At 56.0% G+C, this 57,345-nt stretch carries 54 protein-coding genes, 1 pseudogene and 2 CRISPR repeat arrays; of the genes and pseudogenes, 48 read left to right on the forward strand and 7 right to left on the reverse strand.

The annotated features are described in order from the left end of the window. Nucleotides 1-25: 25 nt before the first annotated feature. A CRISPR array of direct repeats spans nt 26-2,960; the repeat unit is 30 nt; unit sequence GATTAGAATCTTCCTGTAAGGATTGGAAAC. A gap of 119 nt (nt 2,961-3,079) precedes the next feature. The 24 genes and pseudogenes from cas6 (at nt 3,080) to LIO98_RS02345 (ending at nt 22,276) form a co-directional block, all read left to right on the forward strand. Then, nucleotides 3,080-3,835, forward strand: a complete 756-nt coding sequence (cas6, locus tag LIO98_RS02230) for a CRISPR-associated endoribonuclease Cas6 (RefSeq protein WP_291952922.1) — start codon at nt 3,080-3,082, stop codon at nt 3,833-3,835. A 174-nt stretch (nt 3,836-4,009) separates the two neighbouring features. After that, nucleotides 4,010-5,354: a CRISPR direct-repeat array (repeat unit 30 nt; unit sequence GATTAGAATCTTCCTGTAAGGATTGGAAAC). A gap of 324 nt (nt 5,355-5,678) precedes the next feature. Next, nucleotides 5,679-5,927 (forward strand): type II toxin-antitoxin system Phd/YefM family antitoxin, encoded by a 249-nt coding sequence (locus LIO98_RS02235; RefSeq protein WP_291952924.1) that lies wholly within the window; start codon nt 5,679-5,681, stop codon nt 5,925-5,927. 101 nt (nt 5,928-6,028) lie between these two features. Next, entirely contained in the window at nt 6,029-7,165 is a 1,137-nt protein-coding gene (locus LIO98_RS02240) for a 1-propanol dehydrogenase PduQ (protein WP_291952926.1), read from the forward strand. Between the two features lie 118 nt (nt 7,166-7,283). Beyond that, the gene (locus tag LIO98_RS02245; protein ID WP_291952928.1) at nt 7,284-7,634 is read left to right on the forward strand and encodes a BMC domain-containing protein; all 351 of its coding nucleotides are present in this window, start codon (nt 7,284-7,286) and stop codon (nt 7,632-7,634) included. Then, on the forward strand, nt 7,634-8,092 hold the full coding sequence (locus LIO98_RS02250) for a EutP/PduV family microcompartment system protein (RefSeq protein WP_291952931.1): 459 nt from the start codon (nt 7,634-7,636) through the stop codon (nt 8,090-8,092). The genes LIO98_RS02245 and LIO98_RS02250 overlap by 1 nt, the downstream gene beginning before the upstream one ends. Nucleotides 8,093-8,333: 241 nt before the next feature. Continuing rightward, nucleotides 8,334-9,770 (forward strand): ethanolamine ammonia-lyase reactivating factor EutA, encoded by a 1,437-nt coding sequence (locus LIO98_RS02255; protein ID WP_291952933.1) that lies wholly within the window; start codon nt 8,334-8,336, stop codon nt 9,768-9,770. A 64-nt stretch (nt 9,771-9,834) separates the two neighbouring features. Then, nucleotides 9,835-11,205 carry an ethanolamine ammonia-lyase subunit EutB gene (locus tag LIO98_RS02260; RefSeq protein ID WP_291952935.1) on the forward strand — a complete coding sequence of 457 codons (1,371 nt, stop codon included), beginning with the start codon at nt 9,835-9,837 and terminating at the stop codon, nt 11,203-11,205. Nucleotides 11,206-11,217: 12 nt separating this feature from the next. Further along, nucleotides 11,218-12,141, forward strand: a complete 924-nt coding sequence (gene eutC, locus LIO98_RS02265; protein WP_291952937.1) for an ethanolamine ammonia-lyase subunit EutC — start codon at nt 11,218-11,220, stop codon at nt 12,139-12,141. 17 nt (nt 12,142-12,158) lie between these two features. Beyond that, nucleotides 12,159-12,809, forward strand: a complete 651-nt coding sequence (gene eutL, locus LIO98_RS02270) for an ethanolamine utilization microcompartment protein EutL (protein ID WP_066743379.1) — start codon at nt 12,159-12,161, stop codon at nt 12,807-12,809. 3 nt (nt 12,810-12,812) lie between these two features. After that, nucleotides 12,813-13,379, forward strand: coding sequence for a BMC domain-containing protein (locus tag LIO98_RS02275; RefSeq protein WP_291952940.1), 567 nt, complete (start codon nt 12,813-12,815; stop codon nt 13,377-13,379). Nucleotide 13,380: 1 nt separating this feature from the next. Further along, complete coding sequence (locus LIO98_RS02280) at nt 13,381-14,868, forward strand: acetaldehyde dehydrogenase (acetylating) (RefSeq protein WP_291952942.1); 1,488 nt, start codon at nt 13,381-13,383, stop codon at nt 14,866-14,868. A 79-nt stretch (nt 14,869-14,947) separates the two neighbouring features. Beyond that, nucleotides 14,948-15,235 carry a BMC domain-containing protein gene (locus LIO98_RS02285; protein WP_157102398.1) on the forward strand — a complete coding sequence of 96 codons (288 nt, stop codon included), beginning with the start codon at nt 14,948-14,950 and terminating at the stop codon, nt 15,233-15,235. An 86-nt stretch (nt 15,236-15,321) separates the two neighbouring features. Next, a complete protein-coding gene (locus LIO98_RS02290; RefSeq protein ID WP_291952944.1) occupies nt 15,322-15,606 on the forward strand; it encodes a BMC domain-containing protein in 285 nt (94 codons plus the stop codon). A 28-nt stretch (nt 15,607-15,634) separates the two neighbouring features. Continuing rightward, nucleotides 15,635-16,402 (forward strand): ATP-binding protein, encoded by a 768-nt coding sequence (locus tag LIO98_RS02295; protein WP_291952946.1) that lies wholly within the window; start codon nt 15,635-15,637, stop codon nt 16,400-16,402. After that, on the forward strand, nt 16,399-17,052 hold the full coding sequence (gene pduL / locus LIO98_RS02300; RefSeq protein ID WP_291952948.1) for a phosphate propanoyltransferase: 654 nt from the start codon (nt 16,399-16,401) through the stop codon (nt 17,050-17,052). The genes LIO98_RS02295 and pduL overlap by 4 nt, the downstream gene beginning before the upstream one ends. Then, nucleotides 17,049-17,867 (forward strand): ethanolamine utilization protein EutJ, encoded by an 819-nt coding sequence (gene eutJ, locus LIO98_RS02305; RefSeq protein ID WP_291952950.1) that lies wholly within the window; start codon nt 17,049-17,051, stop codon nt 17,865-17,867. Before pduL ends, eutJ begins: the two co-directional genes overlap by 4 nt. Nucleotides 17,868-17,979: 112 nt before the next feature. Beyond that, nucleotides 17,980-18,267, forward strand: coding sequence for a hypothetical protein (locus tag LIO98_RS02310; protein WP_291952952.1), 288 nt, complete (start codon nt 17,980-17,982; stop codon nt 18,265-18,267). 14 nt (nt 18,268-18,281) lie between these two features. Further along, nucleotides 18,282-18,566, forward strand: coding sequence for a EutN/CcmL family microcompartment protein (locus tag LIO98_RS02315; protein ID WP_066743403.1), 285 nt, complete (start codon nt 18,282-18,284; stop codon nt 18,564-18,566). Nucleotides 18,567-18,570: 4 nt separating this feature from the next. Next, nucleotides 18,571-19,341, forward strand: a complete 771-nt coding sequence (locus tag LIO98_RS02320; RefSeq protein WP_291952956.1) for an SLBB domain-containing protein — start codon at nt 18,571-18,573, stop codon at nt 19,339-19,341. A gap of 12 nt (nt 19,342-19,353) precedes the next feature. After that, nucleotides 19,354-19,521, forward strand: a pseudogene (locus LIO98_RS02325) (4Fe-4S dicluster domain-containing protein); the annotation flags it as partial. Then, on the forward strand, nt 19,522-19,917 hold the full coding sequence (locus LIO98_RS02330; RefSeq protein ID WP_291953052.1) for a hypothetical protein: 396 nt from the start codon (nt 19,522-19,524) through the stop codon (nt 19,915-19,917). Nucleotides 19,918-19,923: 6 nt separating this feature from the next. After that, entirely contained in the window at nt 19,924-20,463 is a 540-nt protein-coding gene (locus LIO98_RS02335) for a BMC domain-containing protein (RefSeq protein ID WP_291952958.1), read from the forward strand. A gap of 66 nt (nt 20,464-20,529) precedes the next feature. Continuing rightward, entirely contained in the window at nt 20,530-21,753 is a 1,224-nt protein-coding gene (locus tag LIO98_RS02340) for an ethanolamine utilization protein EutH (RefSeq protein ID WP_291952961.1), read from the forward strand. Nucleotides 21,754-21,820: 67 nt separating this feature from the next. Then, a complete protein-coding gene (locus LIO98_RS02345) occupies nt 21,821-22,276 on the forward strand; it encodes a cupin domain-containing protein (protein WP_291952969.1) in 456 nt (151 codons plus the stop codon). Between the two features lie 459 nt (nt 22,277-22,735). Here LIO98_RS02345 and LIO98_RS02350 read toward each other — a convergent pair whose 3' ends face one another. Further along, nucleotides 22,736-23,512: a MetQ/NlpA family ABC transporter substrate-binding protein gene (locus LIO98_RS02350; RefSeq protein ID WP_291952970.1), complete on the reverse strand. Its 777-nt coding sequence runs from the start codon at nt 23,510-23,512 to the stop codon at nt 22,736-22,738. A 555-nt stretch (nt 23,513-24,067) separates the two neighbouring features. On the opposite strand from LIO98_RS02350, the gene LIO98_RS02355 reads away from it, so the two are divergent. Both LIO98_RS02355 and LIO98_RS02360 read left to right on the forward strand, forming a co-directional pair. Further along, the gene (locus LIO98_RS02355) at nt 24,068-24,604 is read left to right on the forward strand and encodes a L,D-transpeptidase (RefSeq protein WP_291952971.1); all 537 of its coding nucleotides are present in this window, start codon (nt 24,068-24,070) and stop codon (nt 24,602-24,604) included. Between the two features lie 81 nt (nt 24,605-24,685). Continuing rightward, complete coding sequence (locus LIO98_RS02360; protein WP_291952972.1) at nt 24,686-24,916, forward strand: hypothetical protein; 231 nt, start codon at nt 24,686-24,688, stop codon at nt 24,914-24,916. A gap of 85 nt (nt 24,917-25,001) precedes the next feature. On the opposite strand, the gene LIO98_RS02365 is transcribed toward LIO98_RS02360, so the two are convergent. Next, entirely contained in the window at nt 25,002-26,432 is a 1,431-nt protein-coding gene (locus LIO98_RS02365; RefSeq protein ID WP_291952973.1) for an FAD-linked oxidase C-terminal domain-containing protein, read from the reverse strand. Between the two features lie 83 nt (nt 26,433-26,515). Here LIO98_RS02365 and glgB point away from each other — a divergent pair, with 83 nt between their 5' ends. The 7 genes from glgB (at nt 26,516) to LIO98_RS02400 (ending at nt 37,378) form a co-directional block, all read left to right on the forward strand. Further along, complete coding sequence (gene glgB / locus LIO98_RS02370) at nt 26,516-28,507, forward strand: 1,4-alpha-glucan branching protein GlgB (protein ID WP_363303837.1); 1,992 nt, start codon at nt 26,516-26,518, stop codon at nt 28,505-28,507. Between the two features lie 159 nt (nt 28,508-28,666). Continuing rightward, nucleotides 28,667-30,223: a 4-alpha-glucanotransferase gene (malQ, locus tag LIO98_RS02375; RefSeq protein ID WP_291952974.1), complete on the forward strand. Its 1,557-nt coding sequence runs from the start codon at nt 28,667-28,669 to the stop codon at nt 30,221-30,223. Further along, nucleotides 30,224-32,128, forward strand: a complete 1,905-nt coding sequence (locus LIO98_RS02380; protein WP_291952975.1) for an LTA synthase family protein — start codon at nt 30,224-30,226, stop codon at nt 32,126-32,128. It abuts the gene before it with no gap. A 14-nt stretch (nt 32,129-32,142) separates the two neighbouring features. Continuing rightward, on the forward strand, nt 32,143-34,056 hold the full coding sequence (locus tag LIO98_RS02385; RefSeq protein ID WP_291952976.1) for an LTA synthase family protein: 1,914 nt from the start codon (nt 32,143-32,145) through the stop codon (nt 34,054-34,056). 77 nt (nt 34,057-34,133) lie between these two features. Then, on the forward strand, nt 34,134-35,447 hold the full coding sequence (locus LIO98_RS02390) for a glycosyltransferase family 2 protein (protein ID WP_291952977.1): 1,314 nt from the start codon (nt 34,134-34,136) through the stop codon (nt 35,445-35,447). A 64-nt stretch (nt 35,448-35,511) separates the two neighbouring features. Beyond that, entirely contained in the window at nt 35,512-36,744 is a 1,233-nt protein-coding gene (locus tag LIO98_RS02395) for an MFS transporter (RefSeq protein ID WP_291953056.1), read from the forward strand. Then, complete coding sequence (locus tag LIO98_RS02400; protein ID WP_291952978.1) at nt 36,737-37,378, forward strand: class II aldolase/adducin family protein; 642 nt, start codon at nt 36,737-36,739, stop codon at nt 37,376-37,378. Before LIO98_RS02395 ends, LIO98_RS02400 begins: the two co-directional genes overlap by 8 nt. 87 nt (nt 37,379-37,465) lie before the next feature. On the opposite strand, the gene LIO98_RS02405 is transcribed toward LIO98_RS02400, so the two are convergent. Continuing rightward, a complete protein-coding gene (locus tag LIO98_RS02405) occupies nt 37,466-37,639 on the reverse strand; it encodes a 4Fe-4S binding protein (protein ID WP_291952979.1) in 174 nt (57 codons plus the stop codon). A gap of 385 nt (nt 37,640-38,024) precedes the next feature. On the opposite strand from LIO98_RS02405, the gene nhaC reads away from it, so the two are divergent. Both nhaC and LIO98_RS02415 read left to right on the forward strand, forming a co-directional pair. Beyond that, complete coding sequence (gene nhaC, locus LIO98_RS02410; RefSeq protein ID WP_291952980.1) at nt 38,025-39,572, forward strand: Na+/H+ antiporter NhaC; 1,548 nt, start codon at nt 38,025-38,027, stop codon at nt 39,570-39,572. A gap of 37 nt (nt 39,573-39,609) precedes the next feature. Continuing rightward, nucleotides 39,610-40,074 carry a hypothetical protein gene (locus LIO98_RS02415; protein WP_291952981.1) on the forward strand — a complete coding sequence of 155 codons (465 nt, stop codon included), beginning with the start codon at nt 39,610-39,612 and terminating at the stop codon, nt 40,072-40,074. Nucleotides 40,075-40,167: 93 nt separating this feature from the next. On the opposite strand, the gene LIO98_RS02420 is transcribed toward LIO98_RS02415, so the two are convergent. Beyond that, nucleotides 40,168-40,890: an RsiV family protein gene (locus LIO98_RS02420; RefSeq protein WP_291952982.1), complete on the reverse strand. Its 723-nt coding sequence runs from the start codon at nt 40,888-40,890 to the stop codon at nt 40,168-40,170. A 9-nt stretch (nt 40,891-40,899) separates the two neighbouring features. Next, nucleotides 40,900-42,108 (reverse strand): FprA family A-type flavoprotein, encoded by a 1,209-nt coding sequence (locus tag LIO98_RS02425; protein ID WP_291953058.1) that lies wholly within the window; start codon nt 42,106-42,108, stop codon nt 40,900-40,902. A gap of 285 nt (nt 42,109-42,393) precedes the next feature. Here LIO98_RS02425 and LIO98_RS02430 point away from each other — a divergent pair, with 285 nt between their 5' ends. From LIO98_RS02430 to LIO98_RS02465, 8 genes are all read left to right on the forward strand, one after another. Then, the gene (locus LIO98_RS02430; RefSeq protein WP_291952983.1) at nt 42,394-44,073 is read left to right on the forward strand and encodes a methylmalonyl-CoA mutase family protein; all 1,680 of its coding nucleotides are present in this window, start codon (nt 42,394-42,396) and stop codon (nt 44,071-44,073) included. 29 nt (nt 44,074-44,102) lie between these two features. Beyond that, nucleotides 44,103-44,519: a cobalamin B12-binding domain-containing protein gene (locus LIO98_RS02435; protein WP_291953059.1), complete on the forward strand. Its 417-nt coding sequence runs from the start codon at nt 44,103-44,105 to the stop codon at nt 44,517-44,519. A 4-nt stretch (nt 44,520-44,523) separates the two neighbouring features. Continuing rightward, entirely contained in the window at nt 44,524-44,928 is a 405-nt protein-coding gene (mce, locus tag LIO98_RS02440; RefSeq protein WP_066743437.1) for a methylmalonyl-CoA epimerase, read from the forward strand. A gap of 127 nt (nt 44,929-45,055) precedes the next feature. Beyond that, a complete protein-coding gene (locus LIO98_RS02445) occupies nt 45,056-46,615 on the forward strand; it encodes an acyl-CoA carboxylase subunit beta (RefSeq protein WP_291952984.1) in 1,560 nt (519 codons plus the stop codon). Nucleotides 46,616-46,633: 18 nt separating this feature from the next. Next, nucleotides 46,634-47,032: an OadG family protein gene (locus tag LIO98_RS02450; protein ID WP_291952985.1), complete on the forward strand. Its 399-nt coding sequence runs from the start codon at nt 46,634-46,636 to the stop codon at nt 47,030-47,032. A gap of 38 nt (nt 47,033-47,070) precedes the next feature. After that, nucleotides 47,071-47,475, forward strand: a complete 405-nt coding sequence (locus LIO98_RS02455; RefSeq protein ID WP_291952986.1) for a biotin/lipoyl-containing protein — start codon at nt 47,071-47,073, stop codon at nt 47,473-47,475. 39 nt (nt 47,476-47,514) lie between these two features. After that, on the forward strand, nt 47,515-48,639 hold the full coding sequence (locus LIO98_RS02460; RefSeq protein WP_291952987.1) for a sodium ion-translocating decarboxylase subunit beta: 1,125 nt from the start codon (nt 47,515-47,517) through the stop codon (nt 48,637-48,639). 434 nt (nt 48,640-49,073) lie between these two features. Beyond that, nucleotides 49,074-49,523, forward strand: coding sequence for a hypothetical protein (locus LIO98_RS02465; RefSeq protein WP_291952988.1), 450 nt, complete (start codon nt 49,074-49,076; stop codon nt 49,521-49,523). Here LIO98_RS02465 and LIO98_RS02470 read toward each other — a convergent pair. Next, a complete protein-coding gene (locus LIO98_RS02470) occupies nt 49,498-50,004 on the reverse strand; it encodes a GNAT family N-acetyltransferase (RefSeq protein ID WP_291952989.1) in 507 nt (168 codons plus the stop codon). The genes LIO98_RS02465 and LIO98_RS02470 overlap by 26 nt on opposite strands. 334 nt (nt 50,005-50,338) lie before the next feature. On the opposite strand from LIO98_RS02470, the gene LIO98_RS02475 reads away from it, so the two are divergent. The 5 genes from LIO98_RS02475 to LIO98_RS02495 all read left to right on the forward strand — a co-directional run bounded on the left by LIO98_RS02475 (nt 50,339) and on the right by LIO98_RS02495 (nt 56,069). Then, nucleotides 50,339-51,808 (forward strand): sodium/proline symporter, encoded by a 1,470-nt coding sequence (locus LIO98_RS02475; RefSeq protein ID WP_291952990.1) that lies wholly within the window; start codon nt 50,339-50,341, stop codon nt 51,806-51,808. Nucleotides 51,809-51,844: 36 nt separating this feature from the next. Next, the gene (locus LIO98_RS02480) at nt 51,845-52,789 is read left to right on the forward strand and encodes an agmatinase family protein (protein ID WP_291952991.1); all 945 of its coding nucleotides are present in this window, start codon (nt 51,845-51,847) and stop codon (nt 52,787-52,789) included. A 97-nt stretch (nt 52,790-52,886) separates the two neighbouring features. After that, nucleotides 52,887-53,729, forward strand: a complete 843-nt coding sequence (locus tag LIO98_RS02485; protein ID WP_291952993.1) for a nitrilase-related carbon-nitrogen hydrolase — start codon at nt 52,887-52,889, stop codon at nt 53,727-53,729. Between the two features lie 12 nt (nt 53,730-53,741). Next, entirely contained in the window at nt 53,742-54,899 is a 1,158-nt protein-coding gene (locus LIO98_RS02490; RefSeq protein ID WP_291952996.1) for a PucR family transcriptional regulator, read from the forward strand. Nucleotides 54,900-54,902: 3 nt separating this feature from the next. Then, a complete protein-coding gene (locus LIO98_RS02495; protein ID WP_291952997.1) occupies nt 54,903-56,069 on the forward strand; it encodes a M20/M25/M40 family metallo-hydrolase in 1,167 nt (388 codons plus the stop codon). Here LIO98_RS02495 and LIO98_RS02500 read toward each other — a convergent pair. Further along, nucleotides 56,066-57,274 (reverse strand): MFS transporter, encoded by a 1,209-nt coding sequence (locus tag LIO98_RS02500; protein ID WP_291952999.1) that lies wholly within the window; start codon nt 57,272-57,274, stop codon nt 56,066-56,068. The two genes, LIO98_RS02495 and LIO98_RS02500, sit on opposite strands and share 4 nt — an antisense overlap. Nucleotides 57,275-57,345: the final 71 nt, after the last annotated feature.

Raw genomic sequence — 57,345 nt, forward strand, 5'->3', positions numbered from 1 at the left:
AGCTCGTGGCGCGTGATTTTGCCCGGATTAGAATCTTCCTGTAAGGATTGGAAACTCGCAAGGTATCAGCTCGTGGCGCGTGATTTTGCCCGGATTAGAATCTTCCTGTAAGGATTGGAAACAGAACAGCACTCATGTGCGTGGGATCGCCACCGATATCGATTAGAATCTTCCTGTAAGGATTGGAAACGTATCAGATGGCTTGAACTTCCACTTTCCGTCAGCCTCGATTAGAATCTTCCTGTAAGGATTGGAAACTGGATTTGTGCCGTTTGCTGGTGTCGGGGTGCCTCGATTAGAATCTTCCTGTAAGGATTGGAAACACGTTCGCTGGGAATGTAGAGGCGTGGAATGTCTTACCGATTAGAATCTTCCTGTAAGGATTGGAAACCCGAATAATCGCAGTTGTTCTGGACAAGCCTGAACGATTAGAATCTTCCTGTAAGGATTGGAAACAGAGTAATTGTATAGCGAGGTTTTTCTGTTGGCATATGATTAGAATCTTCCTGTAAGGATTGGAAACTCGACCAGTCGAGCGAAACATTTACGGCGCTCGGCATGATTAGAATCTTCCTGTAAGGATTGGAAACGCGTAAAATAACCGCGGTCGTCGTCCGTATTGCCCTGATTAGAATCTTCCTGTAAGGATTGGAAACGTACCAAGGCAATCACACGTTTTCTGTTGGCGCGTAGATTAGAATCTTCCTGTAAGGATTGGAAACACTCGATATGCCGCTGGGTTGACGGCAGAAGAATTAGATTAGAATCTTCCTGTAAGGATTGGAAACACCTTATAGAGCTGGGGTTTGTGGATATCGCGGCGAGATTAGAATCTTCCTGTAAGGATTGGAAACATAGAAATTAGCTGCATTTCGGAGGCGGGTGCCGCCGATTAGAATCTTCCTGTAAGGATTGGAAACGTAGCGGACCCGCTAAAGGCACGTAAGATACTCCAAATTAGAATCTTCCTGTAAGGATTGGAAACACGTGCTGCTGGATGCGACGGTGCCCCACGAGATTATCGATTAGAATCTTCCTGTAAGGATTGGAAACTCAGATAGCCGGAAGTCTCCTCGATGCTGGCTTTTTGATTAGAATCTTCCTGTAAGGATTGGAAACTGATTTTGCAAGCCAACTTGTGATGCGGGGTGTTGCGATTAGAATCTTCCTGTAAGGATTGGAAACTCCGCAGCTGCATTCGCCCGTTCGCGCGCTCTATCGGGATTAGAATCTTCCTGTAAGGATTGGAAACACCCGGAGCAGGCCGCCGCGAAGCTGCTGCGTGTCCGATTAGAATCTTCCTGTAAGGATTGGAAACAACGACATCGCGTCAAACGCGCCCTCGGCAATTACAAGATTAGAATCTTCCTGTAAGGATTGGAAACAAGATGACATTGAATGGGAATTAGCGGAGGCAAGCGGATTAGAATCTTCCTGTAAGGATTGGAAACATCTACTGGGTGACGTGACGCCGCCGCTCTTGGACGATTAGAATCTTCCTGTAAGGATTGGAAACGCGTCAAAATTGAGAGGAGAAATGCCCTCGATGCCTGATTAGAATCTTCCTGTAAGGATTGGAAACATGGTTTAATTATAGCGTATTTACGCAAAAAGTCAGATTAGAATCTTCCTGTAAGGATTGGAAACCCATTTTTACCCCTCCGATTCGGCAGGGGAGCGGCTGATTAGAATATTCCTGTAAGTATTGTAACCGGGTTGGCGATGCGTATGCGATACATTGTAATTCAGATTAGAATCTTCCTGTAAGGATTGGAAACGCGTCGTCAATGAGAACAGATGAGGTTCGCGGTACGGATTAGAATCTTCCTGCAAGGATTGGAAACGGAATACAGCACTGGCAATTAAAAATTGTAAATCCGATTAGAATCTTCCTGTAAGGATTGGAAACAAGTACAGCAAAAAAACAAAAACGAGATGTTCGCCGGATTAGAATCTTCCTGTAAGGATTGGAAACGTGATAGGCAAGCAACAGCGGCTTGATACCGCCGTCGATTAGAATCTTCCTGTAAGGATTGGAAACTCGGCTCGACGCCGTGAACGCCGCGCGCCCGGTTGGATTAGAATCTTACTGTAAGGATTGGAAACAACGTTGGGCGGCACCGCTTGTTCAGGGCAATGCCGATTAGAATCTTCCTGTAAGGATTGGAAACGGTTTAAGGACGAGGTTTTGTAAAGGAGATGGCAGAGATTAGAATCTTCCTGTAAGGATTGGAAACTAAAGTTCCACAGTCTTAGGATTTACGCTTATATTACGATTAGAATCTTCCTGTAAGGATTGGAAACATGAACCTTTGCTTTATCGCACATCCCCGGAACACGATTAGAATCTTCCTGTAAGGATTGGAAACAAGCCCTACGCCGGGGGCGAGGGTGGTCCAGGCGAGCGATTAGAATCTTCCTGTAAGGATTGGAAACATTTCCATGCACTGTAACCAGCCGCTGTTTTTGTAGATTAGAATCTTCCTGTAAGGATTGGAAACTCTGGAGGCGAAACAAACCTCGCGACATGCAGACAGGATTAGAATCTTCCTGTAAGGATTGGAAACGCTGCTTCGACAACAGCCGATAGAGATCATGCAGACGATTAGAATCTTCCTGTAAGGATTGGAAACTCAGATACCCAACAGCTGGTGAATACATGTACACCGGATTAGAATCTTCCTGTAAGGATTGGAAACAGAATTGTCGCGTCTGTTGTCTGTTTGTTTGTCATGATTAGAATCTTCCTGTAAGGATTGGAAACAAGAGTTTCTTGAGCGGCGTCCTGACAGCTTAACTAGATTAGAATCTTCCTGTAAGGATTGGAAACGAGGATATCTTTTGGTACATACGATGATTGGCCGAGATTAGAATCTTCCTATAAGGATTGGAAATTTCCAAGTGGTAACGGATACACCGAGTTCCTGGGTGATTAGAATCTTCCTGTAAGGATTAAAATTACGATAATTATATTATGTATTTGAAAATTCATTTCGTATTTTGTTTTCAAAAATAGTCAGTCGTGGTACTCTTAAAATAGAGATAGAAATCTACAGCTACGGTAGTTGGAGGTATGGGAATGCATATATCGCTGTACATTAATTCTCATGAATCGAAAATACTAAAATTACCATGCTCCAATTTACATTTTTTTCAATCGTTAGTATATAAGCTGCTTCCTCCTGGTAGAGCAGCATTTCTCCATGATCAAGGTTATGTTATTGACAACCGCCCGTTAAAATTATTTGCGATGAGTTGGCCTATATCAGAAAAAGTTCCGAAATTGGAAGATGGGCTAATTAAATTTGACTTGCCAATTCGCATAGTGATATCTACTCCGATAACTTCAACTATGGATGGCATTGCGAGCGGTGCGTTAATGAATGAACATATGCACATCGGATCAAATGTGGTGTTCTGTGATAAAGTTGAGGTCAATTATTATAATTTCGTCTCTGATCAGATAATAATCAAAACGCTTTCTCCTATCAGTTGTTACTCACAGATGCTGCGTCCGGATGGACGTAAGTATACGGTTTACTTCTCTCCATTCGAAAAAGAGTTTTCAAATTCTATATATAACAACCTTACCAGAAAATATAGGGCAATATATGGTACAGCTGAAATTCCGAAGGGTACTGTTGAAATATTTCCAATAGGTACACCTAAGGAACGTGTTGCCAAATTTAAAGTGAATGATTCTTTTCCAATAAAGGGTTGGAGCGGCAGGTTTAAAATTAGTGGTCCAAAAGAGTTGCTTCAGGTAGCTTTAGACTGTGGTTTGGGAGCAAAGAATAGCTTAGGTTTCGGTTGTATTGCGCCGGATGGTAAATAGGGCTTCTCTGTCGATGTCCAATAGCGCAAAAAATAGCGTAGTTCGACATACATTGTGAAATGTGAGAATAATAGCAGCGGTACAAGTAAATACTAATCTTATGATTGTTTTGGCGTATGCAGTTTTTTGATTGAGACGAGTCAAGGAAATGTGTGCTGACGCGCTTTTTGGTGGGATTAGAATCTTCCTGTAAGGATTGGAAACGGAGATCGATGCCGATGCCTGAATATGCTCTGTACGATTAGAATCTTCCTGTAAGGATTGGAAACAAGTTCATCCGCACACGGTTGACCTTGGCTAGCGGGGATTAGAATCTTCCTGTAAGGATTGGAAACTACAATTTTACGGTCGCAACGGGATGTTCAAGACAGATTAGAATCTTCCTGTAAGGATTGGAAACCAGTCTTGCCCAAACCCGTCGCCATCTGTATTAGAAGATTAGAATCTTCCTGTAAGGATTGGAAACAAATTCGCGATACTTCGCTTCTCGAAGCTGACTAGGATTAGAATCTTCCTGTAAGGATTGGAAACCTGCGAAATGTCCGGCTGTTTCCTGTGCGTGTCATGATTAGAATCTTCCTGTAAGGATTGGAAACGGCTCATTTTTTCGCGCCCTTTGCGGTTCTTCCTGGATTAGAATCTTCCTGTAAGGATTGGAAACAATTTAGTTCCAGTCGCTTCGCCTTCTGCCTCTTCTTGATTAGAATCTTCCTGTAAGGATTGGAAACTAAAAAGGCGACATACAAAAAAACCTTGAAGCGGCCGATTAGAATCTTCCTGTAAGGATTGGAAACAAGACTCTCTAGGCCTCGGAGGTAAAAAGTGATGGCGGATTAGAATCTTCCTGTAAGGATTGGAAACTATACCAGTTGACCGGCAATCGCTACGAGCTTTTGTTGATTAGAATCTTCCTGTAAGGATTGGAAACATATAAAAATAGTCGTAAACCGTTGGTAACACTGGATGATTAGAATCTTCCTGTAAGGATTGGAAACCGAGAAGAAACACATTTTTGAGGAACGCTATAATTGATTAGAATCTTCCTGTAAGGATTGGAAACGCAGTGTCCCAGCTGCTCGGCGATACCATACGAGCGATTAGAATCTTCCTGTAAGGATTGGAAACGGAAGATCCAGCCTAAACCACGGCCTTGACGGAGAGGATTAGAATCTTCCTGTAAGGATTGGAAACGGCAATTTCTACGTAGGTGACTTCGGCAAAGGAATGATTAGAATCTTCCTGTAAGGATTGGAAACGCGTGGATTTTACGGCGGGGTGTCGGCAAGAGGGAGGATTAGAATCTTCCTGTAAGGATTGGAAACAGACGTCCGCAGACATCCGTGTGCTTCACCGTCTTAGATTAGAATCTTCCTGTAAGGATTGGAAACCGGACAGGGACTTGCGAAGGATTCCGCGCTCTGCAAGATTAGAATCTTCCTGTAAGGATTGGAAACTGGGACACAGCGCTTCACCCTCGGATGTACTGTAGAGATAGAATCTTCCTGTAATGAAAGAACATCGGTGTAGTGGGAGATAATGAAGAGATAAAAAATGCTGCCAATATCTGCCAAGTATGACGCTATGTACCGGGAAGGGCTATATAATAGAAATCGCGGTGTGCGCTCCATTATTGGCATTCAAGCAAGAATCAGGGAATTTATAGGGTAGGGCTACCTATGTATTAATGATACGGACAAGAGAGTAACCAATTGGCCTGTTTACCCACTGACGTTCTCACTGAAAGAACTTATAGACTAAGACACAATGTCTATACCCTAGAATGAATGCAGCCCAATGACAAAACCTCGTATGTACGTTATAACGTACATACGAGGCGATCGAAATGTTAAATACTAATGCAACTACATTGCGTAAAAACCTTTTTGGTATATTGGAACAGACAATCAAGTATAACGAACCCGTGAACGTCAGCACCAAGGACGGCAATGCGGTTATTCTGAGCGAAGATGATTATAATAGTATGATGGAAATGTTGTACTTGGCTTCTATCCCAGGAATGCATGAAAAAATAATAGACGGCCTAAATACGCCGATCGGGGAATGCGTTCCGGAGGATAAGGTTGTCTGGTGATGTACGAAATTGTGTATACCAAAAAGGCGATTAAAGATATCCCCCTCTTGAAAGCTGCGAAGCTCGATGAAAAAGCCAAGGCTTTAATAAGGAGGTAAGTTATGGAAAAGTTTTCTTCGATTACGACTATATATATGGGAAAAGATGCGTTGGCGGACGCGGTGGGTGGTGCGCGGCGGGTCTTTATCGTCTCCGACCCGTTTATGGTTTCGAGCGGCAAGATATCTTACGTCACCGATTATCTGGAGGGGACGGGCGCGGAGTATGAGATATTCTCCGATGTGCAGGCGGACCCAGATATCGAGACCGTCGCCGCGGGTACGGCGCGCATCGTTGAGTTCAAGCCGGACCATGTGGTCGTGCTTGGCGGCGGCTCGCCGATCGACGCGGCGAAGGCGATAGTCTTTTTCGCGCATCAGCAGGGGGCTGTCCCGCCCTGTCCCTTCACGGCGATCCCGACGACGAGCGGCACCGGGTCGGAGGTGAGCAGCTTCGCCGTCATCACGGACCATAAGAAGAATGTCAAATACCCGATGGTCGACGACAGCCTGCTGCCGACCTCGGCGGTGCTTAACGCGGAGCTGGTGATGAGCGTGCCGCCGAAGGTGACGGCCGACGCGGGGTTCGACGTGCTGACGCACGCGATAGAGGCCTTTGTCTCGACGGACCGCACGGATTTTACGGACGCGATGGCGGAGAAGGCGATCAAACTCATATATCGTTATCTGCTCACCGTCTATCAGGAGCCGGATAATTACGAAGCGCGTCAGCGCGTTCACAACGCCTCCTGTATGGCGGGCATCGCCTTTTCCAACGCGGGGCTGGGGCTCAACCACGCGATGGCGCATACGCTCGGCGCGAAGTTCCATATCGCCCACGGTCGCGCAAACGCGATCCTGCTGCCCTATGTGATGAGTTTCAACGCCGGCTGCGCGACGCAGCTGACGGAGACGGCCAAGCGTTACGCGAAGATTGCCTATCTCTGTGATATTTCGACGGCAAGCGTCAGGCAGAGCGCGCTGAACGTGATCCGCACGATACGCTCCTGGACCAAAAAGATGGATATTCCGCCGACGATCAAGGCGGCCGGCGTCAGCGCGGAGGATTTTCGGGCGGAACTGCCGGAGATGGTGGAGGACGCCCTCGCGGACGCCTGCCTCACGTCCGCGCCGCGCCGCTGTACGAAAGAGGATATTCGCCAGGTCTTTGAAAACGCCTATATCGGCAAGCTGCCATAATGTCTGAATTTGAGAATAAACAGCGAATAATACAGGAATTTGTGCCGGGTAAGCATAAGTGAGATCGGAAATCTTTGATTTCCGTAATCGAACTTAGTATCCCCGCCGGAGGCAGCCGATGAGCGAATTTGAGAATAAACAGCGAATAATACAAGAATTTGTGCCGGGTAAGCAGGTCACTCTCGCGCATGTGATCGCCCACCCGGTGGAGGAGCTTTACGGCAAGCTTGGGCTCTTTGAGACGGGAGGGGCGATCGGCATCTTTACGATCATGCCGAGCGAGGGCGCGATGATCGCCGCGGACGTCGCTTCGAAGGCGGCCAATGTCACGATCGGTTATGTGGACCGCTTCAACGGTTCTCTGCTTATCACGGGGGATGTGTCGGCGGTGGAGGCGGCGATGCGCGACGTCATGTCGGTGCTCTGCGACTTGATGAACTTTACCCCCGCGCGCATCACGCGCACCTGATGGCAGCCGCGGACAAGAGGCGGCGCGTCATCTTCATCGGGGCCTCGATGGCGGGTAAGACGACGCTGACGCAGGCGATGATGCGCGAAGAGCTGCGCTACCGCAAGACGCAGACTCTGGATATTGTCGGTGGCTTCATCATCGACACGCCGGGGGAGTATCTTGAGCGGGGCGGGATGCGCGGGGCGCTTTCAGTGGCGGCCGCGGAGGCGCGGCTCATCGTCTTTCTTCAGAGCGCCTCCGCCGCGCAGAGTTTTTTTCCGCCTTCCTTCGCCTCGATGTTCGGCAAGCCGGTCGCCGGGGTGGTGACGAAGGCGGACATCGCCTCGCCGGAGGAGATCGCGGAGGCAAAGAGACGGCTTACACGCGCGGGGGTGGGGCGGATATTTGTTACCAGCGCCTACACGGGCGAGGGGATTCAGGAGTTTGTGGATTTTATTGATTCGTTAGAGAAATGATGATAGATGGTAATTGCTTGGTAAAACAAATATGTATGTCCGCTGATTAGATGTGCCAGCTGCTAAACGCACGGTCCCTGGCTGGGGCGGAGGCGTATTAGATATACGGCGGAGCCACAGGCGGAGACCGCGCGTAACGCATAAGTAAGATAGCAAATCTTTGATTTGCGTAATCGAACTTAGTTTGTCCACCAGATGGTGCATATAATCAGCGGTTTCTTAGAGAGGAGATGAGCTGAGGATGGGCGGAGAGACGATCACAAGCGTCGGCATAGACGTCGGCACGTCGACGACGCAGCTGATTTTCAGCAAGATAAGGATAGAGAACCGCGCCAGCTCCTATACGGCTCCGCGTATCGCCATCGTTGGCAAAGAGGTCTTTTATCGGAGCCCCATATATTTCACGCCGCTGCTTTCGCCGACGGAAATCGACGCGGAGGTGGTGAAGCGGATCGTCACCGAGGAGTATAAGAGGGCGGAGATGACGCCGTCCCAGATAAACACGGGGGCGATCATCATTACGGGCGAGACGGCGCGCAAAAAGAACGCCAACCAGCTGCTTTCTGCGCTTTCGGCTTTAAGCGGGGACTTCGTGGTGGCGACGGCGGGGCCGGATCTGGAGTCGGTGCTTTCGGCGCGCGGCGCCGGTACGGACAAGATATCCGAGGATAACCGCGCGGTCGTCGCGAATCTCGATGTCGGCGGCGGTACGAGCAACATCGCCTTTTATGAAAGGGGAAGCCTACGCGGCGTCACTTGCCTCGATATCGGCGGCCGTCTCGTGAAGGTGGAGAATGGCTTTATCACCTATGTCTACCCCAAGATAGAAAGGGTCGCCGCCGACAACGGCCTTGCGGTGAAGGCCGGCGCGAGAGCCGATACGGAGCAGCTGCGTGGCCTCTGCCGCCTGATGGCTGGGTATCTCGCGGAGGCGGTCGGCCTTCTGCCGCAGTCGGAGACGTGCCGTTATCTATATACGAACGACGGCAAAGGGCTCCCATCCGGACTTCCGGCGCTTACGGGGGTGACCTTTTCGGGAGGCGTGGCGGATTTTGTCTACAGCCCCTCTCAGGGAGACCTCTTCCGTTTCGGCGACATCGGCGTGATTCTCGGGGACGAGATAAGGAGGCATCCCTCCTTTTCAGGGGTGGAGCTTTACACGCCGCTGGAGACGATCCGCGCGACGGTCGTCGGCGCGGGGACCTGCGCCACGGAGATCAGCGGCAGCACCATCGCCTACACTCCGGGAATACTGCCGATAAAGAACGTCCCGATTCTGCGCGTGCCGGAGGCGGACGAGGCGACGCCGGAGGGGGTGGAGCGTTCGATAAAGTTCCAGATGCCGCTCTTTATGCCGGAGGGACGCCAGGAGCAGATCGCGGTCTCACTCTCCGGCGGGCCATATAAGTCTTTTGCGGCGGTACAGCGGCTGGCCGAGGCGGTGATCTCGGGGGCGCGCGGCGTGATAGATGGCCCCTTCCCGCTGATCGTCGTCGTGGAGGCGGATATCGGCAAGGCTCTTGGGCATGCGCTCAATGTGAAGCTGGAGCATAAAAAGCTGGTGATCTGTATCGACGGCATACATTCAGACAGTGGAGATTATATAGATTTGGGCGAACCGGTATTTGGCGGACATGTGCTGCCGGTCGTCATCAAGACATTGATTTTCAATTCCTGAACGGGAAATATTAATCCCGTTCTCAGATTGGCAGTCACATTAGAAATGGAGAGGTGATAGCTGCATGAAGCTCAAGACAAAACTTTTGGGCCATACCTACGAATTCAAGTCACTGCGCGAGGTGATGGCCAAGGCGAACGAGGAGAAGTCGGGCGACAAACTCGCCGGGATCGCCGCGGAAAACGCGGAGGAACGGGTCGCCGCGAAGGTCGTCCTTTCCGAGGTGACGCTCGCGGAGCTGCGCAACACCCCCGCCGTGCCCTATGAGCAGGACGAGGTTACGCGCATAATCCAGGACGACATCAGCGAGAGGATCTACGACGAACACAAGAATATGACGGTCAGCGAATTCCGCGAATGGCTTTTGCAGGAGGAGACGACGACGGCGATGATCCACCGCGCCTCCCGCGGCCTTACCTCAGAGATGGTATCGGCCGTCTGCAAACTGATGAGCAATCTCGACCTCATCTACGCGGCGAAGAAGATTCCCGTCACAGCCCACTGCAACACGACGATTGGTCTTCCGGGGACGTTCTCTTCGCGTCTGCAGCCCAACAACACGACCGACGACCCGAAGGGGATCGCCGCCTCGCTGATGGAGGGTTTCAGCCTCGGCTGCGGCGACGCGGTGCTTGGGCTCAACCCCGTTGACGACGGCGTCGAGTCGGTGGCGCGTATTCTCAAGCTGTTCGACGAGTTCAAGAACAAGTGGGAGGTGCCGACGCAGATCTGCGTCCTCGCGCATGTGACGACGCAGACGGAGGCGGTGCGCAAATTCAACGCGCCGATCGACCTCATGTTCCAGTCGATCGCTGGTTCGCAGAAGGGCAACGAGGCCTTTGGGCTGACCTCCGCGATGCTGGAGGAGGGGCGCGACATGATGCTCCACCACGGCACCTCGATGGGGCCGAACGTCATGTATTTTGAGACGGGGCAGGGCTCGGAGCTCTCCTCCGACGCGCATAACGGCTGGGACCAGCTGACGATGGAGGCGCGCTGCTACGGCTTCGCCCGCCACTATCATCCCTTCCTGGTCAACACCGTCGTCGGCTTCATCGGGCCGGAGTATCTTTACGACGCGAAGCAGGTGACGCGCGCGGGGCTCGAGGACCATTTCATGGGCAAACTCTCGGGCGTCCCGATGGGCTGCGACGCCTGCTACACGAACCACATGAAGGCCGACCAGAACGACATTGAAAACCTCGCGGCGCTGCTCGTGGCCGCCGGCTGCAACTACATCATGGGCGTCCCCCAGGGCGACGACTGCATGCTCATGTACCAGTGCACGGGTTATCACGAGGCGCAGACGCTGCGCGAAATATTCGGCCTGCGTCCCATCAAGCCCTTTGAAGAGTGGCTGGAGAAGATGGGCTTCCTCAAAGACGGCCGTCTCACGCCGCTGGCGGGGGACGCCTCGGTCTTCGCGGGCAGATAGGAGGCTTTAAAAATGGTAGATCAGAACGCGCTTAAAGCGATCATAGAACAGGTGCTGACTGAGATGAACATCGGGAACGCAGCGGCTGCCACTCCTTCCTCCGCCGCCGAAGCGGTGAAGGCGGGAGAAACCCCCGCCGCTCACGCGGCGGAAGGCGTTGTGAAGGTGGACGACGGTTTCATTCCCGACGTCTCGGAGATCGACATCCGCAAGCAGTATCTTGTGGAGAACCCGGTAAACGGCGAGGCCTATTACGACCTCAAGCAGTACGCACCGGCCCGCCTGGGTATCGGCAAGGCCGGGGCGCGCTACAAGACGCTGCCGGTACTGGAATTCCGCGCCGCGCACTCCGCGGCCCAGGACGCGGTATTTTCGCAGATGGACCTTGAGTTCGTCGAAAAGCTGGATCTCTTTGTCGTGCGCACCATGTGCGCCAGCAAGGACGAGTATCTCACGCGCCCGGACCTTGGCCGCAAGCTGAATCCGGAGGGTGTGGCGATGATAAAGGAGAAATGCAAAAAAAATCCCACCGTGCAGATATTCGTCTCCGACGGCCTCTCTTCGGCGGCGGTGGTGGCGAACATCCCCGACCTGCTTCCGGCCCTCATGCAGGGACTTCAGAGTTATGGCATCGACGTGGGCACGCCGTTCTTCGTTGAATATGGGCGCGTCGGCGTCGAGGACGAGATCACCGAGCTTACGGGCGCGACGGTCACCTGCGACCTTGTCGGCGAACGTCCGGGGCTGATAACTGCCGAGTCGATGTCGGCCTACATCACCTATAAAGGAACGGTCGGCATGCCGGAGGCGCGCCGCACGGTGATTTCAAATATCCACAAGGACGGCACGCCGCCGGTCGAGGCGGGAGCCCACATCGCGGAAGTCATCAAGATAATGCTGGAAAAGAAGGCCAGCGGAACAGATTTGAAACTGTAACAGGGGAGGCACGGGTTATGAAAAGAGATCCTTTAAAGGCTAATGTACTTGCGACACAGATAATTCCCAACGTTGACCCCTCTCTAGCCAAAGAGCTCGGCCTCGCGCCGTCCCAGCGTTCGCTGGCGCTCATCACCTCGGACTCCGACGACGTGACCTACACGGCGCTCGACGAGGCGACGAAGGCCGCGGACGTACAGGTCGTATACGCGAAGAGCATGTACGCGGGAGCGGGAAACGCGACGACGAAGTTCGCGGGAGAGATAATCGGCATCCTCGCGGGGCCGAACCCCGCGGAGGTCAAGAGCGGCCTCGCCGCCGCGGTGGATATGATTGAAAACGTGGCGCACTTCGTCTCGGCGAACGACGACGACTCGGTGCCATACTACGCCTTCTGCATATCGCGCACCGGCTCCTACCTCTCGAAGATGGCGGGCATCGCCGAGGGAGAGGCGCTCGCTTATCTCATCGCGCCGCCGCTGGAGGCGGTTTACGGCATAGACGCCGCGATGAAGGCCGCGGATGTCAGCATGTGCGTATTCTACGCCCCGCCCTCCGAGACGAACTTCGGCGGCGGCCTCCTCACCGGTTCGCAGTCGGCCTGCAAGGCGGCCTGCGACGCCTTCGCGGCGGCGATAGAGTACGTGGCGGAGAATCCCCGGGTCTAAACGATGAAGGCGCTGGGGCTGATGGAATTTCTCGGATACCTGCCCGCGGTCGACGGGCTGGACGCCGCGCTGAAGGCCGCCGACGTCCGGCTGCGGAGCTGCCGGCACGACGGCGGCGGCCTCGTATCGCTGCTGATAACGGGCGAGGTGTCCGCGGTCAAGGCTTCGCTCTCCGCCGTGCGCGGCGCGGCGGAGGGGGCGCTGCTCTCGGCCTCCGTGATCGCGCGCCCCTCCGACCAGCTCGCCGCCATGATCGAACGGATGTTCCCCTCGCCGCTGAGAGAGCGCCGCTCTGAAAAGAACGGTGCGGAGGGAAAAAAGGCCGGGAAAGGCTTCCTGCTTCCGGCGGCGCTTCCAAAAGAGCGGGAAACGGCGGCCGCGCCCCTTAAAGAACTTGAGGGAGAGCTGGCGCGCGAAAAGGAGACCATTGATAAAGAACTCGGCGCAATGACGCTGGGAGAGCTCCGCGCGCTGGCGCGGCGGATGAATCTCCCTATGGGCGTGGAAAAGATCGGCCGGGCCAACAAGAGGACCCTCATTGCGGCGATAGAGAGAGAACAGGAGAGATAATATGCAGCTGCGTGATAAAGATCTTCTGTCCGTTCAGGAGGTGCGCGAGCTGGTCGGCGCGGCGAAAGCGGCGCAGGCGGAACTCGCCGGCAAGAGCCAGGAGTACGTGGACCGGCTGGTGAAGTCGATCGCCGGCGCGGGCGTGAGAAACGCCGAGCGTCTCGGCCTCATGGCCTGCGAAGAGACCGGCTTCGGCATCCCCGCGGACAAAAAAATAAAGAACGTATTCGGAAGCCGCGCGGTCTATGAATATATCAAAGATATGAAGACCGTCGGCGTAATAGACTGGGATGAGAAGAAAAGGGTGCGTACGATCGCCGTCCCGCTGGGCGTCATCGCGGGGATCATCCCCTCGACGAACCCAACCTCGACGACCTTTTACAAGGCGCTCATATCAATAAAGGCGGGCAACGCGATCGTTTTCTCGCCGCACCCGCAGGCGAAGCGCTGCATCATGGAGTCCGTCAAGGTGATAAAGCAGGCGATCAGCGAGGCGGGCGGCAACGAAGACCTCGTCGGCTGCATCTCCATGCCGACCATGCAGGCGACCGAGTCGCTGATGCGCCATCCCCATGTCGCGCTCATTCTCGCGACGGGCGGCGCGGCGATGGTGCGCGCGGCATACTCCTCGGGAAATCCGGCGATCGGCGTCGGCCCCGGGAACGGCCCCTCATTCATCGAACGTTCGGCAGACCTCAGAGAGGCGGTGGCGCAGATAGTCGCCTCCAAGACCTTTGACAACGGTACGATCTGCGCCTCCGAGCAGTCCGTGATCTGCACGGACGACTACCGCGGCGAGGTACGGGCCGAGATGGAACGCCAGGGCTGCTACTTCCTTGACGACGCCGAATGGGCCCAGCTCGGGAGATATATCCTCCGCGCCAATGGTACGATGAACCCCGAGATCGTCGGCAAAAGCGCGCAGGCCATCGCGAAGCTCGCGGGGCTCACGATTCCGGAGGGGACGAAGATCATCGTCGCGCCGGAGGACGGCGTCGGCTACGGCCACCCCTACTCGAACGAGAAGCTGGCCCCGATACTCGCCTTCTACAGCGCCCCCGACTACAAAGCGGTGTGCGAAAAATGCGAGGAGATACTTCACTACGAGGGAGCGGGGCATACCTTCTCCATCCACTCGCAGAACGAGGAGATCGTCTCCTACTTCTCGGCGCGCGTCCCCGTCTCGTGCATCGTCGTGAACGCGGGCAGCACGCTGGGCGCGATCGGCGCGACGACCGGTCTGGTACCGGCGCTGACCCTCGGCTGCGGCGCGGAGGGCGGCAGTTCGACCTCGGACAACGTCGGGCCGCTGAACCTGATAAACCGGCGTCTCGTCGCTTATCCGCTGCGGACGCAGGCGGAGGTGCGCACCTCGATGCCAGACTGCCCCGACGGCATCTGCGAAAGCGGCATCGGGGAGCCGGAGCGGTTTGACAACGTCGACGTCAACGCCGTGGTCGCGGAAATACTGAAAAGGCTGCGTTCCTGACAGCGCGCGTAATATTCGTTAATAGACCGGCAGAGAATTAGAAGATATTAAATAAATATAAATGGAGGAATGAACAATGATGAATCAGCAGGCACTTGGAATGATCGAGACAAAGGGACTCGTCCCCGCCATCGAGGCGGCGGATGCGATGGTGAAGGCGGCCAACGTCAGCCTTATCGGCAAGGTACAGGTGGGCGGCGGACTTGTGACCGTCATGGTCCGCGGCGACGTCGGCGCGGTAAAGGCCGCGACGGACGCTGGCGCGGCGGCGGCGGAGCGCGTAGGCGAACTGCTCTCCGTCCATGTGATCCCGCGTCCCGCGGATGACGTGGATTACCTTCTGCCGTCACTCAAGACAGAGGCGTAAAGTACCGCCGGCTATATGCCGGCATTAATTTGGAAACTACCTTCTCACTGATATGAGGAAAAGATAAAAACAAAGGAGTGGCTGAAATGGCAGACCAGCAGGCGCTTGGAATGATAGAGACAAAGGGGCTCGTCCCCGCGATAGAGGCCGCCGACGCGATGGTGAAGGCGGCTAACGTGAACCTCATCGGCAAAGTACATGTCGGCGGCGGCCTGGTAAGCGTTATGGTGCGCGGCGACGTCGGCGCGGTGAAGGCGGCGACGGACGCCGGCGCGGCGGCCGCCGAGAGGGTGGGCGAGCTTTGCTCCGTCCATGTGATCCCGCGTCCCGCGGCGGATGTCGACTACCTTTTGCCGACACTAAAAGATTAAGCCGGGACGCTCTTAGGAGTTGATTCCCTTGAAAGTTATCACAGAGGCGATGCTGCGCGATGAACTGAAAAGAAGCGAAATCACGGAGTACCGCGTGCCGGAGGGCATGATGCTTTCGCCAGCGGCGCGCGAATACCTGCAGCAGAGAAAGATAAAGATCAGCCGGGAGTCCGCCTCCGAGCGTCAGAAGGAGGCGGCGGCTCCCGCCGAAAGGACGCCCGAAATGGCGGCGCCGCTGCAGGCGAAATACAGGGATTACGAGACGGGCGCGCTCTACCTTGAAAAACCGGAGTACATGACGCAGATCGAGGGCGACATGCTGGTGGTGAAGAACCATCCGCGGATAGCCTTTCGCGGCAAGCTGGACAGCCTTCAGGCGCTTATCGTACTCGACCAGGCGATACTGAATGAGAAGACGGGCTACGGCAAAATGATCGCGGATCTTGACGACATTCTCGGCGTGCTGCGCGAGATAATGCGCTGCGACGCTCTTAACGAGCCGCTGCGCGTGGAAAAGATAATCGGCCTCACATCCGCCGAGCTGCGCGAGCGCTCGCACGCGCCGATGAAGTTCTTCCACGTGAAATACATGCGCCTGCCCGATTACAAAATGGGAATCACCTACGCCCTGTTGAACCAACTGCGCACCGCGGTGCGCGAAGCGGAGGTGACGGCGGTGAACGCCTTTAAAAACGGAACGAACTACGAGCGGCAGGATATCCTCGAAATATTCAACCGCCTCTCAAGCGCCGTACACATCATGATGTGTACCTATCTGCAGGAGAACAACATATGAGCGGCGCGGCGAACGGAATAACGGCGGCGGTCGCCGACCGCGTGATGGAGGCGATCGCGAAGGCCGGGCTCGTCGAGGTCGAGGTCTCGGCGCGCCATGTGCACCTCTCGCAAAAGGACTGGGAGGCCATATTCGGCACGGAAAGGGGCGACCTGACGCCGAAACGCCCCCTCTCCCAGCCGGGGCAGTACCTCTCCGAGGAGCGCGTCAGCCTCATTACGCCGAAGGGGCGGATGGACAGGGTCGCGGTACTCGGCCCCTTCCGCGGACAGACGCAGGTGGAGCTCTCAAAGAGTGACTGTATCGCCCTCGGCATCGACGCGCCGATACGCGAGTCGGGGCACATCGACGGCAGCGGCCGCATCACGATCGAGGGGCCGCGGGGGGCGGTGACGATCCCCCAGGGCGTGATAATCGCGAAACGCCACGTCCACGTACCGGAGACGACGGCGAGGCACCTGGGCTTTAAAAACGGCGAGATCGTCAGCGTCCAGCTCTTTACCGACCGGCCGGTGATCCTCCAGGACGTCGTGCTGCGCGTGAGCGATAAATTCAGCTACCGCATGCACATAGACTTCGACGAGGCGAACGCCGCCGACGTGCGCGGCTTCACGCTGGGACAGATACTCAAACAGGAGCCGGTCAAATGATGGATCTGAAGAGGATAAACGCCTATATGGCGAAAGTGGCGGCCTCCGAAAAGAGGTGCTTCAAACCGGCGGGGAAAAAACTCAAGGCCGGGCTTGACCTCGGCACCGCCTATATAGTCATTGTCGTTCTCGACGAAAACGACAACCCCGTCGCCTGTGAAAAAGAGGCGGCGGGCGTGCTCCGCGACGGCGTCGTCGTCGATTACCAGGGGGCGCTCTCCATCGTACGGCGGCTCAAAGGCGAGCTCGAGCGGCGGCTGGGCACGGAGCTGACAAAATGCGCGATCGCGATGCCCGCCGGCACCGAGGGCAGCGTCCGCACCCACCAGTACATCGCGGAGGGCGCGGGCTTCGAGGTCACGGAGATACTGGACGAGCCGACGGTGGCGAACTCCGTCTACAAAATAGACAACGGCGTGGTCGTGGACATTGGCGGCGGCACCACTGGCCTTGCGGTCTTCAAAGACGGAGTTGTGGAAAAGATATATGACGAACCGACCGGCGGGACTCATCTGAGCCTCGTCCTCTCGGGAAACTACCGCATACCCTTTGAGCAGGCCGAGGCGGTGAAACAGGACTATAGAAAACACGGGGAGATATTCCCCATCGTGCGCCCCGTGATCGAAAAAATGGCGACGATCGTGGCGCGCAGCATAGACAGGAACGAGACTGACACCATATACCTCTGCGGAGGGACAAGCTGTCTCACCGGTATCGAAGAGGTCTTTGAAAAGGTAACCGGCATCCATACGGTGAAGCCGGACGATCCCTTCCTCGTCACACCGGCGGGGATCGCGATGAACTGCAAGGTATAGCCGGCCGCTGATCATATGCGCCCTCCGGCGGGCAAACTAAGTTCGGCCGCCGGAGATATGGTTTAATTTTGCGGCGCAAATCAGCAGTTATACAGGAAAGGAGGCTGCCCGGATGAATTACGAAAAGCTGATCGCGGAGATCGTGACACGCGTCATTGAAAAGCTGGAGGCGCTCGAAAGAGAAAAAGCTCCCTGCGCGCCCTCTTCCCACGTCTCTGAAAGGGAGCGGGAGACCCCGCGCGCGGAGGTACGGCTTGAAAAACGGGTGATAACGGAAAAAGACATCGTCGAGGCACGCAGAGGCGGGGCCTCGGCGGTACGGATCGCGGAACGCGCGATAATGACGGATCTGGCCAAAGAATACGCGCACGCGCACGATATAGCCGTAAAACGCGGCTGACGGAGGAATGAACGATGAAGGTCGCAAGAGTGATAGGCAATATATGGGCTACGCGCAAGGAACAGAAGCTCTCCGGCTTCACCCTCTTGATCCTTCAGCGCATAAATATAACGACGGGAGAGGACGACGGGGCGCCGATCGTCGCGGCGGATATGATCGGCGCGGGCTGCGGCGAAATGGTGCTCTTTGTCGGAGGCAGTTCGGCGCGCAGCGCCGCGGGCGACATGTCGCTCCCAGTGGACGCCACCGTCGTGGCGATAGTCGACAACTTTGAGCTGCCCGGCTGCAAGAGGGAGTGAAAAGATGGAATTATTAGAGGCGATAAAATGGGCCGGCGTGGTCGGCGAGGGCGGCGCGGGCTTCCCGACCTATGCGAAACTAAATACCAGGGCCGAATGCTTTATAGTGAACGGGGCGGAATGTGAACCGCTCATCGAGACGGACAAATACCTCATGCGCACCTTCCCTGAAGAGATCATCGCGGGGACGGCCGTGGTATCCACCCATCTCGGCGCTAAACGCACCGTCGTCGCCCTCAAGGAGAAATACGAGGCGGAGGCGGCGGCCCTATCGGCGGCGATCGAAAAAAGCGGCGCGGACATTGAGATTGTGAAGATGCCCGCCTTCTATCCCGCGGGCGACGAACATACGATGGTCTACTACGTGACGGGGCGCAGCATCCCCGCGCGCGGCATCCTGATCAGCGTCGGCTGCGTCGTGGACAACGTCGGCACGATGCGCAGCGTCCACGAGGCGCTTGAGGGTCGTCAGGTGACGGACAAATACCTCTCCGTCACGGGAGCGGTGCGCGAGCCGGTGATGCTACGCGTGCCGGTCGGCACCTCCTTCCGCGAATGCGTGGCTCTCGCGGGGACGAATCTCTCCGAATACGCCGTGATAAACGGCGGCCCGATGATGGGGCTGGTCCTCTCGGAAAAAGAGAAGATCGACGCCGCCGTCGTGACCAAGACGACGGGAAACATCCTCGTCCTGCCGCCGGACCACTACCTCGTGGGCCGTTCAAAACTAAAAATGCAGCGGATACGCCTCCAGTCGCGCAGCGCCTGCATATAGTGCCGCTACTGCACCGACCTCTGCCCGCGCTGGCTGATCGGCCAGGAGATGGAGCCGCATATGGTGATGCGCGGCCTCTGGATGGAGGGGCAGATAAAGGACGACGCGGAATTCGTGCGCGCCTTCGGCGACGCGATGAACTGCTGCAGCTGCGGGATATGCGAACTCTACGCCTGCCCGATGAATCTCTCTCCGCGCCGCGTCAACGAATACTTCAAAGGGGTGCTGCGCTCGCGCGGTCTCGAATCGCAGGTTGATCCGCACCCTGAGGCGCGCGGTTCATTCAGCGACAGGCTGATACCGACCGAGAGGCTTGTCGCGCGCCTCGGCCTCCGCGACTACTATCCGGGACACGCGGAACGCTGCCTTGAATACCAGCCGCGGACGGTCTACATACCCTTCCGGCAGAGCATCGGCAGGGCGGCGGAGGCGGTCGTGGCGGAGGGCGCGGCAGTGCGGCGCGGCGATCTGCTCGCGAAGGCCGCGGAGGGGCTCTCCTCAAATATCTACGCGAGCATAGACGGAACGGTAAGAGATATCAGCGTGCAGGGCACGCGCATAGTGAGCGGGGGGTAAGCGAAGATGGGAAACGCCATAGGAATGATAGAGCTATCGAGCATCGCGGAGGGCATCAACACCGCCGACGCGATGGTGAAGGCGGCGAATGTCGAACTTATCCACGCCTCGACCATCTGCCCCGGCAAATACATAACGATAGTACACGGGGAGGTCGGCGCGGTGCACGCCGCGATGAGTGCGGGGCGGACGGCGGCGGGACACTACGTCGTCGACGAACTGCTGATACCGAACATCGATCCGCAGATATGCCCGGCGATCATGATGACCACCCGCCCCGGCGAGATAGAGGCGGTCGGCGTCATGGAATACTTCTCCGTCGCCTCGGCGATAACGGCGGTGGACATCGCGGCGAAGGCCGCGAATGTGAGGCTCATAGAGATACGCATCGGCTTCGCGATCGGCGGCAAAGGCTTCGTCACCCTCACGGGCGACGTCGGTTCGGTGCGCGCCGCCGTAGCCGCGGCGACGAAGGAGGAGGCGCTGCTGGTCTCCAAGACGGTCATCCCGCGCCCCTCCAAACAGCTCGTCAAGAAACTTATATAGACGCGGGTAAAAATGAAAAACGGCGGCGCGGCCGCTTTGCGAAAAACAGGAAAGAGGGAATGGTAAATGTTTGACGAACTGATCGGCAACCTTTCAAACATACAGGTGTTCACGGAGAGCCTGCACAGCTGGATCAGCAATCTATCGGTCAACTCGGCGATCATCTTCGTGATGATGATATTCATGCTGCTCGGCGCGATAGACAAAATACGCGGCAACAAATGGGGCTACGGGGAAGAGTTCGACAACGGCTTCAACGCGATGGGGCTGCTCGCCATCGCAATGGCGGGCGTCGTCGCCGCCGCGCCGGTGCTCGCGATAATCCTTAAGCCGATAATCGTCCCCATCTACGGCATGGTTGGCTCCGACGCCTCGATGTTCGCGACGACGCTGCTCGCCTGCGACATGGGCGGATACCCGCTCGCGATGAAGCTCGCCGCCAACGATTCGATTGGAAACTTCTCGGGGCTGATACTCGGCACGATGATGGGACCGACGATCGTTTTCACGATTCCCGTCGCGCTCTCGATCATCAAAGTGCAGGACCGCCCCTACCTCGGCGCGGGCGTCCTAGCGGGGCTCATCACCATTCCGCTCGGCTGTATCGCGGGCGGCCTGCTGATGAACATGACCCCCTACAAGATAGATCTCGCGACGATTCTCGTGAACCTCATCCCCGTCATCATCATCGCGGGGCTCATCTGCATCGGCCTTTGGTTCCGGCCGCAAAAGATGATAAACGGCTTCAACGTCTTCGGCTCGGCGGTCACGATACTGATAACGATCCTCACCGCCATCGCTGTATTTGAATACCAGACCGGCATCCACTTCCCGCTCTTCGACCAGATGGTCGTCCCCGCGGAAGAGGGCGGCAGCATACCGCTGGAAGACGGGCTGCTGATCTGCGGCCAGATCGCGACCGTGCTCATCGGCGCCTTCCCGATGGTCAAGTGGATCACGCGCACCTTCGGCGGCGCGCTGGAGGCGGTTGGGCGCCACCTCGGAATGAACGAGGACGCGGCGGCCGGTATGGTCGCGAACCTCGCCAACAACATCGCGATGTTCAATATCTTTGAGAAGATGGACCCGAAGGGCAAGCTGCTTAACGTGGCTTTCACCGTATCGGCGGCCTTTGTCTTCGGCGACCACCTTGGATTCACCGCGGGGGCCAACCCGGAGATGATCTTCCCCGTGGTCGTCGGCAAACTCGTCGCCGGTATCACGGCAGTGATCCTCGCGAACTTCCTCGCGCCGATGCTGCTCGCGAAGATAAAAGAGGCAAAGGCCTGATGTCATGCCGGGTCTCTGCGAGGGCGGCTGCGCAGGCTGCCCGATAGCCAAAGAGGAGGCAAAAGAAATGGAAAATACAAATAAAATGAACGTCAGCGAACAGATGCTACGGGAGATAGTGACAGAAGTGATACAGGGCCTCGCCGCCCGCCGTCCCGAGTCCGGCGGCTTCACGAAGGTCGTGGACCCGAGCGGTATAATCCTCATTAAGAGCGAGACGGTAAAGTGCGAGCCCTTCCAGGGCGAACCCGGCGTGAGACTCAAGGACGTCGTGACGCTGGAAGAGGCGCCGCGCATCGGCGCGGGCATCATGGAGCTCGACGGGGCGGACTTTGAATGGACGCTGACCTACGACGAATACGACGTGGTATTCGAAGGGGTCCTCGAAATAGAGATCGACGGCCGCGTCGTGACCGGTAAGCCGGGGGACATCATATACATCCCGAAGGGGAGCCACATCCACTTCCGGACGCCGAAGACCGCGAGGTACGCGTATTTCGTTTATCCCGCTAACTGGCAGTAAATCGGTAAATCGGCGTTTATACGCACGACTAACTTCATAACTGAGGGCTTTGCAATGCTCACCGCACTTTAGTGCGCCTCCGCTTGCCAAGCCCTCAGTTATTTCGTTATTCGCACGTCTAAACGCCGATTTATCTTTGCTTTGTCACACCGGCCCACGAGCCGGCGTCTAGTGTCTTAGGGTTGTTTTTCCGCATTTCGTGAGTCAGCCCTGGAGGCGCTGGACTCCGGCTCGGAGGCCGGAGCGACAAGACAGGGGCAAACAGTGGTTCTGTTTCTATATACTGAAAAGCTAAATCGTTATTTATCTCTTTTCCCATCCGAAGGAAATCGGCGTTTAGAAGTGCGAGTTGCTAAATAAAATGGTGGTTCCGATACCGGAGCCGTATCTTTATACGGTGAGGACCGCAGACCCCGAAGTTATGACGCAAATCGTGCTTATAAACGCCGATTTACAGATTTAGAAAGCGGGAATGACACCCTTGGCGGACAGCTTCTCGTTGATGAACTTCTTCACCTCCGGCGAATTCAGCGCCTTCGCGAGCGCCTTTATCTTCGCGCTGTCCTTGTCGCCGCTGCGGCAGGCGAGCACGACGGCGTATGGGGAGTCCTTCGACTCAAGCGCGAGGGCGTCTTTCGAGGGGTTGAGCCCCGCGTCGACGGCGAAGTTCATGTTGATGACGGAGATCGTCGTGTCGGGGAGGGTGCGCGGCAGCTGCGGCGCTTCAAGCTCCCTTATTTTGAGCTTCTTGGGGTTTTCAACGATGTCGGCGGCGGTCAGCTTGTTGCCTGGCTTCATCTTGAGCAGCCCTTCGCGCTCAAGCAGCTTGTAGGCGCGGAAGCCGTTGGTCGGGTCGTTGGGGACGGCGACGACCGACTTTTCTTTAACGTCCTTCAGCGACGTTATCTTCTGCGAGTAGATGCCGATGGGGAGCAGGTGGACCTTTACGAGCGGCACGATGTCAAGCTTTTTTTCGCTCTTCATGTTCTCAAGATAGGGGATGTGCTGGAAGAAATTCGCGTCGAGGCTCTTGTCTTCCAACGCGAAGTTCGGCTGCACGAAGTCGGTGAATTCTTTGATATCCAGTTCGTAGCCCTGTTTCGCCAGCACCTCTTTGGCGACGTCCGCGATCTCTTTCGCGGGAAAGGGGGTGACCCCGAGGACGATCTTTTCCGCCGCGAAGGCGGATGACGAGAGTACGAGCAATGCTATGGCCGCAAGAATTATTTTTTTCACAGTGATACCTCCAGTAGTTTTATATATTTATAATTAAAAATTACCTGCTGTCTTTTGACCCGTCTCTTATCTCCTCTCCCGTAAATTTTTCAAAAGACATAAAAAAGACCGGACCCGCAGCGGCGGACCCGGTCCTGTAATGACAACGCGCGTACTTAAGCGCCGGTCAGTTCAGGAGAGGACCCGCAGTGAGCGCACATCATCATGTACATTATCGAAATATGGCTTGCTGAATACACGGCGTTTCCCCCTTCCCTCCAAAATAGGCGCTGAAAAATCATTGGTGAGATTTTATACTCATCAGCCGAATAATGTCAAGTACGCCGTTGATTATTTCTGGGCAACGCGCAGTCCCCTAACAGAAACATTGAGCAGCCCGCGCTGCCAGGCGGCACGGGCGTTGGCGGCTGGCTTTCATTTGTTTGTCCCGATGATTATTTTGACAGATTGCCGTTAAAAGTATTTTTACGAAAAAATACTAGGTACACAATGCTGTGCCTTAAAACTGAATTTGTATTATAATAAAAAAAGTTATGGAGAAATTGGAGTGTTTTTATGAAAAGGATATTCATTACCGCGTTAGTTTTAATCTTTGTCAGCGCGGCGGCGGCCTGCGCGGCGGCTCCCTGGTCGCCGAAGGCGGGGGAGTACTGGATCAAGATCAACAAGCAGCAGCTCAGGCTCACGCTCTTTAAGGGCGGCGAGGTCGTGAAGAGCTGGCCCGTCTCGGTCGGCAAGGGGCGCGGCAAGACTAAGACCTCGCGGCTGGATCTCATCACGCCGACGGGGATCTTTACGATCTACCGGGTGATTCCCGACGCCACGAAGCTGGTCTTTGACCCGGCCTGGTTTAACGAGCCGGGAGAGGCCGCGCCAGGAGCCTACGGCTCGAAGCTGATCTCCTTTTACAACAAATGGCAGATCGCGATCCACGGCACGAACAATCCCGGCTCCGTCGGGCGGTGGGCGACGCACGGCTGCGTCAGGCTCAAGAATCCCGACATCGAGGATCTTGTGACCTATGTCAAGCCGAAGATGAGGGTCGTGATCGTCGACGGCGACGATATGCCCTTTTCGAAGGAGACTATCTGAGCGGCGAATGAGGCGTTATGAATTGGCGGAAGCGTGCGATTTAAATTTAATGCAGAATCATCGAAGGGAGGCGGTATGCCCATGAGCCGCGCATTTGTGAAAGAGGATGACGGAGAACGCGGAAACACCGTCGCCGATATACAGTTCCGCGAGGCGAAGGTCGAGTGGCTCAAGATACAGGAGAAAAAGCTCGACACGCTGCTGAACGACCCAAAGTCCAAGAAGATAAAGCCGGATATGCTCGCCCGCTGGATAAAGGAGACCGAGGCCGACATCGCGAAGACGAAAAAGGAGCTTGGGTACGAGGGGTAAAGGATTATTTGACGAACGACAAAACTCCCGCCGTTTTATCGGCGGGAGTTTTTTATGTTTTTACGTGGACGAGGGCCGCGCGGCGTTATTTCTCCCAGTCCACGAGCTTTCCGGGGTTGAGGATGTTCCGCGGGTCGAAGGCGAGCTTCACGCGCTTTATCAGCTCAAGCTGCGCCTCGTCGAGGAAGAACTTCATGTAGCCCTTGCGCTTGAAGCCGATGCCATGCTCGCCGGAGAGGGTGCCGCCCATCTTGATGAGTTCGGCGTAGATACGCTCCTGCGCGGCGTGCAGCCGTTCGTGCCAGTCGGTGCAGTCCGGGGAGATGATCGTGCAGTGCATGTTGCCGTCGCCCGCGTGGCCGTAGGCTATCCATTCGAGGCCGTCGGCCTCGGCCTTTTCGCGGATCATCTCAAGCAGCCGCGGCACCATCGCGGTGGGGACGGCGAGGTCTTCTTTCGTGTAACGGCTGTAGAAGAAGGAGACGGCCTCCGGCACCGATTTGCGGGCCTGCCAGATGCGGTCTTTCGTGCTGCGGGTATCGGCGACGTAGACCTCGGCGGCCCCGTGCTTCTGGGATAGTTTGCCGATCTCCTCGAACTCTTTTTCGATGAGGTCGGCGTCGTTGTTTTCCAGCTGGATGATGAGGGCCGCGCCCGCATTTCCCGCCGGGACCTCCGTGTTGAGGTATTTTTCCGCGAGCTTCAGCGCCTTATGGTCGAGGAATTCTATCGATGCGGGGATGAGGCCGCCCTCGGTGATGATGCGCGGCACGAAGTCGATCGCGCTTTGCGTGTCGGGGAAGGCGGCGAGCAGATCGACGGAGTGGCGCGGCAGCGGCATCAGCTTGAGCACCGCCTTGGTGATGATCCCGAGTATCCCTTCGGAGCCGGCCATGAGGTGGACGAAGTCCAGACCGGTGACGTCTTTGCGGCGTTTGCCGCCGAACCAGGTGACGGAGCCGTCGGGGAGCACCACTTCAAGGGCGAGCAGCTGCGCGCCGGTCGCGCCGTATTTTATGACCTTGTTGCCGCCGGCGTTTTCGGCGATGTTGCCGCCGATGAAGGAGGCGTCGCCGCTGCAGGGGTCTCCCGCGTAGAGCAGGCCGTGCTGCGCCGCCATGCGGCTGATCTCCGCCGTTACGACGCCGGGCTCGGTGGTGATGGTGAGGTTTTCCTCGTCGAGTTCGAGGATGCGGTTCATCTTTTCAAAGCTCATGACGATGCCGCCCCAGGCGGGGAGCGCGCCGCCGGAGAGTCCGGTGCCGGCGCCGCGCGGCGTTACGGGGATTTTATGTTCATAGGCGATTTTCATTATTTCAGAGACGTGCTCGGTGTTCTCGGGGAAGAGGAGCAGCTCCGCGATATATTTTTTGTCGTAGGCGTTCTGCGGTACTTCGTCGTGCGAGTAGGCCTCAAGCTTTTCTTTGTCCGCGCTGACGTTGTGCGCGCCGATTTTTTCTTTAAGGGCCGCTATGATTTCCGCCGTAATTTTATTGTAAGAAAAGATATCGTTCATTGACATACCTCCGAACCTAATATCAGGATATAATAACATAAAGGCGGCGCCGATTAAATCGCTTTGCACAGTCGGTCTTCGACGTGTATGGTTGGCGGCACCTCAAGATGCTGGAGGCGATGAACATGCAAAATGAGATAATCTACGGCCCGACGCTTGCAGGCGAGGGGGATGTCTATCTCTTCCGCGAGGGGACTCACAGAAGGATATATGATTTTCTCGGCGCGCATCCGTTCGAGCATGAGGGGCGGAAGGGCGTCCTTTTTTCCCTTTGGGCCCCCGGTGCTAAAAATGTTTATGTAATGGGTGATTTTAATTCATGGGAGCGCGAGGGCTGCCCGCTTGCTCCGCGCTGGGATTCCTCCGGTATCTGGGAGGGTTTTGTCCCTGATGCGGAGGCGGGCTGCCGCTATAAATATGTGATAAGGACCGCCGACGGGGAGCTGGTCGATAAGAGCGACCCGCTGGCCTTCGCCACGGAGACGCCGCCGGCCTCCGCCTCCGTCGTCTGCGCCCCCGCGCACGAGTGGCGGGACGCGGAGTGGATGGCGGCGCGCGCCGAGAAGAACGCCACCGACGCGCCGCAGTCGATATATGAGATTCACGTCGGTTCGTGGCGGCGCGGCGACGGCGACAGCATCCTTTCGTGGAGCGATCTGGCGGGCGAGCTGCCGCCCTATCTGGAGGCCAACGGCTTTACTCACGTCGAGTTCATGCCCGTCATGGAGCATCCCTTCTACGGCTCGTGGGGCTACCAGACGACGGGGTATTTCGCGCCAATGGCGCGCTACGGCTCGCCGGAGGATTTTATGGCGCTTGTCGACGCGCTGCACGCGCGCGGGATCGGCGTCATCCTAGACTGGGTGCCCTCGCACTTCCCGACGGACTCTTTTGGCCTGTCGCGCTTTGACGGCACGGCGCTCTACGAGCACGAGGACCCGCGCCAGGGTTTTCATCCCGACTGGAAGAGCGCGATCTTCAACTATGGACGCAACGAGGTGCGGAGTTTCCTGATTTCGTCGGCCTATTACTGGCTCGACCGCTACCACGCCGACGGTCTGCGTGTCGATGCCGTGGCCTCGATGCTCTATCTCGATTATTCGCGCCGCGACGGCGAATGGGTGGCTAATAAGTACGGCGGCAAGGAGAATATCGAGGCAATCGCCTTTCTGCGCGAGATGAACTGCGCTCTTTACGCCGATTTTCCGGGGATATTGGTGACGGCGGAGGAGTCGACCTCGTGGCCGATGGTGACGAAGCCAGTCTGGCTCGGCGGCCTCGGCTTTGGATATAAGTGGAATATGGGCTGGATGAATGATTTTATCTCCTATATGTCGCAGGACCCGGTCTACCGCAAGTACCGCCACGACCAGCTCACCTTCGGCATGTGGTACGCCTACGCGGAAAATTTTGTGCTGCCCTTCTCTCACGACGAGGTGGTCCACGGCAAGTGTTCGCTGCTGGAGAAGATGCCTGGCGACGGCTGGCAGAAGGCGGCGAACCTGCGGCTGATGTTCGGCTGGATGTTCTGCCACCCCGGCAAGAAGCTCGTCTTTATGGGCGGCGAGTTCGGGCAGAGCCGCGAGTGGAACCACGACCGCAGCCTTGACTGGCATGAGCTTGACGACGAACGGCACGCGGGTATCGCGCGCTGGTTTGCCGACTTGAATAATTTTTACCGCGGCAGCCCGGAGCTGTGGGAGCTTGACACCTCTACCGACGGCTTTGAGTGGATAGACTGTAGCGACCGCGACGCCGGCGTAGTTTCCTTTATACGCCGCGATAGGAACGGCGGCGCCCTGGTCTTTGCCGCCAACTTCACGCCCGTGGTGCGCGGCGGCTACCGCGTCGGCTTCCCGGAGGGCGGCCGCTGGCGCGAGGCGCTGAACAGCGACTCTTCGCTCTACGGCGGCTCCGGAGTCGGCAATCTGGGTTTTGTTGAGACGGAGGAGACCTCCTTTCACGGACAGTCTTTTTCCGCGGAGCTGACACTGCCGCCGCTCGGCTGTCTTATATTTACGCCGGAGAACGCGGCGGACGAGGGGACGGAGGACTCGCGTTCCTCCATGCGCTGAGGATAATTTTTTCAGAATTGCGAAGGCCGGTTCCCGTGGGAGCCGGCCTTCGCCGTGGCGCGGCGGGCGGCGTCACCTTTTGCTTCTGTCGCCGGTGTGTGATTTGCATGTATAATATAAAAATGTTGGTCTGATATCGTGTCATCGGAGGGGCTTTATTTGTCTAGTTCACGCAAAAGCGGGGTTCTCTTGCATATATCGTCGCTGCCGGGCGATTGGGGCGTAGGTGATTTCGGCTCCGGCGCCGGAAGGTTCGCTGATTTTCTCCAGGGAGCCGGTTTCACAATATGGCAGGTGCTGCCGCTCACGCCGGTGCTTCCGGTCTTTGGCAATTCGCCGTACAGCAGTCCCTCAGCCTTCGCGGGGAATCTCCTCTTCATAAGCCCGGAGAGGCTCTGCGAAGATGGCCTTATCGCAATGAACGATATAGCGACACGGACTCTTCCCTCTGTGAGGGCGGCGGATTTTGCCGCGGCGGAGCTTTGCCGCCGCGAGCTGCTCTCGCTTGCCTGGGAGAATTTTAACGCTCAGCCGGAGTCCTTCGCGGATCTGCGCCGGGGCTTTGAATGTTTCCGCGCGGAGGAGAGCTGGTGGCTCCGTGATTACGCCCTCTTTTCGGTATTGAAGGAGAAAAACGGCGGCCGCTGCTGGACGGAATGGCCGCGTGAATTTTCCGCGCGCGTGACGGAGGCCCTGGCGGCCTTTGCCGCGGAGAACGGGGACGGCATCGCCTTTGTGGAATTCACCCAATTTATCTTTTACCGGCAGCTGGCCGCTCTCGCCTCTTACTGCGCCGAACGCGGCGTAACGCTGATGGGCGACCTGCCGATATATGTCGCCTGGGACAGCGCGGACGTTTGGTCCGCTCCCGCCCTTTTCGACCTTGAGCAGGACGGGGCGCCGCGCTGCGTCGCCGGCGTGCCGCCCGATTATTTCAGCCCCACCGGGCAGCGCTGGGGCAATCCCCTCTACAACTGGGAGGCGATGCGCGCGGACGGCTTCGCCTGGTGGCGCGGCAGGCTGGCGCACAGCCTTAAATACTGCGGGCTGATGCGCGTCGACCACTTTCGGGGGCTGTGCGCCTACTGGGAGATACCCGCCTCCGAGCCGACGGCGCAGAACGGCTGCTGGCGTCCCGCGCTGGGCCGTGAGATGCTTGAGGCCTTTCGCGCGGCGCGCGGCTCATCAGGGGGAGAGCTGCCGCTTATCGCCGAGGACCTGGGAATCATCACGGACGACGTGCGCGCGCTGATGGAGGATTTTTCCCTTCCGGGAATGAAGGTACTGATGTTCGCCTTCGGCGGCGACGTCGCGGACAACCCTTACGCGCCGCATAATATAAGGCCGCGCAGCGTTGTCTATACCGGGACGCATGACAACGATACCGCCGTTGGCTGGTGGCGTGAAAGTTCCACGGTGCGTGAACGGATAAATTTCGCCGCCTATGCGGGGCAGGAGGTCACGCGGGAGAATGTGAACCGCGTAATGGCGCATATGGCGCTCGCCTCCGTCGCGGAGATCGCGGTGTTGCCGGCGCAGGATGTTCTCGGCCTCGGCGGATCGTGCCGTATGAACAGACCGGCGGAGGCGGCGGGCAACTGGGGCTGGCGGCTGCTTCCCGCGGAGCTTGATTCGCTTTTGCCAGGTTCGCATGGTTTTCCTGAAAGGCTCAGGTCTTTGAATATATTATATGGACGTTTTAAAGAGGTAAATTAAATGAATCTTCTCTTGAGTTCCCGGGCAGTCTACCGGGTGGCGGGGCGTGACTACCGCGAGCTGATCTTCTTCTCCTTTATGGCCGTCGCTCTCTTTTTCAAGTTCTATTTTCTTGAGTACGAAGTCTCGCGGCTCGTTGTGCGTGTGCCGCTCTCCGTCGCCGCTTCGGCGGCGATCGTAGCGATGTTCGTCCTCTTCGTTTCGCTCTTCTGGCGCCGGGGGCGGTTTGCGCTCGCGCTGCTGCTGGACTTTCTGCTGACGGCGCTGGTGATAACGGATATTCTCCATATGCGCTATTATTCCGATCTCTTCACCTTCCATAATCTGGGGCTCTCGACCCAGGTCGGCGAGGTCTCGGAGTCTGTCTTTGCCCTCTTTTCAGTGAGGGATCTGCTCTATTTTATCGACATCCCGCTGTTGTTCGGCTATTTCAGGATATTCCGCCGCATCTCGGTGCATCCCTTTTTTCATAAGATCACCCTCCGGCGCTGTTTCTGGACGCTGCTGCTCTTTGCCGCTGCAGCCGCTGTGCTCTCCTTTCATATAAGGACCTATAATAAAAAGGTTCCCGGCGTGCTGCGTTCGATGTGGGACCGTCCCTCGGTCTGCAATAATGTCGGCGCGCTGACCTATCACGCGGTTGACAGCTGGAATACGCTGACCGACCGGGCTGCGCGCCCTAAATTGTCGGCCTCCGAGCTGGAGGAGGTCAGGGACTGGTTTGGCGAAAATCTCGCGAGACAGCGCCGTCCGCAGGGGGTATTCGGCGCCGCTAAGGGCAAGAATCTCATCGTCATACAGGTGGAATCGCTCCAGAGCTTCGTCATCGGCCTAAAGGTCGGCGGGCGCGAGGTGACGCCGAACCTCAACGCCTTTGCGAAGGAGGCTTCGCTGGCCTCCAACGTCTACAATCAGACCGGTTCAGGCAACAGCTCTGACGCGGAGTTTCTCGCGAACGCCGCGCTCTATCCGGCGGCCTCCGGCGTCGCCTATACCCGTTTTGCCGGCAATCATTACGAGGCGTTTCCCAAGACGCTGCGGGACAACGGCTACCGCGTATTCGCGATGCACGGCGACCGCCCGGGCTTCTGGAACCGGGGGCACATGTATCCCGCGCTCGGTTTTGAGAAATTTATCAGCAAGAAGGATTATGTAAACGACGAGTCTATCGGTATGGGGCTCAGTGATAAGAGCTTCTTCCGCCAGTCGCTGGAGATGCTCACTCAGGAGCGGCAGCCCTTCTATTCCTTTATGGTGACGCTCACAAGCCATTACCCCTATAATTTCCCCAGGCTGATGGAACAGGCCGATTTCGATGCCGGAGAGTACAAAGGTACGGTGGTAGGCAGCTACCTCGCGGCCATCCACTATCTTGACCGGGAGTTCGGCGTCTTTATCAAGGGACTTAAAAGATCCGGCCTCTATGACAGGAGCGTCATCGCGCTCTACGGCGACCACAACGCCATCCCCCGCTGGGATTCCACGACGCTCTCGAAGCTGCTGGGGACAGACTTCACAAAGGACCATAACTGGCGCTATGTGCAGCGCGTGCCTCTGATGATAAATGTTCCCGGCGTAAAGAGGCTCGTCTGGAACCGGAAGATGGCCTTGGGGCTTGTCAATCTTCCGCGCTCGCTGGCGCTGCTGCTGGGGATTGATTTCAACAGCGGTCTGGGAACCGACATCTTCGACGATTCGGAGGCCCCGGTGATCTTCCGCAACGGTTCTTATGTGGTTGGAGAGATATTCGTCGAGCCCGCGAAGAAGAGCGCCGTCAACGTGAAGAGTGGAGAGTCCCGGGACTACGCGGCATATGCCGGGATGACGGAAAAGGTCAGAAAGATACTCGACGTCAGTGATAAGATATTGGAATATGATCTGATGCCCGAACTCTATCGTAAATAGGTGATCGTTGATTGATGTTTCTTCCTCCTAAGGACCGGCCTGTTTTCATAAGCGGATATCTTTTCACGGCGGTTGTCGCCGCGGCGGTCTGGCTTAAGTTCATCTCGGTGGACTATGCCGTCGCCGATGTGCTCAACTGGCCCACCTTCGGCGTTCTGACGATGCACGCGCTGCGCCATACGGCGCGCGCGCTCGCCGTTTCGCTGCCCTCGCTGGGAGCCATCCTCTGCCTGTTGCTGCCGCTGATGTTCTTCCCGCCTAAGCGGCGCGCGGCGGCGCTCATCGTCATGGATATGCTGCTCTCGGCACTGGTGCTGACGGATCGGCTCTTTATCCGTTACTACGCGGACATCTTCATCTTTCATGATCTTATGCTGGTGCCTCAGACTGGGCTTATCGCAAAATCGATCTGGGCGCTGCTCAAGCCATGGGATTTTCTGATCTTTGCCGACCTCCCGCTTCTCGTCTGGCTGCTGCGCAGCGGCTGGCTCCGCGTGGAGTTCCATCGGGAACGGCGCCGGGAGGCGCTGACACTGCTCGCTCTCTTCCTGGTCTCGGTCGCGATGCAGGGGGCTTCTGTCTGGCATCTGAAAAGGTTCCGTCCCAACATTATCAACGCGATGTACGACCGCCTCTCCGTCTGCGCCTGGGTCAGCACCTCCACCTTTCACTGGTGGGACTTCTTTTCGATGACGCGCAAGGCGCTGGAGCCGCACGACGTTTCACCGGAGACGGCGGACGAGATCGGCAGCTGGTTTAAGGCGCACCGTCCAAGGCCGCACCCCGGTATGCGCGCGAAGAACCTCATCCTTGTGCAGTGCGAGGCGCTGCAATACTTTGTCGTAGACCTTGAGATTGGCGGCCTCCCCGTGACGCCGAATCTTAACCGCTTCAAAGAGGAGTGTCTCTATTTCCCCAACACCTGGAGCCAGGTGGCGGCGGGCAACAGCTCGGACGCGGAGTTTATGGCCAATACGGGACTTTTTCCCGCCGCCTTCGGCGCCGCCTATACGCTCTACGCGGATAACGACTATAATTCGCTGGCGCGCGCGATGCGCGGCAAAAGAGGAGCGAGGGCCGTCGTCGTGCAGGGTACGCGCAGCGCCTTCTGGAACTGCCACCGTATGCACCCGAAGCTCTGGTTTCACCGGCAGTACAGCCAAAATACCTTTCCCAACGACGAGGTGATCGGCCTCGGACTCAGCGATGAGGTGATATTTTCGCGCGCGCTTCAGGTCTTTAAGGAGATGAAAACCCCCTTCTACGGCTTTATCGTCACCCTCTCGAGCCACCACCCCTTTGATTTCGCGGAGCTGCCACGCGGGACGCTGCCGCTGCCTCCCGAGCTGCGGGGAACGCTCATCGGCAACTATCTCCTTTCGATAAATTACTTTGACCGGCAGTTTGGTATCTTCATCGACGAGCTGCGAAGGTCGGGGCTGCTCGACAAGAGCCTGGTCGTCGTCTACGGCGACCATCCCGCGATCCCGATCGCCTACCGGGAAGATATGGAAAAGCTGCTCGGCAAGAAGATAGAGGAGGCGGTAGACTGGAAGGCGACGCGCCGTATCCCGCTCTTCTTCCGCTCGCCGGAGACGGCGAAAAAACCGCGCGTCGACGAGAGAAATGTCGGGCAGATGGACATCCTGCCGACGGTCTCGGGGCTGATGAAGCTTGACATCGGCACCGTTTTCGGAAAGGATCTTTTAAGCAAAGAAAGCGGCGATCCGGTGATCTTCCGCAACGGCAGCTATATCGTGGGCGACGTCTATGTCGAACCGGCCGCAGGGCGCGCCATTAAGCTGGATACCGGTGAACATCTCGATTGTTCCGCCTATGACGGACTGACCGACGAGGTTGAACGGCGCCTCAGGTACAGCGACCTGATACTGGAAAAGAATCTGATCGAAAAAATTATCGGCAGATAGCGGCGGGAAGTTGTCATTCACCCTCTCTGAGGGTATGATAACGTTATGTGTGAAAATGAGACAGAGGTGGCTTTATCGTGGATAAGACGGAACTTTTCTATTGGCTGATATGGTGGGGCTGGTGGCTGATCCAGTTCATCCTCTATACATTGCTCGGCGCGCTGATGTGTGACGGTGTTTATCAGATAATCGTCAGCCTGCGCGGCTTCTGGAACCAGAAAAAGATGCCCCAGGCCAAGCGCTACCGCCGTTTCGCGGTGCTGGTGCCCGCGCATAACGAGGCGATGGTCATCGTGCCGCTCCTTGAGAGCCTCGCGGGACAGAATTATCCTAAGAACTGTTATAAGGTCTACGCCTCCTGCGACAACTGCACCGACAATACGGCGGAGCTGGTGCGCGAGAACGGTGCCGTGGCGCTGGAACGCTTCGACGACGAGCACAACGGCAAGACCTGGAACGTCCGCTGGGCGCTGACGAAGATCCCCTTCGAGGAATATGACGCGCTCGCGATGTTCGACGCCGACAACCTCGCCGACCGGAACTTCCTGATGTCGATGAACAATTACATGGAGCTCCACCCGGAGGCCGAGGCCATCCAGGGGGTACTAGATGTCAAGAATCCGGACGACAACTGGCTGACGCGCTCCTACGCGCTCGCCTATTGGTTTACGAACCGCTTCTGGCAGCTCGCGCGCGGCCTTTGGGGGCTCTCCTGCACGCTCGGCGGCACGGGGCTCGTCATCCGCACCGCGACGCTTGAACGGATCGGCTGGAACCTCCAGAGCCTCACGGAAGATCTTGAAATGTCGACGCGCCTCATTCTATCCGGCAGCCGCGTCCACTGGAACGACGCCGCGGTGATCTACGACGAAAAGCCGCAGGACATCGCCATCTCCAAGCGCCAGCGCACGCGCTGGATGCAGGGTCATTACTGGGTGTTCTGGAATTATGGATGGGACTCGCTCAAGGCCTTCTTCGTGACGCGTAAGCTGCAGTATCTCGACCTCTTTCTCTATCTGCTCGCGCCCGCGAAGTCCTGCCTGGGGATCATCATTATGATCGCGGGCATGGCCTTTACCCTGGTGAACAATATGGTGCTCTATCCATCATCGGACATCCCGCAGTCGATGCTTGAGTGGACGCTCTTCTTCGGCCTGCCGGTCTTTTCGATCATCGCCTTCTGCCTGCTCTGCGCCATCGCGGGACCCTCGATGCACGAAAAGAAATTCACTCTGCGCTACGTGAAGGACACCTTCGCCTATTTCTGGTTCGGCCTTACCTGGATACCGATCCTCTTTAAGGCGGCCTTTCTCGCCAAGGACCAGGGCAAGTGGGTGAAGACGGAACACACGCGCGGCATCTCGCTGGACGATGTAAAGACAAAAAGCTAAGGGGGAGAATATCATCGAAACGCAATTCTCCCTCTTCACGAAGCGTCGCTTTCTGCCGCTGTTTCTGACCCAGTTTCTCGGGGCCTTCAACGACAATCTATTTAAGAGCGCGCTCGTGATCCTCATCACCTTTCATCTCGCGGAGTTGTACGATATCAACGCGCAGATTATGATCACGGCGGTGGCGGGATTATTTATTCTGCCGTTTTTTCTCTTTTCCTCGCTTGCTGGGCAGATCGCCGACAAATATGAAAAGTCATTCCTCATCCGCATAATAAAGTTCGTGGAGATCGTCCTCATGTGTCTCACGGCGGCGGCATTCGAGACGATGCACCTCTGGTGGCTCGTCTTTCTGCTCTTCTGCATGGGGACGCAGTCCACCTTCTTCGGCCCGCTCAAGTTCAGCATCCTGCCCCAGCTTCTTAACGACGAGGAGCTGGTGGCCGGCAACGGCCTGGTGAACGCGGGGACCAATATCGCGATCCTGACTGGTACGCTATGCGGCGGCCTCTTCATCCTCTCGCCGCTCGGACGCCACTACATATCGGCTGGCGTCGTCGGCGTGGCGGCTGCCGGATATGCCGCGAGCCGCTTCATCCCGCTGGCCGTCCCCTCCTCTCCGGAACTCAGGATCGACCGCAACCTCTTCCGTTCCACCTGGGAGATGCTCGTCTATCCGCTCTCGAATAAAGACGTCTTTCGTTCGATAATCGGCATCAGCTGGTTCTGGTTTCTTGGCTCTGTCTTTCTCGCGCAGTTTCCCTCGTTTGCCAAAGACACGCTGGGGGGAGACGAGCAGGTCTCTACGCTCTTTCTCGTCATCTTCTCCGTCGGCGTTGGCGCGGGGGCGACATTATGCAACAAACTGCTTAAGGGGCGCGTTTCTGGGAAATATCTGTCTTACAGCCTCGTCGGGATGAGCGTATTTATCGGGATGCTCTATATGTTCAGCGCCTCCGCGCCCGCGGGAGCGGGGCTGATGTCTGTCTGGGATTTTATCCGCGGACCGCGGGCCTTAGGGATAGTCTTTGCTATGTTTATGATCGCCCTCTGCGGGGGGCTGTACAGCGTACCGATGTACGCGATGATGCAGCGGATGACGCCGGAATCCCATATGGCGCGCGTCATCGCCTCGCTGAACATCATCGATTCGCTGGGAATGGTGCTGGCCGCGGCGCTTACGGCGCTGATGATCGCCGCCGGCATGTCTATATCGGGAATATTTTTTGCAATGGCCTTTATCAACTTGCTGATGCTGCCGCTGACATTAAAATTATCGAGGATAAATTATGACTGATCTTGAAATAAGAGAGGATATCATCAATACGGCCCGCGTTATGCTGCAAAAGGGCCTCGTGCAGGGCACGGGGGGAAATTTCAGCGTCCGCTGCGCGCGGGGCTTTATCGTCACACCGAGCGGTATGGATTATACAAAGCTTGCCCCCAGCGACCTGCCGAAGCTGTCCCCTGACGGCGCGGTGTTGGAGGGAGAGCGGCGGCCCTCGATAGAGAAAGAGCTGCACCGCTCCGTATATCGCGCGCGCCGCGACGTCGGCGCCGTGATCCATACGCATTCCGTATACGCCTCCGCGGCGGCGGCGATGCGCCTGCCGCTTCCCGTGCTGACCGATAATCAGGCGGTTTTGTTCGGCGGGGCGGTCCCTGTCTCGGAATACGCGCCGATCGGCACACCGGAGCTCGCCTACAATACGGCGAAGGCGCTGGCGGCCGGGGGCGGCGTGCTGATGGCCAACCACGGGGCGCTCTGTGTCGGCGCCACGCTTGCGGAGGCCGCGCTGCGCTGCGAGATGCTTGAGATATTCGCGAAGATATTTTTCCTGACGAAAAGCTGCGGCGGAGGCGTATCTCTTACCGCCGAGGATGCCAGCCGCGAGGCCTCTGACGTAGCGGGGCGTTACGGGCAGCGCTGAACTTGGAAAGAGAAATGGTTAAATAAAAAACAGACCGAAGATTCATTCTTCGGCCTGTTTTTTTATTTTTTCCGTAAGATAAAGAACTTACTGGGAAATCGCGCTTACCGGGCAGGTCGCTACGCAGGCACCGCACTCTACGCACGTATCGCCGTCGACGTGAGCCTTGCCGCCGTCCATCGATATCGCTGATGTGGGGCATACGCCTACGCAAGCCTCGCAGCCTACGCAAACTGACTGATCAACTGTTGCTTTAGCCATAGTAAGAAGTCCTCCTTCAGATTTATACTCACTTGATTACGCGGGACGATTTTCCGCATATACTCTATTTTAGCGTGAAACCTCAGAACCTTCAACTATTTTTTTGACGCATTTTAAAATGTGAACATAATGATACAAAAAGTTAAGATATATCAGCTGTATATATGGTATTCATAGTCTAAAAGTATAGACAAATTGAATGGAAAAGTTATAAAATAATTAAAGAGGTTGGGTCTGAGTTTTTATATTCGCCGTTTTCTGATTTTCCAGTTACATATTTTGTGTCCTTCTCTCATGGGAGGTGATAATTGAAGGTCGATAAACACCGTTATTTTTGTTTTGCCTTTGCACTATCTTCACAAAATGAAAGGAGAGTTGCTTTATTATGGAACAGGCCAAAGAACCGAAAATACCATCGTTAGGTCTATCTGTTTTAGTTTTTCTTGCGGTTGCGGCGATGATCGCGGCGGCGGTCCTCATTTATGAGACCGATATTCACATCATTCTCATCTTCGGCGCGCTTCTTGCCGGCATTGTCGGCGTATTCTATCTGGGAAATCCCTACTCAAAAATTGAAAAGGGCATCATTGACGGTATCATGGTCGGTATGCAGGCTTGTCTTATTCTTTACACGGTCGGCCCGCTCGTCGGTACATGGATCGCCAGCGGCGTCGTGCCGAGCATGATCTATTACGGACTGTCAATTCTCTCTCCGTCGATCTTCCTCTTCGCGACCCTCTTCATCTGCTCCGTCGTCTCCCTTGCCACCGGCTCTTCATGGGCCACGGCGGGTACGGTCGGTATCGCCCTGCTGGGCATCGCGCTCGGCCTTGGCGTTCCCGCGCCGCTGACGGTTGGCATCATCATCTCCGGAGGCTACTTCGGAGACAAGATGTCCCCTCTCTCAGATACGACGAACCTCGCCCCCGGCGTCGCCGGTACGGATCTTTTCCAGCATATCCGCGCGATGTGCTGGACCTCGGGACCTACTTACCTTATCGTCGTCTGCATCACGCTCTTCCTCGGCTTCCGTTATTCCCAGGGCGAGCTTGATTATACGAAGATCGAGGCCCTGAAGACTATTCTTTCGCGTGAGTTCTGGATCAGCCCGATATCGTTCGTCGCACCGGTGGTAGTCATAGTCCTCTCCGCGATGCGCAAGCCCGCGCTGCCCGCTCTCTGGGTCGGTATCTTTATCTCCGTCGTATTCGCCGTCGTTGAGGGCGTAGGTATCGGAGACCTTCTCAATATCATGCAGAACGGCTACGTTCCCCTGCTTTCGGTGGAGATCGCCGGCACCGGCGAAGACGCGGCGGCCCTCGCGAAGATCCTGGCCGACAACAGCATCAACATTGATCCTCAGGTCGCCCTAGAGTCGGCGAAGGATATCGTCTCCCTCATGGAACGCGGCGGCCTCCAGTCTATGAACTGGACGATCTCCCTCATCCTCTGCGCCTTTACCTTCGGCTCGACGATGGATGTATGCGGTTTCCTCAGGGTCATGCTCGAAGCGATAATGAAGCCGATTAAATCGGTCGGCGGAATGATCACGGCTGTCATCCTCTCCTGCTTTGTCTGCGATATCTTCCTCGGCGACCAGTATCTCTCGATCGCGATGCCCGGAACGATGTTCAAGAGCGAATTCGACAGAGTAGGGCTCCATCCAAGGATGCTTTCCCGTTCGCTTGAGGACGCCGGTACGCTTCTCTCGGTCCTCGTTCCCTGGAACACCTGCGGCGCTTACCACGCCAGCGTTCTCGGAGTTCCCACCTTCCAGTATCTGCCGTTCGCCTTCTTTAACTACCTCAATCCGCTCGTGGCCATTACGATGACCTACCTCGGAATCGGTATCTTCTGGCGCGGCAAGGACGGCGAACCTGTGAAGGGCGGAAAGACGCGTCCCGCGGAGCTTGGGCCGAAGATCGACCTTTAAGCGTCCGTAACTTATTTTGTTTGAAAGAAGAATGTAATTGGCAGAAAAACTGACGCCTTTAGAGAGCCTTCTGGTCTCCGCCTCCGGCAGAGAGGCTGGGAAGTGGAAATCGATCTCCTTTGTGATCATCGCTGTCTACCTGTTTTTTACGGCGGGGTGGCAGTTCACGCACGGAGGGATGACGCAGAAGGCTCTGCTCAACCTTTTTCTCGGCTGCTGCAGCGTGATGGTGATAAAATATGAGAAGCGGATATATGTGTCGCCGCTTGGTTTCGTGAAAGAGACGCACACGTGGATATCGCATCACCGGGAGCTTCTTCCCTGGAGAGAGGTGAAGTATGTCACCCTTACCACGAAGGGAAACCGTATGCTGGCACTCATTGAAAAAGACGCCATCGGCTGGAAGCTCTTTTTCGCGAAGGATGATCTTGCGAAGCTCAAAGAGATTCTCAGGCAGTACGCGCCGAAGATTCCCGTAAACGATATAAGCCCAAGATTCTAAAGAGGCTTTGGCGCTTAAAAACACATAAAAATGGCTGCCGTTATGATGGATATCATATGGCAGCCATTTTTATATATTACCTGTGTACGTCTGTTATTTATTTTTCGCGAGATAGGGGCCGGCGACCCTCCGAGGGATCTCAAACTCGGGACTGCCCGCGGCGCCCGGGGCCACTTCGTATTTATCGAAGCAGATGACGATGTTGCCTTTGTCGTTGATGAAGAAATTCTGCTTCGCCTTGATGGAGCGGAAACCCTGTTCGTCTTTTGGCGCGATCCAGAATACGCCCCTCTTTTTTTTGTTGATGCGGCGCATCTCTCCCAGAATATAGTCGTTGATCACCTTCGTATAATCAGCCTTTTCGTTGAAGAGATCTCCAAGCTCGATCAGCTTGCCGCTCTTCTTGTCAAAGTTATAGAAGGCGTGTACCGTAGAGGAAGAGCCCGCGATATTCATCTCGTAGATATCGATCGCCAGCACCTTATCATTGTCGGTGCGTACCTTGTAGTCGAGTACCACGCCCAGATGACCGTCGAACTCAGGGTCCTCACGCAGCATCTCGCTGACGTCCTTTTCGTAGTCGGCGGCAAGTTTTCGCGCGCGCTGTATGAAGGTTTCGTTCAGCTCGTTTTGTACCTCGTCGATGGCGAGGCCGGTGACGATTGGCGTTATGATCTTCGCCTCAAAGCCGCGAAATTCTGACTGATAGGAGCTGAACGTCGCGACGCGCACGTCGATATCTTTAGCAAAGACCGCCGTCGTTCCGCTAAACAGCAGCGCGAGCGAAAGCGCGGCGGCGCTTCTAAATAGTCTCATTCCCCTGTCCTATTTCGCTTCGGCGGCCTTGACGGCCTCCGCCATATTTCTGCCGAGCTCGCGGCACAATTCAAGGTCGGCCTCGGTGGGGGAGGACTTGACCTCGATCGTCGGCTCGACGAGCTTCCAGTCGCCTCCCTGCTCCGCGAAGACCTGCAGCTCCGCTAAAGCTCCCTTACTCCAGCTGTAGGAGCCGCAGATGCCGAGCACGCGGTTCTTCATCATCTTATTCTTGAGCGCTCGGCAGAGCGTCGCCATCGGGGGATAGAGCTCCGTGTTATAGGTGCAGCTGCCGAGGACTAGGCCGCGGTATTTCCAGATGTCGCGCACGATATACGAAAGATTGGAGCGCGAGGCATCGTGGACGATAACGTCCTTCACCCCGGCCTCGCAGGCGGCGCGCGCGATGGTGTCCGTCATGAATTTAGTGTTGCCATACATCGAGCCGTAGACGATGACGATTCCCTCGTCGGTTTTGTGGCTGCTCCACTTGTCATAGAGGTCTACGATATGCTGCGGGTTCGAGCGGAGGATGGGGCCGTGGGCGGGGCAGATGATTTTAAGGTCGAGGGCGCGGACTTTGGCGATCGCCTTCTGCGCCGGTCCCGAGTAGCGGCCGACGATGTTTGCGAAGTAACGCAGAGTCTCGTCCTCGTAGAGCGTCATATCGAGTTCGTCGTCAAATATGCCGCCCTCCAGCGCGCAGAAGCCGCCGAAAGCGTCGGTGGAGAAGAGTACCTTCTCGGTCGTCTCATAGGCCACCATGCTCTCTGGCCAGTGGACCATGGGGATCATCGCGAACGCCAGCTTGTGATGGCCGAGGTCGAGCACGTCGCCCTCTTTTACCTCGATCATGCCGTCGGTGATGCCGTAGAAGGCGCCGATCATCTCGATCGTCTTTTTGTTGCCGACGATCTTCATTTCGGGATAGAGCTTGCGGAGGATGCTGATGGAACCTGAGTGGTCCGGCTCCATGTGGTTGACGACGAGGTAGTCGATGGCGCGGCCCTCGGGCATGATCGAGACAAGCCGCTCCATATAGGCGGAGAGCTTGTCGGCCTTAATGGTATCGATGATCGCGCACTTTTCGTCGTTGATAAAATAGGCGTTGTAGGCCACGCCGCGGGGGAGTTCCCAAAGACCCTCGAAGAGGTCGGTCTCGCGGTCGTTGCCGCCTATCCAATATATAGAATCAGTTACCTTGATTGCCTGCTGCATCATTTTTGCAGTTCCCTCCTTAAAAATATTGCCTATGCTTCATATTATATAACAACGAATTCAGTTTGCACGACGACAAATTGCCAGTTTTATAAACTAAGTAAACGGGGTTTGATAGCGTTGGTAAAAATTGAATGGATTGACTTGTCTGAAATTAATGCTCAAATGTTGCAATTTCGACGGAGTTGGGCAATAATAACAGCGTGTGGTTTTTTGTAAAATCTACTAGTGTGCTGATGGTCATTTATACGGTGACCTCATATGTTTCGCAAGGAGGCGGAGTAATTGTTCGAACCAACACAGCTCCAGGAAGTAGCAGAAGGAAAGAAGGCCTACGAAGCGGCTGTTGAAAAGGCGCTTACCAAAGGTCCCGAGAGAAAGGAAAACTTCACCACAGGCGGCGGTATTCCTCTTAAGAGGACATATACCCCAGAAGATGTCAACGGCGTAGACTACGCCAAAGATCTTGGATTCCCCGGCGCGTATCCCTACACCCGCGGCGTCCAGCCCACAATGTACAGAGGCCGTTTCTGGACGATGCGCCAGTATGCGGGCTTTGCTACGGCGGAGGATTCCAACAAGCGCTATCGTTACCTGCTGAGCCAGGGAACGACGGGGCTCTCTGTCGCTTTCGACCTTCCGACACAGATCGGCTACGACTCGGACGACCCCATGGCGGTGGGTGAGTGCGGTAAAGTCGGCGTCGCCGTCGACAGCCTTGCCGACGCGGAGATCCTCTTCGGCGGAATCCCCCTCGACAAAGTATCGACCTCAATGACGATCAATGCCCCTGCGTCAGTGCTTCTTTCAATGTACATCGCCGTTGCCGAAAAGCAGGGCGTGCCGATGAACGCACTCTCAGGAACGATCCAGAACGATATCCTCAAGGAATACATAGCGCGCGGCACATATATCTTCCCTCCCAAGCCGTCAATGCGCCTCATCACCGACATTTTTGACTTCTGCTCGAAGAATATCCCGAAATGGAACACTATCTCGATCTCCGGCTACCATATCCGCGAAGCCGGCTCGACCGCGATCCAGGAAGTGGCCTTCACGCTTGCCGACGGTATCGCTTATATCGAAGCGGCCATCAAGGCCGGACAGGACCCGAACGTATTCGGGAAGCGCCTCTCCTTCTTCTTTAACGCGCACAACGACTTTATTGAAGAGGTCGCGAAATTCCGCGCGGCGCGCAAGGTTTGGGCACGCATTATGAAGGAGCGCTTCGGAGTTACCGAAAAGGGCGCCCAGATGCTTCGCTTCCACACCCAGACCGCCGGATGCACGCTGACGGCGCAGCAGGCCGAGAACAACATCGTCCGCGTCGCCATTCAGACGATGGCGGCGGTATGCGGCGGCACACAGTCGCTGCACACCAACAGCCTTGACGAAGCTCTCGCCCTCCCGACTGACAAGAGCGTCCGCATCGCCCTCCGCACGCAGCAGATCGTCGCTTACGAGTCAGGCGTTACGAGCGTTGTAGACCCGCTTGCCGGCAGCTACGCCATCGAAGCTCTTACGAAAGAGATCGAAGAGGGCGCGTGGGAGTACATCAAGAAGATCGACGAGCTCGGTGGCATGATGACGGCCATTGAGAAGGGATACCCGCAGAAGAACATCCAGGATGCGGCGTACCAGTACCAGAAATCGATCGAATCCGGCGACCGTATCATCGTCGGCGTCAACAAGTTCCATATCGAAGAAGACATGTCAGAGCGCAAACTCCTTAAGGTCGACGCAAGCGTAGGCGTGAACCAGATTAAGAAGCTCCGCGAAATGAAAGCTAACCGCGACAACGTCAGAGTCAAGACGACGCTTGACGCAATCCGCGAGGGCGCGAAGGGCGACGCGAACCTTATGCCGCTCATCCTCGACGCCGTACACGCGTACGCGACAGAGGGCGAGATCTGCGGCGTGCTCCGCGAGGTCTTTGGCGAGTACCAGGAGAACGTGGTTCTTTAGAATCGCGAGTGCTTTTTAAGGAGGAAGAAATTATGGACCGTAAAATTCGCGTAGTTGTTGCGAAACCAGGACTTGACGGCCACGACCGTGGCGCGAAGGTCATAGCAAGAGCATTCAGAGACGCAGGCATGGAGGTCATCTACACAGGTCTCCGCCAGACACCGGAACAGATAGTTGCCACAGCGATCCAGGAAGACGCAGACGCCATCGGTATCAGCATCCTTTCAGGAGCGCATGAGTACTGCTTTAAGGCCATCATCGATCTTCTCAAAGAGAAGCACGCGGAGGACATTATCGTCTTCGGCGGCGGAGTCATCCCCGAGACCGACTATCCGACGCTTCTCGGCTTCGGCGCGGGCGCGATCTTCGGCCCCGGAACGCCGACCACCGAGACGATTGAATGGCTCGAAAAGGCGGTAGCCGAAAAGAGAGCAAAAGAGGCGTAAAATTATGGAAATCAAAAATGTAGATCATATCGGAGTAGCCGTAAAGAGCATCGACGAAGCCCTTAAATTCTGGGAAGACACCCTCGGCGTGAAGTGCCACGGCGTTGAGGAAGTCGCCGAGCAGAGAGTCAAGACGGCCTTCCTGCCCATCGACGATACAGAGTTTGAGCTTCTTGAGGGAACGACGGAGGACAGCCCTGTCTCGAAGTTCATCGAGAAAAACGGACAGGGAATCCAGCACGTCGCGGTCAGAGTCGCCGACATAGAAGCGGCGCTTGCCGAACTTAAAGAAAAAGGCGTGCGTCTTATTGATGAAAAGCCCCGTATCGGCGCGGGCGGCGCGAAGATCGCCTTCGTTCATCCGAAGGCCAGCGGCGGAGTGCTTCTTGAACTCTGCCAGCGCGATTAACTAAGGAAAAAGGCTCCCGTGCCAGGGCGGCACGGGACGCCTTGTCCATAGCACTACCTGTGGAAAAACGGCTATGCGGGGAGCTGGCTGGGCTTTCATCTAAGAAATTATGAGGAGGTAAGAAGTAATGGCGGACAAAACGATCGACGAACTGTGCGCTGCTCTGGTTGCCAAACGCGAAAAAGCGGCTCTTGGCGGCGGAGAAAAGGCCATCGCCAAACAGCACGACAAGGGTAAGATGACCGCACGTGAGCGCATCGACGCAGTTCTTGACCCCGGCAGCTTCGTGGAGATCGATGAATTTGTCGAGCACCGCTGCACCAACTTCGGGCTCGAAAAGACAACATTCCTCGGCGACGGCGTTGTAACCGGCTACGGCACGATAGACGGACGGATAGTCTACGTATTCAGCCAGGATTTCACAGTAATGGGCGGTTCGCTTGGCGAAATGCACGCCAAAAAGATCTGCAAGGTCCTTGACCTCGCCCTTACGAACGGCGCACCCTGCATCGGCATCAACGATTCAGGCGGAGCCCGTATTCAGGAGGCGGTCGACGCCCTTTCAGGTTACGGACAGATATTCTTCCGCAACGTCAAAGCCAGCGGCGTCATTCCGCAGTTCTCCATTATCGCCGGACCCTGTGCGGGCGGAGCCGTTTACAGCCCCGCGCTTACAGATTTCATCTTTATGGTAGACAAAGTCGGTATCATGCACATCACAGGTCCCGCGGTCATCAAGTCAGTCACCGGCGAAGACGTCACCTCCGAACAGATCGGCGGCGCCCGCGCTCACAACGCGACCTCAGGCTGCGCGCATTTCTTCGCGGCCAGCGAAGCCGAGTGCTACGCGCAGGTCCGCAAGGTAATGAGCTATCTTCCCAGCAATAACATGGAAGAGCCTCCTTATATGGAGACCGGAGATGATCCCTCGCGCATGGACGCGGAGCTTCACGAGATGGTTCCGACAAACCCGAATAAGGGTTACGACGTCCGCGACGTCATTAAAAAGGTCGTTGACAACGGTGACTTCTGTGAAGTACAGGAACTCTACGCCAAAAACATCGTCACCGGATTCGCGAGAGTCGGCGGACGCGTCATCGGAATCATCGCCAACCAGGCTAAATTCATGGCCGGATGCCTCGACATCGACGCCTCCGACAAGGCGAGCCGCCATATCCGCATCTGCGATGCGTACAATCTTCCTATCGTGACATTTGAAGACGTCCCCGGATATCTCCCCGGTCTAAACCAGGAGATGGGCGGTATTATCCGCCACGGCGCGAAGCTCCTCTATGCCTACAGCGAAGCGACGTCGCCGAAGATCACCATCGTCATGCGCAAGGCCTACGGCGGATCATATCTCGGTATGTGCAGCAAAGACCTGGGCGCTGACGTAGTCCTTGCCTGGCCGCAGGCTCAGATCGCGGTCATGGGCGCCGAGGGCGCGGCGAATATCATCTTCCGCAAGGAGATCGATGCCGCAGAGGACAAGACCGCCAAGCGCGCGGAGAAGATCGAGGAATACAAAGAGTCGTTTGCAAACCCATATCGCGCGGCGCAGCGCGGATTCGTTGATCGTGTCATCCTCCCCGAGGAGACGCGTCCCGCCCTCTATCAGGCACTTCTGATGACGGAGAGCAAGAGTGAACTTCGTCCGAAACGCAAGCATGGCATTCTGCCTAACTAGGGCAGGGGGAAGCCAATTATGACAGGATCATCTATCAGTTCATATTTTGTCGGCGTCTCGGGCAGGCTCACAATGTCGCTCATCGCCTTCAGCATCGTATTCATCGTCATCGTTGGGCTTATGCTCGTTATGATGGGGATGAAGCATGTCTGTTCGGCGATCGACAACATGGGCAAGCCGAAACCGGCCGCTACGGCGCAGCCGTCGCCGGCCCCCGCTGCCCCCGCTGCGCCCGCTCCGGCGGCTCCCGCCGCGGCGGTCTCTGCCGACGACGACGAACTTCTCGCAGTAATATCGGCCGCCATAATGGCAGCTTGCGGATCAACAGCGCGCGTAGTTGCCTTCAGTCCGGTAAAAGCCCCCGCACCGACCGCATGGAAGAATGTGGGCAGGCTCCAGAACACAGAAGGCTGCTAAGCCTCTGATAACAACAAAAATTTAGGAGGTTTTTTCTGATGTCACGCAAATACAGAGTCACAGTTAACGGAAAAGCATACGATGTAGATGTTGAAGAGATGGGTGCAGGCGCGGCTCCTGCTCCTGTAGCAGCCCCCGCTCCCGTAGCGGCACCCGTCCCTGTAGCGGCCCCCGCTCCCGCGGCGGCTCCTGCCCCAGCGGCAGCTCCCGCTCCCGCGGCCCCCGCTGGCGCAGGATCGATCACCGCTCCGATGCCCGGCAAAGTTCTTAAGATCCTAGTCGCTCAGGGCGCGGCTGTCACCACGGGTCAGCTCGTCCTCATACTTGAAGCGATGAAGATGGAAAATGAGATTTTCACCACCGTAGCGGGTTCTGTATCACAGATCTGCTGCAAAGAAGGAGATACAGTCAGCACTGGCGACACACTCCTGGTAGTAGCGTAGTCTGCGTTCGTGCAGTCTTTTCCTAGGGAGGAAAACTGAATGGAACTTTACTTGACCGCACTGAAGGGTGTGGTGGAACAGTCGGGATTCGTCGCGCTTAACGGGCCTACGCTCGTTATGCTGCTCGTCTCCTTCATCCTGCTCTATCTCGCCATTGCGAAGGGTTTTGAGCCTCTGCTGCTTATGCCCATCGCCTTTGGATGCCTTCTGGTCAACCTGCCGCTTTCAGGCATCGTTGATCCGGGCGGCTTCCTTTACTTTGTAAAATTTGGCATAGACCATGAACTTTACCCGGTTATTATCTTTATGGGTATTGGCGCTCTGACGGACTTCGGCCCCCTGCTTGCGAACCCTATCACCTTCCTTCTCGGTGCGGCGGCGCAGATAGGAGTCTTTTTCGCGGTCATCGGCGCTATGTTCATGGGCTTCACGATCCAGGAAGCGGCCGGCATCGGTATCATCGGCGGTGCTGACGGCCCGACGGCCATCTATCTCTGCGCGAAGCTCGCCAAGGATATCCTGCCAGCCGTCGCTGTCGCCGCTTACAGCTACATGTCGCTCGTGCCGCTGATCCAGCCCCCGGTCATCAAGCTTTTGACGACTAAAAAGGACCGTGCGATCAAGATGGAGCAGCTCCGTCCCGTCACGCGTACTGAACGCATCCTCTTCCCGATCGTTTCGACGATCGCCTGCGGACTCGTTCTGCCGGCCTCCGCCCCCCTCGTGGGAATGCTGATGTTCGGAAACCTTATGCGTGAATGCGGCTGCACCGAGCGTCTCTCGCTTGCGGCGCAGAATGAAGTGCTCAACGCGACGACGATATTCCTCGGAATCTCTGTCGGCGCGACGATGAGCGCTGAGTCATTCCTCACACTGGCGACGATCAAGATCATCTGCCTTGGGCTTATCGCCTTCGTATTCAGCACCGCGGGCGGCGTCTGCTTCGGACAGCTGATGAAGGTTGTCTCCGGCGGCAAGATCAACCCGATCATCGGCGCGGCCGGCGTATCCGCCGTCCCGATGGCGGCGCGCGTCTGCCAGAAGGTGGTATCGAAGGAGTTCCCGGGAAGCTACATCCTGATGCACGCTATGGGCCCGAATGTTGCCGGCGTTATCGGCACGGCCGTTGCGGCGGGAGCTATGCTTACCCTGCTCTCCAAATAACAAAATCGGCGTTTATAAGCACGATTTGCGTCATAACTCAGGGCTCTGGTGTCCTCGCCGTATGAAAATACGGCTCCGGTACCAGAGCCCTGAGTTATTTAGCAACTCGCACTTCTGAACGCCGATTTCCTTCGGGTAGGGAAAGAGATAAGCAGCGATTTACCAAAGATTTTGGCGCCCTCTCCGAGGGAGCTCCCCGCGAAGCGGGGTGAGGGAGAGTTGACCTTAGGTTCTCCCGCGGCTTTTGCCGCGGGCTCTGTTTGGCGCGGTTTCCGCGCCAAACAGAGCAACACTCCTTCCGTCTTGCCGCAAAAGCGGCGGCGATCCACCTCCCTCAGAGAGGGAGGCTAAAATGGCAAAGTCAAAAGCTAAACCGCAATTTATCATTGACCCCATCGAAGATAAATCGCTGTTTATCTCTTTTCCCCGCTCATATGAAATCGGCTTCGAAAAATTCACATGATAGCAGAAAAATCGGCGTGAAGAAGCACCGTATGCGTCATAAGCCGGTTTCTGAATGTCCTGCGGCAGGTGCATCCGCATGCCGCGGCAATATGGATAATTTGAAAGTGTCCCCGCCCTGTGGCGGGGACATTGCTTTGCAATCGCCGTATGAACAATACGGCTCCGGTACTCAGGGACCGGCTTATTTAGCCTACGGCACTTCTTCGCGCCGATTTTCCTTCTGGCTGGAGATAGATAAATCGCTATTTATGTTTTACCATATCGAAGATAAATCGGCGTTTAGACGTGTGAATAACGAAATAACTGAGGGCTTGGCAAGCGGAGGCGCACTAAAGTGCGGTGAGCATTGCCAAGCCCTCGGTTATGAAGTTAGTCGTGCGTATAAACGCCGATTTAAGGGAGATTATATCTCCCCATGATAAGAAGATCCGCGTATTTCCCGTCTTTCATGAAGGCGTATTTGAGACGCCCCTCTATTTGAAAGCCGAGCGATTCATAGAGATGGATCGCGCCGGCGTTGTCGGCGGCAACCTCTAGGTCGACGCGGACGAGCATCAGCCATTTGTCGGCGATCTCCAGCAGCTGCGAGAGAATCGCGCGGCCTACTCCCATATTCTGGTAATCGGCGTGTACGATGAGCGCGACAGAGGCGGTGTGGCGAAGGCGCGCCTTTTCCGTGAGGCGCAGCACGCCGTTGCCGATCACCTTTTCGCCCTCAGGCGTATCAATGACCGCCGAAAGCACCGGATCATTCGGTCCGACAGACTTCATCACCTCTTCCGTGAACGAGACGCTCTCCGAAAAAAGCGTCGGTATCGTCTCAATGACTCCGCGCATAGAACGTATCTCGTTGATATCCGCAATGTCGTTCTCTTTGAACGGCCTGATCCTGAATTCCATCTCCACGCCTCCCGTTCCTTTCTCCGCATTATAGTCTATACCTGCCTATCCGTCTTTCTTCTCAAATAGTATTCATGTTTTTCTTATGCTATACCCTCGATGAATTCTTTTAATAAAAATTCTCGGTTTTTAGGTATAAAATGACAAAATTTTATTGAACGTAAATTTGTACTTATCGTATAAGAATCGCCTCTTGTGAAGATATGGTAAAAGGTTCCCGCAGATTTTATATTTTATTCATTCTTTGGAGCACGTTGATTTGACTGCAGCATTTTGACTGCCCGCCAAGAATTGTATATTAAAAAATCGAGCAGCAGGATAGGAGGCATTGTATATGGAAATGAGTTTCAGCAATAATATTCAATACATCACTGTTTTTGTGCTCTACTTTGCCTGTTTTATTGGTTTTGGCGTCTATCAGGGGAGAAAGGTCTCCAATGAAGAGGATTACGCTATCGGCGGCCGTGATATCCCCGGCTGGGCCGCCGCCCTCTCCGAACGGGCCACTGGCGAGTCGTCATGGGCGCTTCTGGGGCTGCCCGGCTGGGCCTATGCCTCCGGCATGAGCTGTTTCTGGGTCCTGTTCGGCTGCGCGGTGGGGATAGCCTTCGCCTGGGCCGTTCTCGCCTACCGTATCAGACAAGTGGCGGAGGAAAAAGATGCCATTTCATTTGTCGATCTGATATCAAAGATGCACCCCGCCATGGAGTCAAGCATAAGGACCGTCAGCTGCATGGTCATCGTGTTTTTCTTCTTCTTTTACATCGGCGCCCAGCTTCTCGGAGGAGGAAAGGTATTTAACGTCATGTTCGGTATCAGCCCCGCGACGGGTATGGTCATCACAATGCTTATCATCATCCCCTATACCATATACGGCGGTTTTAAGAGCGTCATTTATACGGACTGTATCCAGGCGTTCCTGATGGTCTGCGCGCTCGGCATTGCTCCGATCCTTGGATTTATGGAGATCGGCGGCATGAGCGGCGTCTACGCGAACGGAATATTCGCGGCGCTGCATAAGGCAGGCTCCTCCTATACGAATATTCTGGGCGGCGGCAGCGGCTGGGCGATGTTCGCCGGAGTGCTGGGCGGCTTCGCCTATGTCTTCGGCTATTTAGGCGGCATGCCGCAGCTTACGATGCGTTTTATGGCGATCAAGGATTTTAAAAACACGATCACCGCGCGTAATATCGGTATCGTCTGGACGCTGATCGCCTACTTCGGAGCCTGTTCCATAGGCTGGCTCGGCCTTGCGATATGGGGGCCGTCCGGACTTCCAGACCCGGAATCCGTATTCCCGATGGTGATGCTGAAATTCTTCCATCCGACAATCGCCGCGCTTTTCATCGTCGCCGCCTTCGCCGCGCTCATCTCCACCGCGGACTCTCTGTTGGTACTGGCCTCGACGGAGTTCTCCGTCAACATCGTCAAACGTTATTTCACCAAGGATTCCGATTCGCGGCAGGAGCTTAAATTCGCCAGGATCATGACGGCCCTGATGGCGGTGCTGGCTCTTGGAACTGCATATGTCGTCCCCTCCAACCTGATCTTTAAGATTATCGGCTATGTCTGGGCAGGTATCGGCGATCCCTTCTCCGTGATTATCCTGCTCACCTTCTTCTGGAAAAAGTTCAGCGCCAAGGGGGCCTTCGCGGTGGTCTGCGTCGGGATGCCCTTTACGATCTTCTGGGTGATGTCCGGCCTAGACGCGAAGGTGATCCCCGCGCTCTTTATGTCATTCGCGGTGAGCCTCGCCGTAGGAATCGCCGCCTCCATCATCTGGCCGAACAAGGTTGCTGCCTAGGCAGATAAAACATAATACAAACGATAAAGGAGAAATATGAAGATGAATATCGCCGCTGTAAAAGAAAACCCCGCGAAAAAATATGGAATACTTGGCGTTCCCTGGGATGAGGACGCCTCGCACGGTCGTCCCGGTTCGCGTTTCGCGCCGGAGTCGATAAGAAAAAACGCCTCCTGGATATTCGACCGCATAATCGACAACAAGGTCATGGATCTTGAAGAGTTCCGGCTGATCGACTTTTGCGACGCCGAGGTGAAGGATTTCGGCGACGTGGAGATCTGCTCATACGACCATTTTGAAACGAAGAAGCGTATCGAAAATAGGTGCCGCGAGCTGCATCAGGCGAAGTACATACCGGTGCTTCTCGGAGGCGACTGCTCGATAACCTGGCCTCAGATAAAGGCGCTGCATGACAGCGTTAAGGGCAAGGTCGGGATAGTGCATTTTGACGGACACCTCGACCTGCTGGATTCCACCCCGATACAGGGGGAATTTTCGCACAGCAGTTCGATAAGGCGCGCGATAGAGCTGCTGCCGCGGGTGGATTCGAGGAACGTGGTGCAGATCGGCTGTCGCGCCTATAATTATCCCGACTACTATGAGTATATCGTGGAGAGGGGTATCACCGAGATCAGCCCGCGCGATTTCTACCGACTCGGGATAGAGGGTACCGCGAAGCTGACGCTTGAAAAGGCGGCGAGGGATACCGAGGTGATGTTCGTCACGATAGATATCGACGTGCTCGAGGGAATTTACGCCCCCGGAAGCGGCGCCAACGAGACAGGCGGCTTCAACACGTATGAGCTGCAGGAGCTGATGAAGCTGCTGGCGCCCTATACGCACTCCTTCAACGTGACCGAGGTTAATCCGCCCTTCGACCTTAAAAACGAATTCTCTTCGATCGCCGCTGCGAAGCTGATGTTTGACTTCCTCGTCCATAACTACCGGCCTACGGAGCGCGCAGCCAAAATAATGGACTGACCTCATCGGGCAAATATCTGAACTAAGAGGGCAGGCATGATAACTTCATGTCTGCCTTTAAAAGGTTATAATACTAAGGTATATGGAGGTGTTGGGAATGGAAGGATGGAAAATTACTCTGGCGCAGCTGGCTCCCACTTTGACGGAGGTGCGGAAAAACGCCGGGAGGGCTCTTGAAGTTATGTACGAGAGCGCTAGGCGCGGCAGCGGTCTCATCGTACTGCCGGAGCTTTATCTCTCCGGTTATGCCGTCTCCGGGTTTATCAAGAGCGAGGCGGAGAAAAGAGCTCTGCGGGCGGATGTGGCGGAGGGGCTTTCAATGCTGCGCGAGGGCGGTAAAAAGTCAAAGACGGACATTCTGGTCAGCTATCCGCTCTTTGAAGAGGGGGCGGAGAGGCCCTATATAGCGCTTGAATATATCGCCGGCGGGGAGACTCTCGCGCTGCACCGCAAAATAAATCTCTGCAACTATGCCCAATACACCGAACATCTTAATTTCACTGCGGGAGATGAGGTCGTCGTAGCAAAGTCTGAGCGGGGAAATGCTGGACTATTTGTTTGTGAGGATCTGTGGCATGTTACAAACGCCATCTTTGCCGTGAAGCTTGGAGCCGAAGTCCTTTTCTATCCATCCGCGGCGACGGTGCTCGAGAGGGGCGCCGCGCCGGGATGCCTCCGTAACTGGCAGCGTCTCACGGTTGGCACCGCTTTTTCACAGACGAGCTACGTCGTCTGCTGTAATCAGGCGGCCGGCGGAGGCGAGTATTATTTTGGGGGATCGCATGTGGTCGCCCCGGACGGCGAACTGCTTTTGCAGCTGCCGTTTTTCGAGGAGGCGGTCGCCGATGTCGTGCTTGACGGGAAACTGCTGCGCGAGGTCAGGGAGATGAGGCCCCTGGTCGCGAACGAGCGGTTGGATATCTACCGAAAATACATTTAAGGGGTCCGCGAGATGGACGAAAGAGGCTTTTTTCAGTTTCTCGTAGACGTGGCCCTGACAGCCGATTCCTTTCAGGAGCTTCTGCGGAAGATTGCGGAAAACCTCAAAAGCCCCGCCTGCTTTAAGGATGCTAACGGCACCATCTATATTGAGTCCGACGACCACGTCTTTAGCGAACAGGTCGGGGCCTATCCGCTGGAGGAGCTGCGGCAGCGTTATTTTATTGAAAAGATAAGGGACGGCGAGCGGCTGCTCGGGCATTTCCTGCTGCCTAAAGATTACGCCGCGGATATTGACGGGCGCATAGACTCCGCGGTGCTCTCCATACGCGTCTACTGCGCGAGGAAACGGGCGGAGAGCGAGCGGCGCCAGTCGGCGGAGTCAGATGTATTGCAGCGTTTTCTCACGGGAAAGCTGCGTCTTGAGAGGGCGGCGGCGGAATTCAAGGAGCGTCCCTTCCCCCTGGAGAGGGGCAGCATGGTCGCGGTGATCGGCTACGGTAAGAGCCAGCGCGACAGATCGCTGAAAGAGTCCGAGGCGCTGAGCGCGATAGACGAGAAGTTTGGCCGTTTTTTCAAGCGCTATGTGGCCTGGCATGAGAGAAAAAAGATCGTCATCGCCTTCACGCCGCAGTTTCCCATGGACGAGGGCGCGGCCTGCGACTTTATCGAATATACTATCGAAAATATAAAAAAACGGGACGAGACGGGAGAGATGTTTGAAAATCTCCGCATCGGTTTCGGCTCGATAAAAAATGACACCGAGGATCTGCCGAAAAGTTACGAGGAGGCGGAGATGGCTTTTCGCGTCGCCTGTCTTCTGAGCGGTGGCGGGGAGTGGTGCCGGGCCTGGCGTTCGCTTGGGGCAATGCGGCTTCTCATGCTCTTTGCCGGTCATCCCGAAACCGACAGATTTGTGGAGTCCGTGCTGGGAAAGCTTATCACGGAGAGTCCAAAGGGTGAATATGAGAACCTTTTGGATACCTTGGAGTGCATAGAAAAAAATTCATGGAATCTGAAACAGAGCTCCGTAGAAATGAATTTCCACTATAATACGTTAAAATATAGATATCAAAGAATACAGGAAATTTTGGATATCGATCTGGCTTTACCGGTCAACCGGTTCAACGTGGCGCTTGCTTTGAAATTATATTCTTTGAGGGGCAGATAATCTGTGGCTGACATAAGCGAGATAAAAAACAGGGAGATAAACGAGGCGCGGGCGCTCAATATACTGCAGCAGCTGATACGCATAAGGACCCATCAGCCGCAGGGCGACGAGGCCGACGCCGTAAAATATATCCTCTCCTTGATCGGCGGCAACGAAAGGATATCCCCGCGTGTGATATCGCACGGGGCAAACAGGAGCACTCTCCTGCTGCATATCAAGGGAAGGGCGGAGCGTCCTCCGGTCCTGCTGATGGGTCACCTCGATACGATCGGGCTGGAGAGCACTCTGCGCTGGAAGCATTATCCCTACAGCGCGGATTTTTCCGGCGGCTATGTCTTCGGCAGGGGAGCCATCAACAAGGGCGGGGCGACTGCGATGATCCTCGCGGCGGAGATACTCTCCCGCTGCGGCGAGCTTCCCTGCGATGTCTTCTTTGCCTTCACGGCGGACAACGACGAGGACGGCCTCGGGGCGAGGGCTCTCGTAGAGGGAAGTTTTCTGGAAGGTATTGGAGAGGTTATCTTTGTGCAGCCCACCGGCTGCATGATCGGTATCGCGCAGAAGGGGGTAGCCTGGGTCAGGGCTGAGGTCAGCGGGCATTACGCCCACGCGGCCTTTCCGAAACAGAGCGCGGACGTGGTGAAACTCCTTCTCGAATACCACAAAAAGCTGAATATAATGCTGCGCGGTGAGCCGCATCCCTATCTCGGTTATAACACCTGTGTCATCACTGAGCTTGAGTCAAAGGGGATAGCGCGCTATATGCTGCCCGGCAGCGCGAGAGCCTCTCTGGATATCAGGTTTCTCCCCGCGATAAACGAAAAGAAGATTCTATCGATGATCAACGGTACCGCCAAAGAATTGAATGAAAAATATCCGGAAGCCGGTTTCAAGATATGTGTGGACAATCTGCGACTGCCATGCGCGATGGACGAAAATTCCCCTCATATAAAGAGATTTGAGGATATATACAGATCGCTGGGATACAAACCAAAAAAGACGGGGATATACTATCTCTGTGATACATCCGTCGTCGTTCCCTCCCTCGGCATTCCCTTCGCCATAATAGGGCCGGGCGAGGATATCTATCACAGCAACGAGGATGAGAAGATCGCGCTGGAAGATATAAAGAAGATGGCTAAGCTGTACTGCAATTATATAGTCTCTTAACGCCGGTATACCCGCGGACTCAGTGGTACAAGAGCCGCCGCGGCGAGGAATACCGCGCCGTAGAGCAGGCGGTAGGCTCCAGCCGCGTCGCCCGCTAGCCGGATGAGGAATTCCATGATGATCGGCGTAATGAAGAACTGACTGGAATAGAGCAGGCCGAAGAGGACGGCGAGGCGCGTCACATAGCGCCGTCCCCCAAGGTCTATCGTCAGACACATAAAGGCCGGATAACCGAAGCCCATCGCGAGGCCGAAGGTAAAGCCGCAGAGCATCAGCATCGCAGGGGTGGAGACGAAGGTCATCGTGAACATCATCGCCGCCGTTACCGTAGTCGATACCGGCGCGCACAGCTTGCGCGGCAGCCGGTCGATGAGATGTCCGAAAATAATCCTGAACAACAGCGCCGTTCCCGCCGAGACGCTGAAGAAGTAGGAGGCGGCGACGCCTCGTTCCTGCGCCAGCTGCACAAAGCGCAGCTGCCCCGCGTCGGTGAGAGCGAATAGCATGGCTGAGATAATGAAAAAGATTATCTGCGGTCTCTTGAGCAGTACAAGATAAGAGGCCTTCTCCTCCGTTTCTCCGTACGCGTGTGTGGCTGCGTTCTCGGCGGGGAGCGGTGGCAGGCGCCTTATGGCGGCGATGCCGGCTGTCACCAGCAGCGGAAAGAAAAATATATAGCTTTTGAAAAAGCCCTCTGAGATCAGGAACTCCATCGCCGGCACAACGATGAGAGAGGGCAGATTGTAGGCGGTGGAGATCAGCCCGATGCTGCGGCCGCGGATATTTTCAGGTATAAACTGCCGCTCATAGGCCGTCATCATGATGCCGACGATCCCGAAGCCGGCGCCGGCGACGGCGCGCCACAGGATCACGCTCTTCACCATTCCCGCAAAGAGCGCGACGCCCGCCGCGCTGACGAAGAAACAGCCGTAGCCGAAACGTATCAGGCTGCGGCCTCCGAAGCGCTGTTCCGCTATCGGGATAAAGGGGCGCAGCGAGAAAGAGACCCCGTAGCACACCCCCATGACTACGCCGCCTAGCTCTCCCGCGGAGATTCCGATTCCCGCGAGGTAGGGAAGCATGAAGTAATAGCCGCTCTCAAGCGCGGTGCTGATAAAGGTGATACAGAAAAACAGCAGTATATAACCCCACGCCGAGGCTGGGATGCTGGGATTATCTCTTGTCGGTGAGACGTACTTCGGCATAAATATCCCTCCGCGGAAATCAATCTTACGATTAACAAGGATACAGGGAGATTGTAACGTTACAGGGTAAT

This window comes from Cloacibacillus sp. (assembly GCF_020860125.1).
Taxonomy (GTDB): domain Bacteria; phylum Synergistota; class Synergistia; order Synergistales; family Synergistaceae; genus Cloacibacillus.

What these genes read in the sequence shown, in the direction of transcription:
- cas6 (WP_291952922.1), top strand. Translation starts at nt 3,080, where the DNA reads ATGCATATATCGCTGTACATTAATTCTCATGAATCGAAAATACTAAAA.
- LIO98_RS02235 (WP_291952924.1), top strand. Translation starts at nt 5,679, where the DNA reads ATGTTAAATACTAATGCAACTACATTGCGTAAAAACCTTTTTGGTATA.
- LIO98_RS02240 (WP_291952926.1), top strand. Translation starts at nt 6,029, where the DNA reads ATGGAAAAGTTTTCTTCGATTACGACTATATATATGGGAAAAGATGCG.
- LIO98_RS02245 (WP_291952928.1), top strand. Translation starts at nt 7,284, where the DNA reads ATGAGCGAATTTGAGAATAAACAGCGAATAATACAAGAATTTGTGCCG.
- LIO98_RS02250 (WP_291952931.1), top strand. Translation starts at nt 7,634, where the DNA reads ATGGCAGCCGCGGACAAGAGGCGGCGCGTCATCTTCATCGGGGCCTCG.
- LIO98_RS02255 (WP_291952933.1), top strand. Translation starts at nt 8,334, where the DNA reads ATGGGCGGAGAGACGATCACAAGCGTCGGCATAGACGTCGGCACGTCG.
- LIO98_RS02260 (WP_291952935.1), top strand. Translation starts at nt 9,835, where the DNA reads ATGAAGCTCAAGACAAAACTTTTGGGCCATACCTACGAATTCAAGTCA.
- eutC (WP_291952937.1), top strand. Translation starts at nt 11,218, where the DNA reads ATGGTAGATCAGAACGCGCTTAAAGCGATCATAGAACAGGTGCTGACT.
- eutL (WP_066743379.1), top strand. Translation starts at nt 12,159, where the DNA reads ATGAAAAGAGATCCTTTAAAGGCTAATGTACTTGCGACACAGATAATT.
- LIO98_RS02275 (WP_291952940.1), top strand. Translation starts at nt 12,813, where the DNA reads ATGAAGGCGCTGGGGCTGATGGAATTTCTCGGATACCTGCCCGCGGTC.
- LIO98_RS02280 (WP_291952942.1), top strand. Translation starts at nt 13,381, where the DNA reads ATGCAGCTGCGTGATAAAGATCTTCTGTCCGTTCAGGAGGTGCGCGAG.
- LIO98_RS02285 (WP_157102398.1), top strand. Translation starts at nt 14,948, where the DNA reads ATGAATCAGCAGGCACTTGGAATGATCGAGACAAAGGGACTCGTCCCC.
- LIO98_RS02290 (WP_291952944.1), top strand. Translation starts at nt 15,322, where the DNA reads ATGGCAGACCAGCAGGCGCTTGGAATGATAGAGACAAAGGGGCTCGTC.
- pduL (WP_291952948.1), top strand. Translation starts at nt 16,399, where the DNA reads ATGAGCGGCGCGGCGAACGGAATAACGGCGGCGGTCGCCGACCGCGTG.
- eutJ (WP_291952950.1), top strand. Translation starts at nt 17,049, where the DNA reads ATGATGGATCTGAAGAGGATAAACGCCTATATGGCGAAAGTGGCGGCC.
- LIO98_RS02310 (WP_291952952.1), top strand. Translation starts at nt 17,980, where the DNA reads ATGAATTACGAAAAGCTGATCGCGGAGATCGTGACACGCGTCATTGAA.
- LIO98_RS02315 (WP_066743403.1), top strand. Translation starts at nt 18,282, where the DNA reads ATGAAGGTCGCAAGAGTGATAGGCAATATATGGGCTACGCGCAAGGAA.
- LIO98_RS02320 (WP_291952956.1), top strand. Translation starts at nt 18,571, where the DNA reads ATGGAATTATTAGAGGCGATAAAATGGGCCGGCGTGGTCGGCGAGGGC.
- LIO98_RS02330 (WP_291953052.1), top strand. Translation starts at nt 19,522, where the DNA reads ATGAATCTCTCTCCGCGCCGCGTCAACGAATACTTCAAAGGGGTGCTG.
- LIO98_RS02335 (WP_291952958.1), top strand. Translation starts at nt 19,924, where the DNA reads ATGGGAAACGCCATAGGAATGATAGAGCTATCGAGCATCGCGGAGGGC.
- LIO98_RS02340 (WP_291952961.1), top strand. Translation starts at nt 20,530, where the DNA reads ATGTTTGACGAACTGATCGGCAACCTTTCAAACATACAGGTGTTCACG.
- LIO98_RS02345 (WP_291952969.1), top strand. Translation starts at nt 21,821, where the DNA reads ATGGAAAATACAAATAAAATGAACGTCAGCGAACAGATGCTACGGGAG.
- LIO98_RS02355 (WP_291952971.1), top strand. Translation starts at nt 24,068, where the DNA reads ATGAAAAGGATATTCATTACCGCGTTAGTTTTAATCTTTGTCAGCGCG.
- LIO98_RS02360 (WP_291952972.1), top strand. Translation starts at nt 24,686, where the DNA reads ATGAGCCGCGCATTTGTGAAAGAGGATGACGGAGAACGCGGAAACACC.
- LIO98_RS02365 (WP_291952973.1), bottom strand. Translation starts at nt 26,432, where the DNA reads ATGAACGATATCTTTTCTTACAATAAAATTACGGCGGAAATCATAGCG.
- LIO98_RS02380 (WP_291952975.1), top strand. Translation starts at nt 30,224, where the DNA reads ATGAATCTTCTCTTGAGTTCCCGGGCAGTCTACCGGGTGGCGGGGCGT.
- LIO98_RS02385 (WP_291952976.1), top strand. Translation starts at nt 32,143, where the DNA reads ATGTTTCTTCCTCCTAAGGACCGGCCTGTTTTCATAAGCGGATATCTT.
- LIO98_RS02400 (WP_291952978.1), top strand. Translation starts at nt 36,737, where the DNA reads ATGACTGATCTTGAAATAAGAGAGGATATCATCAATACGGCCCGCGTT.
- LIO98_RS02405 (WP_291952979.1), bottom strand. Translation starts at nt 37,639, where the DNA reads ATGGCTAAAGCAACAGTTGATCAGTCAGTTTGCGTAGGCTGCGAGGCT.
- nhaC (WP_291952980.1), top strand. Translation starts at nt 38,025, where the DNA reads ATGGAACAGGCCAAAGAACCGAAAATACCATCGTTAGGTCTATCTGTT.
- LIO98_RS02420 (WP_291952982.1), bottom strand. Translation starts at nt 40,890, where the DNA reads ATGAGACTATTTAGAAGCGCCGCCGCGCTTTCGCTCGCGCTGCTGTTT.
- LIO98_RS02425 (WP_291953058.1), bottom strand. Translation starts at nt 42,108, where the DNA reads ATGCAGCAGGCAATCAAGGTAACTGATTCTATATATTGGATAGGCGGC.
- mce (WP_066743437.1), top strand. Translation starts at nt 44,524, where the DNA reads ATGGAAATCAAAAATGTAGATCATATCGGAGTAGCCGTAAAGAGCATC.
- LIO98_RS02445 (WP_291952984.1), top strand. Translation starts at nt 45,056, where the DNA reads ATGGCGGACAAAACGATCGACGAACTGTGCGCTGCTCTGGTTGCCAAA.
- LIO98_RS02450 (WP_291952985.1), top strand. Translation starts at nt 46,634, where the DNA reads ATGACAGGATCATCTATCAGTTCATATTTTGTCGGCGTCTCGGGCAGG.
- LIO98_RS02455 (WP_291952986.1), top strand. Translation starts at nt 47,071, where the DNA reads ATGTCACGCAAATACAGAGTCACAGTTAACGGAAAAGCATACGATGTA.
- LIO98_RS02460 (WP_291952987.1), top strand. Translation starts at nt 47,515, where the DNA reads ATGGAACTTTACTTGACCGCACTGAAGGGTGTGGTGGAACAGTCGGGA.
- LIO98_RS02465 (WP_291952988.1), top strand. Translation starts at nt 49,074, where the DNA reads ATGAAATCGGCTTCGAAAAATTCACATGATAGCAGAAAAATCGGCGTG.
- LIO98_RS02470 (WP_291952989.1), bottom strand. Translation starts at nt 50,004, where the DNA reads ATGGAATTCAGGATCAGGCCGTTCAAAGAGAACGACATTGCGGATATC.
- LIO98_RS02475 (WP_291952990.1), top strand. Translation starts at nt 50,339, where the DNA reads ATGGAAATGAGTTTCAGCAATAATATTCAATACATCACTGTTTTTGTG.
- LIO98_RS02480 (WP_291952991.1), top strand. Translation starts at nt 51,845, where the DNA reads ATGAAGATGAATATCGCCGCTGTAAAAGAAAACCCCGCGAAAAAATAT.
- LIO98_RS02485 (WP_291952993.1), top strand. Translation starts at nt 52,887, where the DNA reads ATGGAAGGATGGAAAATTACTCTGGCGCAGCTGGCTCCCACTTTGACG.
- LIO98_RS02490 (WP_291952996.1), top strand. Translation starts at nt 53,742, where the DNA reads ATGGACGAAAGAGGCTTTTTTCAGTTTCTCGTAGACGTGGCCCTGACA.
- LIO98_RS02500 (WP_291952999.1), bottom strand. Translation starts at nt 57,274, where the DNA reads ATGCCGAAGTACGTCTCACCGACAAGAGATAATCCCAGCATCCCAGCC.